51 protein-coding genes and 1 tRNA gene (2 of these 52 only partly in view) are annotated in these 57,671 nt (G+C 44.4%); 20 read left to right on the top strand and 32 right to left on the bottom strand.

All coding sequences use genetic code 11. The features are described 5' to 3' along the window. Together SCB77_RS10295 and pfkA are read left to right on the top strand one after the other, a co-directional pair. Positions 1-861 carry the 3' portion of a protein-disulfide reductase DsbD family protein gene (locus SCB77_RS10295; RefSeq protein WP_320186351.1) on the top strand. It extends 864 nt beyond the left edge of the window, so the window shows 861 of its 1,725 coding nt (coding positions 865-1,725); the start codon falls outside the window, past its left edge; its stop codon occupies positions 859-861. Between the two features lie 19 nt (positions 862-880). Then, entirely contained in the window at positions 881-1,855 is a 975-nt protein-coding gene (gene pfkA / locus SCB77_RS10300; RefSeq protein ID WP_320186352.1) for a 6-phosphofructokinase, read from the top strand. 72 nt (positions 1,856-1,927) lie between these two features. Here the strand turns inward: pfkA and SCB77_RS10305 are convergent, their stop codons facing one another. From SCB77_RS10305 to SCB77_RS10320, 4 genes are all read right to left on the bottom strand, one after another. Beyond that, entirely contained in the window at positions 1,928-3,067 is a 1,140-nt protein-coding gene (locus SCB77_RS10305; protein WP_320186353.1) for a TlpA disulfide reductase family protein, read from the bottom strand. 59 nt (positions 3,068-3,126) lie between these two features. Further along, positions 3,127-3,951 carry a TPM domain-containing protein gene (locus tag SCB77_RS10310; protein ID WP_320186354.1) on the bottom strand — a complete coding sequence of 275 codons (825 nt, stop codon included), beginning with the start codon at positions 3,949-3,951 and terminating at the stop codon, positions 3,127-3,129. Positions 3,952-3,958: 7 nt separating this feature from the next. Further along, entirely contained in the window at positions 3,959-4,393 is a 435-nt protein-coding gene (locus SCB77_RS10315; protein ID WP_320186355.1) for a TPM domain-containing protein, read from the bottom strand. An 84-nt stretch (positions 4,394-4,477) separates the two neighbouring features. Then, complete coding sequence (locus SCB77_RS10320) at positions 4,478-5,056, bottom strand: LemA family protein (RefSeq protein WP_320186356.1); 579 nt, start codon at positions 5,054-5,056, stop codon at positions 4,478-4,480. 154 nt (positions 5,057-5,210) lie between these two features. On the opposite strand from SCB77_RS10320, the gene SCB77_RS10325 reads away from it, so the two are divergent. Next, positions 5,211-6,752, top strand: a complete 1,542-nt coding sequence (locus tag SCB77_RS10325; RefSeq protein ID WP_320186357.1) for an NAD(P)/FAD-dependent oxidoreductase — start codon at positions 5,211-5,213, stop codon at positions 6,750-6,752. A 111-nt stretch (positions 6,753-6,863) separates the two neighbouring features. Continuing rightward, positions 6,864-6,936, top strand: a tRNA-Gly gene (locus SCB77_RS10330). A 95-nt stretch (positions 6,937-7,031) separates the two neighbouring features. Here SCB77_RS10330 and SCB77_RS10335 read toward each other — a convergent pair. The 5 genes from SCB77_RS10335 to sufB all read right to left on the bottom strand — a co-directional run bounded on the left by SCB77_RS10335 (position 7,032) and on the right by sufB (position 12,805). Further along, on the bottom strand, positions 7,032-8,015 hold the full coding sequence (locus SCB77_RS10335) for an ISAon1 family transposase (protein ID WP_407028958.1): 984 nt from the start codon (positions 8,013-8,015) through the stop codon (positions 7,032-7,034). Continuing rightward, positions 8,008-8,361 (bottom strand): ISAon1 family transposase N-terminal region protein, encoded by a 354-nt coding sequence (locus tag SCB77_RS10340; protein WP_320185153.1) that lies wholly within the window; start codon positions 8,359-8,361, stop codon positions 8,008-8,010. The genes SCB77_RS10335 and SCB77_RS10340 overlap by 8 nt, the downstream gene beginning before the upstream one ends. Before the next feature lie 815 nt (positions 8,362-9,176). Next, positions 9,177-10,484, bottom strand: a complete 1,308-nt coding sequence (sufD, locus tag SCB77_RS10345) for a Fe-S cluster assembly protein SufD (RefSeq protein WP_320186358.1) — start codon at positions 10,482-10,484, stop codon at positions 9,177-9,179. A 48-nt stretch (positions 10,485-10,532) separates the two neighbouring features. Then, a complete protein-coding gene (sufC, locus tag SCB77_RS10350) occupies positions 10,533-11,291 on the bottom strand; it encodes a Fe-S cluster assembly ATPase SufC (RefSeq protein ID WP_320186359.1) in 759 nt (252 codons plus the stop codon). 62 nt (positions 11,292-11,353) lie between these two features. Further along, entirely contained in the window at positions 11,354-12,805 is a 1,452-nt protein-coding gene (gene sufB, locus SCB77_RS10355; RefSeq protein ID WP_320186360.1) for a Fe-S cluster assembly protein SufB, read from the bottom strand. Positions 12,806-13,135: 330 nt separating this feature from the next. Here sufB and SCB77_RS10360 point away from each other — a divergent pair, with 330 nt between their 5' ends. Next, a complete protein-coding gene (locus SCB77_RS10360; protein ID WP_320186361.1) occupies positions 13,136-13,606 on the top strand; it encodes an Lrp/AsnC family transcriptional regulator in 471 nt (156 codons plus the stop codon). A gap of 10 nt (positions 13,607-13,616) precedes the next feature. After that, on the top strand, positions 13,617-14,696 hold the full coding sequence (locus tag SCB77_RS10365; RefSeq protein ID WP_320186362.1) for a DUF6695 family protein: 1,080 nt from the start codon (positions 13,617-13,619) through the stop codon (positions 14,694-14,696). Here SCB77_RS10365 and ung read toward each other — a convergent pair. After that, complete coding sequence (ung, locus tag SCB77_RS10370) at positions 14,693-15,367, bottom strand: uracil-DNA glycosylase (RefSeq protein ID WP_320186363.1); 675 nt, start codon at positions 15,365-15,367, stop codon at positions 14,693-14,695. The genes SCB77_RS10365 and ung overlap by 4 nt on opposite strands. 102 nt (positions 15,368-15,469) lie before the next feature. Here ung and SCB77_RS10375 point away from each other — a divergent pair, with 102 nt between their 5' ends. Continuing rightward, on the top strand, positions 15,470-16,009 hold the full coding sequence (locus SCB77_RS10375) for a tetratricopeptide repeat protein (protein ID WP_320186364.1): 540 nt from the start codon (positions 15,470-15,472) through the stop codon (positions 16,007-16,009). Between the two features lie 70 nt (positions 16,010-16,079). Here SCB77_RS10375 and SCB77_RS10380 read toward each other — a convergent pair whose 3' ends face one another. Then, a complete protein-coding gene (locus SCB77_RS10380) occupies positions 16,080-16,532 on the bottom strand; it encodes a hypothetical protein (protein ID WP_320186365.1) in 453 nt (150 codons plus the stop codon). Positions 16,533-16,537: 5 nt separating this feature from the next. After that, on the bottom strand, positions 16,538-17,011 hold the full coding sequence (locus SCB77_RS10385; RefSeq protein WP_320186366.1) for a DUF4293 domain-containing protein: 474 nt from the start codon (positions 17,009-17,011) through the stop codon (positions 16,538-16,540). 176 nt (positions 17,012-17,187) lie between these two features. On the opposite strand from SCB77_RS10385, the gene truA reads away from it, so the two are divergent. Then, entirely contained in the window at positions 17,188-17,943 is a 756-nt protein-coding gene (gene truA / locus SCB77_RS10390) for a tRNA pseudouridine(38-40) synthase TruA (RefSeq protein ID WP_320186367.1), read from the top strand. After that, a complete protein-coding gene (locus SCB77_RS10395; protein ID WP_320186368.1) occupies positions 17,940-19,703 on the top strand; it encodes an ABC transporter ATP-binding protein in 1,764 nt (587 codons plus the stop codon). Before truA ends, SCB77_RS10395 begins: the two co-directional genes overlap by 4 nt. Positions 19,704-19,825: 122 nt before the next feature. Here SCB77_RS10395 and SCB77_RS10400 read toward each other — a convergent pair whose 3' ends face one another. Then, positions 19,826-20,149, bottom strand: a complete 324-nt coding sequence (locus SCB77_RS10400) for a hypothetical protein (RefSeq protein ID WP_320186369.1) — start codon at positions 20,147-20,149, stop codon at positions 19,826-19,828. A gap of 105 nt (positions 20,150-20,254) precedes the next feature. After that, positions 20,255-22,372, bottom strand: a complete 2,118-nt coding sequence (locus SCB77_RS10405) for a M3 family metallopeptidase (RefSeq protein WP_320186370.1) — start codon at positions 22,370-22,372, stop codon at positions 20,255-20,257. Positions 22,373-22,556: 184 nt separating this feature from the next. Here SCB77_RS10405 and SCB77_RS10410 point away from each other — a divergent pair, with 184 nt between their 5' ends. Continuing rightward, the gene (locus tag SCB77_RS10410; RefSeq protein WP_320186371.1) at positions 22,557-23,321 is read left to right on the top strand and encodes an aspartate/glutamate racemase family protein; all 765 of its coding nucleotides are present in this window, start codon (positions 22,557-22,559) and stop codon (positions 23,319-23,321) included. 17 nt (positions 23,322-23,338) lie between these two features. Here the strand turns inward: SCB77_RS10410 and SCB77_RS10415 are convergent, their stop codons facing one another. From SCB77_RS10415 to SCB77_RS10435, 5 genes are all read right to left on the bottom strand, one after another. Then, positions 23,339-23,680, bottom strand: a complete 342-nt coding sequence (locus SCB77_RS10415) for a Rieske (2Fe-2S) protein (RefSeq protein WP_320186372.1) — start codon at positions 23,678-23,680, stop codon at positions 23,339-23,341. 103 nt (positions 23,681-23,783) lie between these two features. Beyond that, positions 23,784-25,589 (bottom strand): translational GTPase TypA, encoded by a 1,806-nt coding sequence (gene typA / locus SCB77_RS10420; RefSeq protein WP_320186373.1) that lies wholly within the window; start codon positions 25,587-25,589, stop codon positions 23,784-23,786. Positions 25,590-25,666: 77 nt separating this feature from the next. Then, a complete protein-coding gene (kbl, locus tag SCB77_RS10425) occupies positions 25,667-26,857 on the bottom strand; it encodes a glycine C-acetyltransferase (RefSeq protein ID WP_320186374.1) in 1,191 nt (396 codons plus the stop codon). A gap of 200 nt (positions 26,858-27,057) precedes the next feature. Continuing rightward, the gene (locus SCB77_RS10430; RefSeq protein ID WP_320186375.1) at positions 27,058-28,305 is read right to left on the bottom strand and encodes an ABC transporter permease; all 1,248 of its coding nucleotides are present in this window, start codon (positions 28,303-28,305) and stop codon (positions 27,058-27,060) included. A gap of 104 nt (positions 28,306-28,409) precedes the next feature. After that, entirely contained in the window at positions 28,410-28,823 is a 414-nt protein-coding gene (locus SCB77_RS10435) for a DUF2147 domain-containing protein (RefSeq protein ID WP_320186376.1), read from the bottom strand. Between the two features lie 267 nt (positions 28,824-29,090). Between SCB77_RS10435 and SCB77_RS10440 the strand changes: the two genes are divergently transcribed. Next, the gene (locus SCB77_RS10440; protein WP_320186377.1) at positions 29,091-29,441 is read left to right on the top strand and encodes a phage holin family protein; all 351 of its coding nucleotides are present in this window, start codon (positions 29,091-29,093) and stop codon (positions 29,439-29,441) included. A 45-nt stretch (positions 29,442-29,486) separates the two neighbouring features. Here the strand turns inward: SCB77_RS10440 and SCB77_RS10445 are convergent, their stop codons facing one another. The 4 genes from SCB77_RS10445 to SCB77_RS10460 all read right to left on the bottom strand — a co-directional run bounded on the left by SCB77_RS10445 (position 29,487) and on the right by SCB77_RS10460 (position 36,020). Beyond that, positions 29,487-31,229 (bottom strand): hypothetical protein, encoded by a 1,743-nt coding sequence (locus SCB77_RS10445; protein WP_320186378.1) that lies wholly within the window; start codon positions 31,227-31,229, stop codon positions 29,487-29,489. A 104-nt stretch (positions 31,230-31,333) separates the two neighbouring features. Next, the gene (locus SCB77_RS10450; RefSeq protein ID WP_320186379.1) at positions 31,334-32,098 is read right to left on the bottom strand and encodes a hypothetical protein; all 765 of its coding nucleotides are present in this window, start codon (positions 32,096-32,098) and stop codon (positions 31,334-31,336) included. 76 nt (positions 32,099-32,174) lie between these two features. Next, on the bottom strand, positions 32,175-33,557 hold the full coding sequence (locus SCB77_RS10455) for a hypothetical protein (RefSeq protein WP_320186380.1): 1,383 nt from the start codon (positions 33,555-33,557) through the stop codon (positions 32,175-32,177). An 18-nt stretch (positions 33,558-33,575) separates the two neighbouring features. Beyond that, positions 33,576-36,020, bottom strand: a complete 2,445-nt coding sequence (locus SCB77_RS10460; RefSeq protein WP_320186381.1) for a TonB-dependent receptor — start codon at positions 36,018-36,020, stop codon at positions 33,576-33,578. 88 nt (positions 36,021-36,108) lie between these two features. Between SCB77_RS10460 and SCB77_RS10465 the strand changes: the two genes are divergently transcribed. Then, positions 36,109-37,050, top strand: a complete 942-nt coding sequence (locus tag SCB77_RS10465; RefSeq protein ID WP_320186382.1) for a helix-turn-helix transcriptional regulator — start codon at positions 36,109-36,111, stop codon at positions 37,048-37,050. 65 nt (positions 37,051-37,115) lie between these two features. On the opposite strand, the gene nagB is transcribed toward SCB77_RS10465, so the two are convergent. Continuing rightward, positions 37,116-39,041, bottom strand: a complete 1,926-nt coding sequence (nagB, locus tag SCB77_RS10470; protein ID WP_320186383.1) for a glucosamine-6-phosphate deaminase — start codon at positions 39,039-39,041, stop codon at positions 37,116-37,118. Positions 39,042-39,167: 126 nt separating this feature from the next. Continuing rightward, positions 39,168-40,331 (bottom strand): methionine aminotransferase, encoded by a 1,164-nt coding sequence (locus tag SCB77_RS10475; protein WP_320186384.1) that lies wholly within the window; start codon positions 40,329-40,331, stop codon positions 39,168-39,170. Between the two features lie 78 nt (positions 40,332-40,409). Between SCB77_RS10475 and SCB77_RS10480 the strand changes: the two genes are divergently transcribed. Next, a complete protein-coding gene (locus SCB77_RS10480; protein WP_320186385.1) occupies positions 40,410-41,078 on the top strand; it encodes a peroxiredoxin family protein in 669 nt (222 codons plus the stop codon). An 84-nt stretch (positions 41,079-41,162) separates the two neighbouring features. On the opposite strand, the gene radA is transcribed toward SCB77_RS10480, so the two are convergent. Next, a complete protein-coding gene (gene radA, locus SCB77_RS10485; RefSeq protein WP_320186386.1) occupies positions 41,163-42,548 on the bottom strand; it encodes a DNA repair protein RadA in 1,386 nt (461 codons plus the stop codon). 91 nt (positions 42,549-42,639) lie between these two features. Here radA and SCB77_RS10490 point away from each other — a divergent pair, with 91 nt between their 5' ends. Both SCB77_RS10490 and SCB77_RS10495 read left to right on the top strand, forming a co-directional pair. Further along, on the top strand, positions 42,640-43,146 hold the full coding sequence (locus SCB77_RS10490) for an RNA polymerase sigma factor (protein ID WP_320186387.1): 507 nt from the start codon (positions 42,640-42,642) through the stop codon (positions 43,144-43,146). Then, a complete protein-coding gene (locus SCB77_RS10495; protein WP_320186388.1) occupies positions 43,146-43,754 on the top strand; it encodes a hypothetical protein in 609 nt (202 codons plus the stop codon). The genes SCB77_RS10490 and SCB77_RS10495 overlap by 1 nt, the downstream gene beginning before the upstream one ends. A gap of 2 nt (positions 43,755-43,756) precedes the next feature. On the opposite strand, the gene SCB77_RS10500 is transcribed toward SCB77_RS10495, so the two are convergent. Next, entirely contained in the window at positions 43,757-44,947 is a 1,191-nt protein-coding gene (locus tag SCB77_RS10500) for a dipeptidase (protein WP_320186389.1), read from the bottom strand. Next, positions 44,922-46,652 carry a serine hydrolase domain-containing protein gene (locus SCB77_RS10505; protein ID WP_320186390.1) on the bottom strand — a complete coding sequence of 577 codons (1,731 nt, stop codon included), beginning with the start codon at positions 46,650-46,652 and terminating at the stop codon, positions 44,922-44,924. The genes SCB77_RS10500 and SCB77_RS10505 overlap by 26 nt, the downstream gene beginning before the upstream one ends. Positions 46,653-46,823: 171 nt before the next feature. On the opposite strand from SCB77_RS10505, the gene xseA reads away from it, so the two are divergent. The 5 genes from xseA to SCB77_RS10530 all read left to right on the top strand — a co-directional run bounded on the left by xseA (position 46,824) and on the right by SCB77_RS10530 (position 53,465). Further along, positions 46,824-48,077 (top strand): exodeoxyribonuclease VII large subunit, encoded by a 1,254-nt coding sequence (xseA, locus tag SCB77_RS10510; RefSeq protein WP_320186391.1) that lies wholly within the window; start codon positions 46,824-46,826, stop codon positions 48,075-48,077. Positions 48,078-48,088: 11 nt separating this feature from the next. Next, positions 48,089-48,325, top strand: coding sequence for an exodeoxyribonuclease VII small subunit (gene xseB / locus SCB77_RS10515; protein ID WP_320186392.1), 237 nt, complete (start codon positions 48,089-48,091; stop codon positions 48,323-48,325). Between the two features lie 161 nt (positions 48,326-48,486). Continuing rightward, positions 48,487-51,285, top strand: coding sequence for an excinuclease ABC subunit UvrA (uvrA, locus tag SCB77_RS10520; protein WP_320186393.1), 2,799 nt, complete (start codon positions 48,487-48,489; stop codon positions 51,283-51,285). Positions 51,286-51,312: 27 nt separating this feature from the next. Beyond that, positions 51,313-52,953: an alkaline phosphatase PafA gene (gene pafA, locus SCB77_RS10525; RefSeq protein ID WP_320186394.1), complete on the top strand. Its 1,641-nt coding sequence runs from the start codon at positions 51,313-51,315 to the stop codon at positions 52,951-52,953. A gap of 62 nt (positions 52,954-53,015) precedes the next feature. Next, complete coding sequence (locus SCB77_RS10530) at positions 53,016-53,465, top strand: RrF2 family transcriptional regulator (protein ID WP_320186395.1); 450 nt, start codon at positions 53,016-53,018, stop codon at positions 53,463-53,465. Positions 53,466-53,500: 35 nt separating this feature from the next. Here the strand turns inward: SCB77_RS10530 and SCB77_RS10535 are convergent, their stop codons facing one another. The 4 genes from SCB77_RS10535 to SCB77_RS10550 form a co-directional block, all read right to left on the bottom strand. Then, positions 53,501-54,799 (bottom strand): UDP-N-acetylmuramoyl-tripeptide--D-alanyl-D-alanine ligase, encoded by a 1,299-nt coding sequence (locus SCB77_RS10535; RefSeq protein ID WP_320186396.1) that lies wholly within the window; start codon positions 54,797-54,799, stop codon positions 53,501-53,503. A 168-nt stretch (positions 54,800-54,967) separates the two neighbouring features. Then, positions 54,968-55,786 carry an SMP-30/gluconolactonase/LRE family protein gene (locus tag SCB77_RS10540; RefSeq protein WP_320186397.1) on the bottom strand — a complete coding sequence of 273 codons (819 nt, stop codon included), beginning with the start codon at positions 55,784-55,786 and terminating at the stop codon, positions 54,968-54,970. 142 nt (positions 55,787-55,928) lie between these two features. Further along, the gene (locus tag SCB77_RS10545) at positions 55,929-56,516 is read right to left on the bottom strand and encodes an LOG family protein (protein ID WP_320186398.1); all 588 of its coding nucleotides are present in this window, start codon (positions 56,514-56,516) and stop codon (positions 55,929-55,931) included. A gap of 80 nt (positions 56,517-56,596) precedes the next feature. Next, a protein-coding gene (locus tag SCB77_RS10550) for a TonB-dependent receptor (protein ID WP_320186399.1) crosses the window boundary here: on the bottom strand, positions 56,597-57,671 show its final stretch. Its footprint extends 1,331 nt past the window's final position; 1,075 of the gene's 2,406 nt are visible here — the last part of the coding sequence; its start codon lies off the right edge, out of view; its stop codon occupies positions 56,597-56,599.

Below are 57,671 nucleotides of genomic sequence, written 5' to 3' on the forward strand. Positions count from 1 at the left end.
TGGCTTAACAGTGTGAAGGTCGTGTTGGGCTTCCTCGAGTTGGCCTTGGCACTCAAATTTCTGTCCAATGTCGACCTCGCCTACCATTGGAACTGGCTGGATCGGGAAGTATTTTTGGCACTTTGGATCGTTATCTTCGGCATGATGGGGCTGTACTTGATCGGCAAGATCAGCTTTGCGCATGATAGCCCGGTCACGCATCTTTCCGTACCACGTACGATTTTTGCTATTGTGGTCTTTTCCTTTGTGGTGTATATGGTTCCCGGTATGTGGGGAGCACCGTTGAAATCGATCTCCGCGTTTCTTCCGCCATCAGCCACGCAGGATTTTGACCTTTCGGTTGCCAATTTCGCCGCCGCAACGCCAGCCCATGCCGACGGGAAGACCAAGAAGTACTATGAGATTTTCCATGAGCGCGGAACACCCAAGGGATTCGAGCCTTATTATGACTACGAAGAGGGCCTCGCAGCGGCTAAAGAACTGGGCAAACCGGCGCTGATCGATTTTACCGGTTGGAACTGCGTTAATTGTCGTAAGATGGAAAATAGTGTATGGATCGATCCACAAATTGCTTCGATATTAAAGACTGAATTTGTGATGATCGAGCTCTTTGTTGACGACCGGACGGAATTAACGCCCGAAGAACAATTTGTGTCAACATACTCCGGCAAGAAAATCAATACGATAGGCAAGAAGAATAGTGATTTTCAGGCGGCAACATTCAATAGCAATTCCCAACCGCTCTATGTTATCGTAGACAACGACGGAAAGGTATTGCTTCCACCCACAGGTGCCAACTATGATGTTGCAGCCTATAAGGCCTATCTACAGCAAGGAATCGACCTATTTAAAAAGAAATAAGATACAATCAATCTATAACATGAAAACGATAAAAAACATTGCAGTTTTAACCTCTGGCGGTGACGCTCCAGGAATGAATGCTGCCATTCGAGCGGTAGTAAGAGCGGGTATCTATAATGGACTTCATGTATTTGGTGTACGCAGAGGATATGATGGCCTCGTGCAAGGCGATATGTTTGCCATGGATGCAAAGTCTGTTGCCAACATTATTCAACGTGGGGGGACGGTTCTGAAAACCGCAAGAAGCGACGAATTCAGAACCTACGAGGGGCGAAAACAAGCCTTTGAAAATATCAAAAAGCTAGACATTGATGCGCTTGTCGTTATCGGTGGTGACGGTACATTCACTGGTGCCTCGAAATTCATTGAGGAGTTTGACATTCCTATCATCGGTATCCCCGGCACCATTGACAATGACCTTGCAGGAACAGATTTTACCATCGGCTATGATACGGCGATCAACACCGTTGTTGATGCCGTTGACAAAATACGTGACACCGCGGAATCACACGACAGGCTTTTCGTTGTGGAGGTGATGGGTCGCGATTCGGGATTGATCGCGTTACGTTCCGGTATCAGTACCGGAGCCGAAGCCGTCTTGATTCCAGAGTTGCAGGTGGACTATGACGCTATTATGAAACGATTGGATAAAACACGGAAGAACAAATCGTCACGCATCATTATTGTCGCTGAAGGCGATAAAGAAGGAGGACTTGTGGTAGCCGAGCGTATACAAGAAAACTTCCCACACTATGATGTCCGCCTATCCATTTTGGGCCATATCCAACGCGGTGGCAAGCCGACATGTATGGACCGTGTGCTGGCAAGCCGCTTGGGTGTTGCTTCCGTGGAAGCATTAATCGAGGGGCGCCGCGGAGAAATGGCCGGATTGATCTGCGGTCAAGTTCAATTTACACCTTTCAGCAAAGCCATCAAGCACATCGATAAGATCAACGAGAATTTAACGAGAATCGTGGAGATCCTATCCCTGTAACCAATAGGCGCAAAAGCATAAAAAAACCGGCGGTCGTTTATAGATGGCCGGTTTTTTTATGCCTGAAATTGCTTATTTCAGTACCTCTTGTAGTTTTTCCTCTAGTGCAGGCCCGCGCAAATTCGAACCAATGATCTTTCCTTCCGGATCAATTAGATAATTTTGCGGAATTCCTTTAATCGCGTAAAGTTCAACCACCGGCGACTGCCAAAATTGTAAATCAGAGACCTGAGGCCATTGACCAAGTTCGTCATCCGCTATAGCCTTCATCCAATCATCTTTCTTACCGGGACGATCGAGCGACACACCTAAAACCGTAAAATTCTTATCTTTGAATTTATTAAATGCAGCCACAACATTCGGGTTTTCGTGGCGGCATGGACCACACCAGCTTGCCCAAAAATCGATCAACACATATTTACCACGTAAAGACGATAAGGCTAGATTGGTACCTGTTGTATCAGGCAAGGTGAAATCTGGCGCCAAGGCACCTACAGATAATTTTTCCATAGAGGCTATTTTTTCTCCCAAACGTTTACCCAAAGAAGTCGTTTTCAAGCTAGCAGCTAAACCTTCGAAAGCAGGCTTTACAAAGGACGTTACATTATCTGGCGAAGCCAATTCGTCGAGAATGGTTAATGCCACGTAGCTGTTTGGGTTTGATTTGACAAACTCTTGATTCAAGGCTTCCTGCTTCTCATAAATAACAGACGCTTTATCTTGCAGCGTTTGGATAAAAGCTTCATCTTGCTTTTTATCATCCGGTGCAGCCTCGTACTCGGCATTCAATGCCTCAAATCCTTGTTCAATCTCTTTTATAGAAGTACGATATCGAGCAAAGTCGTCATTTATCGCATTTCCTTTTGCTATAGCCGATTCAAATTCCGCACCCTCCAGCTTAATTACGCCTTTAGAAAGGTAAACCGTATTCATCGGCGGACGCTCGCCGCTTTCACGCAGCTGCGACATCGTTTTACCATCGGCAGACAGGAATAAGCGTGCCTGTGTAGGCTCCGCCACCGTTCCTTGGTATTTGAAAGCACCATCTGTAATAGAAGCTGAATCGATCACACCTTGACCATTATCCTGGTATTGGATAAACACTTTTGCTCCCGCTGCAGTCTTCCCTATCTTTCCATTCAACGTGAACTCTTCCTGTGCAAAGAGCAAAGCCGGAGCCATACCCAAAGACATCAATATTCCTTTTTTCATTGTATATTTTTATTTATGTAATTGACCTGTTTAAAATCTATTATATTGTTTCCGTTTTGTTACCATCGGCCACTTGCGCCGCCTCCGCCGAAGCCTCCACCACCAAAGCCACCAAAACCTCCTCCGCTGCCACCGCCAAAGCCGCCGCCACCAAAGCCACCACCATTTCCACCACCTCCTTTACCGAGGCTGTTCAATAGCGTCCACCAAAAAAGATCCGAAGAACCTCTACCAGTAAGAACACGCCCTCCGCGGTTTCCGCCACCGCCATTTCTGGAGATCAAGGAAATGACTACAATGACAATAATAATGATCACAACAACCGGAACACCACCGTTTTCACGTTCTTTTCGCTCTCTTCTCGGATCCGCTTTGTATTCCCCTTTTGTATAAGAAATTAAGGCATCGGTGGCTTTATCCAGTCCGCCATAATAGTCTTCCTGACGAAATGCAGGCGCAATTTCATTTTGAATAATGCGATGAGCAATAACATCCGGCACGGCTCCTTCCACGCCGTAACCTGTCTGAATGGTAACTTCGCGGTCGTCCAAGGCTGCCAACAGTAAAATACCATTGTTGTTACTACCTTGGCCTACACCCCATTTTTGAGCGAGTCTCACCCCGTAATCATGAATTGAAAATTCGCCAGTAGAGCGCATCAAAACAACCGCAATTTGGGTAGACGTGGTATCTTCAAATGCCAGCAGCTTTCTTTCCAAGGCCTCCACATCTGCCGCACGCAAGGTACCAGTATAATCGTTGACCAATTGCCTGGGCTTGGCGGGAAGCTCCTGTGCCTGCCCAACAAGAGAGCAGATAAACAGAAATAGTACTATTAGAACCGTATACTTTAGGTCTGCGTATAGACCAGTTATTGTTCGCATGAAATTCTTAATTTTTACCAAAATGAATATCGTCAGGCAGCTCATTGACATCATCCAAGCCACGCGGAAAAAAACGCTGCAGCTGTTCGCCGGCATGTTCTATTCCCACGACCAATCCTTCGACCAACTCACCATTTTTGAAAAAAGCAGCCATCTGCTCTTTGGTGTCATCCCAAAAATGGGATTCCACCTGTTGGTTGATACCTTGGTCACCGATGATCGCGAACTCATGGTCTTCCGTAGCCAAATAGATCAATACGCCATTCTTAAGGCGCGTTTTATGCATGCCCAGCTTCCTGAAATAGTGAATAGCCGCCTCGGTAACTGATGTGGCTGCAACCTTACGATCCACGACCAAACGGATCTCGCCAGAGGTCTTTCCTTCAGCCACACTAATGGCCTGAACGATCCTATCTTGGTCAGCTGTTGAAAATATCTCCATTGTTATACTAAACTTGACCGGCTGTGCAAATCATGTTGTTACAAATCGGCAGCAGCGGCATAAACACAAACATCCAATTCGATCTTAGAAAGATACCGTCGGCGCCTTATCCGATCCTTCTGCAGCTTTGAATGTACCTTTAGCCTTGAAGCCAAACATACTTGCCATAATGTTGTTCGGGAAGCTGCGAACGGTCGTGTTGTAATCCTGCACGGCCTCATTATACGCTTTACGCTCTACCGAAATACGGTTCTCGGTGCCCTCCAATTGTACCTGTAGTTCTTGGAAATTGGCGTTTGCTTTTAAATCCGGATATGCCTCTACGCTGACCAGTAGACGGCCAATAGATTGTGAAAGGGCATCCTGCGTTTGTTGAAAATTTGCTATTGCCTCATCCGATAGATTGGATGGGTCTACTGTAACCGAAGTCGCTTTAGCGCGAGCCTCCACTACGGCTGTTAATGTTCCCTCTTCGTGCTGTGCAGCTCCTTTGACGGTTGCCACGAGATTGGGAATAAGATCTGCCCGACGCTGGTATGCATTTTCCACTTGCGCCCATTTGCCTTTGACGTTTTCATCTTTGGAAACCATGGTATTGTATCCACAGGAACTAAAAGAAAGCGCGGTAAACAATCCAACCAAAACAATTAGTAATCTTTTCATGTGCGATGTTTTAATCTATTTTCTATAAAAATAATAAAAATGTTTAACAGTATAAAGCACTAATCAAAGGCTATACCAAGCTTTGAAAATGATACACTTTGGCAGACATTGCGTAACTTTGCAGCGTTTTGGGATAAAAACCCAGCTTTATTGTATGCAAAAAGAAATTGAAATTGCCCTAGCGCCCGAATTCATTTACGATACCGAATACTTACTCAACGTAGGAAGTAAGCAGTTGAAGTTAGATAAAAATCGGATTAAAGGCCACCACATCCGTAAACGCTCGATCGACGCACGCGGGCGTCAGGTACTATATCGGCTACGTGTTGTTTTTTTTATAGACGAGCCCTATACCCCCGAGATCTTCTCGACAACAATAAAAAAGGTTGATAACGCACCCATCGTTATTATTATTGGTGCCGGACCTGCGGGGCTGTTTGCTGCCTATAGATGTTTGGAACGAGGGCTGAAGCCCATCGTCATTGAGCGTGGCAAAGCCGTTCAGGAAAGACGGCGAGACTTGGCGCGCATCAACCGGGATGGGGTCGTCAATCCGGAGTCCAACTATTGTTTTGGCGAAGGCGGCGCCGGCACTTATTCTGACGGCAAGCTATATACCCGATCGAACAAGCGCGGCGACGTACAAAAAGTGTTGCAGATCTTTGTGCAGCATGGTGCTACGGACGATATTCTGGTGGATGCGCGTCCACACATTGGTACCAATAAACTCCCGCATATTATCGAGGACATGCGTAACTGCATCCTTTCGCACGGTGGCGAGATACGGTTTGACACTCGCGTAGATGACATCCTAGAATCTTTTGGGCAGGCACGTGGTGTGCGCACCTCAAACGGCGAGACGATCCATGCTGATCATGTCATCGTCGCTACAGGTCACTCGGCCCGTGATATGTTTGCTCTTTTCCGTCGCAAAGGCTGGCTTGTTGAAGCTAAAGCCTTCGCCTTGGGTGTACGTATCGAACACCCACAGACGGTTATTGACCAAGCGCAGTACCATTGCAGCACACGTCATGAAAATCTGCCAGCAGCCTACTATAGCTTGGTAGAACAGGTACAGGATCGCGGTGTTTTTTCATTTTGCATGTGTCCGGGAGGCATCATCGCGCCCTGCGCGACAGCTGCTGACGAGATTGTGGTCAACGGTTGGTCGCCCTCAAAGCGCAACAATCCCCACGCCAATTCGGGCACTGTCATACAGATTAACCTCGAGGATGTTCCTGCCTCGGCTTCCGATCCATTTGCACTATTGGACTTCCAGCAAAAGATCGAACAACAAGCTTTTCGTTTAGGCGGCGGGCAGCTTGTCGCTCCGGCACAACGCATGGTTGATTTTGTGGAGAGACGCGTATCGAGCAGCCTACCTGAAAACTCCTATAAACCGGGAACACGAAGCGTAGATCTTAACGAAGTCCTACCCGACTTTGTGCACCAGGCTTTACGAGGAGCACTTCCTTTGTTTGGAAAGAAGATGAAAGGTTATTACAGCAACGAAGCGATCCTGGTCGGCGTAGAATCTAGAACATCTTCACCGGTACGTATCCCGCGAGATAAAGATAACCTGCAACACCCCCACGTCAAAGGGATCTACCCTTGTGGCGAAGGTGCCGGCTATGCTGGAGGCATTGTATCTGCTGCTATTGATGGGATTAACTGTGTGGATGCGATCAGACTGTAGCGCGCTCCATTTGCTACGGAAGCATAAGCTTTTCTCGTGGTAAGGCGCATCAAAAATTTAAAAAAGCTATTGACAGATAAATATCAAATCACTACCTTTGTACCACAATCAGCGAAAGTAGCTCAGTTGGTAGAGCACAACCTTGCCAAGGTTGGGGTCGCGAGTTCGAATCTCGTCTTTCGCTCTAAAAAGCTTTCCATAAAATGGGAGGCTTTTTTTATGCTTTTTATCCTCCTCAGCCTCGCTAGGGATCATACCGAATTCTTGGGGGGATAAAATTTAAGCATATAATTTCATTACTCTGTACAGGAAGAATTTTGCATCCCTGACTCCGCGGAATATACTCCTAAAGGCTTTAAGTTTTGCATTGAAGGATTCGGCTGAAGCATTTGTACTATTATTGTCGAAGTAGTGAAGGATATCTGTGTGGTGTGCTGCAATTGACCGAGCGACACTCTCAAAAGATGCAATACCGGAGTTTTCTACCTGATTGTGCCACAGGCCAAGCTTGGTAAAAGCTACCGTCTTATCCTTGCATTTGTTGAAGATATCTCCCAGTGCCATCGCCAAATCATACGCTTTCTTTAACAGGGGAAAACGTACAAATAAGATTTCCGCACGATGCTTTTGGCTTTCTGTCCATTTGGAAGGATGTTTGAACAGCAGGTATCTTGATCTTGCCAGTAGCTGTTTGATGGTATCGCCATTGGACAGCAGCTCAGGGTCGTAGGGAATACCTTTCTTACGGGCACTGGCGATCTTCCTACTCTCTTCATCCAGCACCTCCCAACGATACCTTATACGGAGTTCCTGAACGGCATCATAAACCAGTTTCTGCACATGAAACCGATCGATGACCCTTCTGGCATTCCCAAAACACCGGCGGATTGCCTTTGCCATATTGGGAGCCATATCCATCGTTACTTCACGAACTTTATTTCTCAACCTGAGCGGGATACGTTCCAGTACAGTGATGATATCTTCTGCCTTTGTTCCCTTAATGCTGGCCAAGATGGTGCCTTTTCTTCCCTTGGAGGCTTTGCTGCCCACAACGGTATAGAGTTCGCCATTGCTAAAACTGGTCTCATCGATACTCAGCCGCTCGGAGATATTTGCCGGAAATACCGTCCAGTACTCGGCGTGGTGTTTCTGATCCCAATCATGAAAGTCGCTCAGATGGTTCCTGTACTGATCCTGCAGCTGCTTACCATCCAGCTGAAAGAGAAGTCCCAAAAGATGCGCACTGATGGGATGGTTATCCAAATATCCCCTTTAAAAAAAGCCCGAATTCCGTAGTCATCCGAGCACCTTCATGAACGAGGTTCCAATCCCTGGTAATGATCTCCCGTGTATCCAGCACGGTCCAACGTCTACGTCTGATATGTAGGGTGACTTTTTGGCCCCGGATGGGAAAGTCCTTGATCTGGGAAACCGGCATAAAGCCTTTGGATTCCAGCTTACTGTTTTCATAGCCTGAGGGAGCAATGTTCCTTTCATCAAGATAGATGTGAAGTTCTCCATCAACCTTGGAAACATCAATAATATCAAAATAATCTAAAAGCCCTTCGGGCATCAATAAAGACAGTAATTTACGTTCAGCGTCTTGCAAGATAATCTATTTTAAGAGCGCTAAGCTAAGAATTTATTCTATGCCCCCCCAAAGATTCTGCTTGATCCCTCGCTAGAGCATGTTTTAACAGCTCCGAGATGGACGAGATTTGCTAGAAATGCTACGTAGCATTTGACTGTCTTCATTTAAAATTATTCTTTTGACGAGCGTCAAAACGTTATTGTCTACTGTTTGCTTTTTCTCGCTGTATGCTTCTTTCACTTCGAGAAACAGCAATATGCTTTTGAGCAATGATCGGTTTTCATTGAAGTATGACTACTTTAGATACTCAGCTGCATTATTTATTCATTTTAGCATCAATTGATTATTGTCGAGATAAATAAACGCCTTGACGGAGTATTGCCATTCAGCGATAAGTATCAACTTGCCGGCTGCAGCGAATACTATTGCCGAGACAAAATTCATCTCATTAAAAACATATTTCATATAGATTAATTGAGGTGTCGCACAACGAATGCTACGTAGCATTCGTTCGCAAAAAATCTAGAAATCTATGTATTAGGAGTAGTTCCCTTTCTTGAAAAGGGATTACAAAACATTGTTATCTAATAAATTAAAGCCAAAACAAGCCTTAGCTTCGTTGAAAGATAAAGTCTCCTATCGATTAGCTACTGCTGTAGAGCTGAAATTGTACTCCAACGCAACATCCTACGGAAGTGGGGAAGCTTCAGGAAACAAATACAGACCGATGGCTGAAGAAAAGCAAGTGTACCTTGACTTCAGCATAGTTTCCTGTGCAAACAAAAAGCGTTCGGATGTCCGAACGCTTTCTATATGCTATTTTAAAGTTTACTTTACTTGCTTTCTAAGCCTGCAGCAACCAAATTTTCGACATAGCTGCGTACAGCTTCGTTGGAAAAACGAGAGGTCACGTCAAAAGCAAAAGCATGCACCAACAAGATTCGAGCAGATTCTTCGCCGATACCGCGCGCGCGCAAGTAAAAGAGTGCTTCATCATCGAACTGTCCCATAGTACAGCCGTGCGAACATTTCACATCATCTGCAAAGATCTCCAACTGTGGTTTCGTATACACTGTTGACTTATCACCAATCAGCATATTATTGTTTTGCTGGAAGGCATTGGTTTTTTGCGCATCTTCACGAACAAAAATCTTACCATTGAAAACCGCTGTAGACTCGTCTTGTGGGATATTTTTATACCATTCGTATGATTCACAATGTGGCTTCATGTGGTCTACAATCGTATGGTTGTCAACAAATTGCTTACCCGACGTAAGATTGATCCCGTATAGGTGAGATTCCACCTGCTCCGCATCCAAACGAACGTTAATGTTATGACGCACAAAAGATGCTCCTGGCAAGTTACAGTTGTAATTATTATATAAACTATGTTGCTCTTGGTAGATCTCGGTATGGTGAATGTAGTTACTAACCGCTTCGGAAACCTGCAGGTAATAGTGCTGCATTTTCGCATTTTCTTCCACAACGATCTCCGTCACCTTATTATTCAGGTTTTTGGCCGTACCGTCAAGCGTGATAAAAGATTCAACGATTTCCACTTCGGCATGTTGCTCCAACACGATCAGGTTTCGTGTTTGGGCGAAGAAAGATTCGTCGCTACTAGCCACATGCACAATATGAATAGGCTTGCTAACCACCTTATTTTTAGCCACGGCGATGTATACGCCAGCGGTCTGTAAGGCCGTGTTCAGCTGCACCATCACATTATCCGATTTATCTGCATGCTGGGCATAGTGCTTCTGAAAATTGGGCTCGGCGTGCGCTTCCTCAATTGGCTTAACCACCAATCCGATCTCATCTTCCAAGCTCGAAAAAGCAAGCACATACTGTCCATTCACTAAGACGATACGATGTGCATCCAAGTCAGGGATATCAGCCTTACTCGTATCGATATCATCAACCGCCACATCCGTATTCAATACATAACTTGTATTTGTTAAGCTATGCAAGTTGGTGTATTTCCATTCCTCATTCTTTACTGTAGGAAAACCTTCTTGCTGAAAACGTTCAAAAGCAGCTTGACGTATTGCCGTCAGGCTGGCGGGCTCAGGAATCGTTTCTAACTCTTTGAATGAGGTAACGATTTGTTGATATAATGAATCTGCAACTATTGTACTCATGTTATTTTTTATCAATCCGCTGTTTAAATTATCCATAGATAAATCAAATTAGACGGTTTGCGTATCGTATTCTTTTAACCAGTCGTAACCTTTTTCTTCCAATTCCAAGGCCAACTCTTTTGGACCTGTTTTTACAATGCGACCATTGTAAAGTACGTGAACAAAATCTGGCACGATGTAGTCCAACAAACGTTGGTAGTGCGTAATCACCACGAAAGCATTGTCTTTGGAACGCAACTGATTGACACCATTAGCCACGATGCGTAAAGCATCGATATCCAATCCGGAATCAGTTTCGTCCAAGATAGACAATTTCGGGTTGAGCATGGCCAATTGAAAAATCTCGTTCCGTTTCTTTTCACCGCCAGAGAAACCTTCATTCAACGAGCGGTTAGCTAAATTAGCGGAAAACTCGACCAATTTTTGCTTCTCTTTCACTGTCTGTAAAAATTCCTTAGCTTCCATCGGAGGCAATCCTTTATAAGCACGGATATCGTTTACCGCAGTCTTTAAAAAGTTAATGTTAGATACGCCGGGAATTTCGACGGGATACTGAAACGCAAGGAACAAACCTTCGCGAGCACGATCTTCAGGGGCAAGATCCAACAAATCAACGCCATCCAACAAGGCAGCACCGTCTGTAACCTCATAGGAGTCACGGCCGGCCAATACGTTACCTAGGGTACTTTTTCCAGCACCGTTAGGCCCCATAATGGCGTGAACTTCGCCGGCTTTAACCTCTAAATTTAGTCCTTTTAATATTTGTTTGTCTTCAACAGACGCGTGTAAATTCTTAATTGATAACATGTTATTCTGTATTGCTTACTGACCCTAACCACTTTCGAGGAAGCAGGGTCAACGATTAATTTTTATCCTACTGAGCCTTCCAAGGAGATCGCCAACAATTTCTGTGCTTCGACAGCAAACTCCATCGGCAATTGGTTCAAAACCTCTTTCGCATAACCGTTCACGATTAGCCCTACAGCCTTCTCCGAATCAATTCCGCGTTGGTTTAGGTAGAACACCTGATCTTCACCAATCTTAGATGTTGTAGCTTCGTGCTCTAACTTGGCACTGCGATTTTTATTTTCGATGTAAGGAAAGGTGTGTGCACCACAACGATCACCGATCAACAGGGAATCACACTGCGTAAAGTTACGCGCTTTGTCGGCGTTTGGCCCAATCTTGACCAAACCACGATAGCTATTGTGACTAAGTCCTGCAGAAATCCCTTTTGACACGATTTTCGATCGGGTGTTTTTCCCCAAGTGAATCATCTTCGTTCCCGTATCAGCTACCTGCTTGTTGCGGGTCATGGCCACCGAGTAAAACTCGCCAACGGAATTGTCACCTTTCAAGATAACGCCTGGGTATTTCCATGTGATGGCCGAACCCGTCTCTACCTGCGTCCAGGAGATTTTCGCATTGTCTCCTTTGCAAATACCTCGTTTGGTCACGAAGTTATAGATACCACCCTTACCATCTTTATCTCCTGGATACCAGTTTTGCACTGTTGAGTATTTGATCTCAGCGTCGCGTTCTGCAATCAGCTCCACGACAGCGGCATGCAACTGGTTTTCGTCACGCATTGGCGCTGTACAGCCTTCCAAGTAAGAAACATAGGAACCTTCGTCCGCCACGATCAATGTACGCTCAAATTGCCCCGTATTTTGGGCATTGATCCGAAAATATGTCGACAATTCCATCGGGCAACGAACACCCTTCGGAATATAAACGAAGGAACCGTCGGAAAACACCGCGGAATTGAGCGCCGCATAAATATTATCCGTCTGTGGCACCACTGTTCCCAAATATTTTTTGATTAAATCTGGATATTCCTGTACCGCTTCGCCAAAAGAGCAGAAGATAACACCTTGTTCTTTCAGTTTTTCACGGAAGGTAGTCTTTACAGATACCGAGTCAAACACCGCGTCCACGGCAACAACACCGGCCAAAATTTTCTGTTCATCCAAAGGAATGCCCAGCTTCTCGAACGTAGCCAATAACTCAGGATCAACCTCGTCCATGCTTTCCAACTGCTTTTTGGCTTTTGGCGCGGCATAGTACGATAGATCTTGGAAGTCTACTTCTGGATTTTTGAAGTTTTGCCAAGTCGGCATCTTCATGCTCAGGAAATGACGGAAGGCTTTCAAGCGCCATTCCAACAACCATTCGGGTTCATTCTTCTTTGCAGAAATCAAACGAATAGTATCCTCATTAAGCCCTTTAGGGGCAATTTCCATTTCTATATCGGTCGTAAAACCGTATTTATATTCTTCGAGTTCTAACTCTTTTAGTAATTCGTCGTCTTTGGTACTCATTTCTCTTCCCCTTTAAATTATCGGCGATTCCTACCTTATTTTGGACTACAAAGATACGATTTAATAAACAATTACATCTATGCTAGCCACGCATAAAGCCGACTTATCAATAAAAAAATGACAAATCTCATTTTTACGCATTTTAAAGCACTGTGGCCTAAGTGTTTTTTACATTAGCATGATGCCCAATAAGAACGATCAATAAACATATTCACTTAACATAAATTTTATCTATAATATTTCCACAGGTAAAATCCTTTAAATCCGAAATAAAATTTCGTATGTTTACTGATTATAAAATATAATATTCACTGAAAGCGAATACGAAAAATGCCCTACCAACCAGATAAAACAGATCTAAAGATCCTGAAATTACTACAGGAAAACGGTAGAATCACCAATTTGCAATTGGCTTCTAATATCGGTTTGTCTCCCGCGCCGACCCTTGAGCGCGTGCGCAAGCTGGAGAATTCAGGCTTTATCAAGAGCTACCATGCTTTTGTTGATGAGGAGAAATTGGGTTTGGGCATTAAATCGTTTATACAGATTTCTTTAGATTTTCATACCCACAATGCCATTCCCGAATTTGTGGAAGCGGTTAAGGCTATCCCGGAGGTCACGGAATGTCACCATGTGACCGGCAACTGCGATTTCATACTGAAGGTATATGTGAAAGACATCAAGGCCTATGAAGGCGTTATCATGGAAAAGATATCCAAGATTCCGTTTGTGAAAACCTTTCAAACGATGATGATCATGTCTACGAGCAAGAAAGAACCTATTGTCCCTTTGGCGTATTAATCCCTTATCCATGCAATCAAACCATATAGATTACGAGGATCTAGCGCTCATTTTGACCTGGCCGGATGCCACGATAAGGGGCGACGAGAAGTGGATGATGTTTTTCAAAAAAATCGGCGTCGTAAAAAATCTAAACTTCAAAGTTGGACATACAGGCATTGTTATTATCAAGCGCAGCACGGGAGAGATGCTTTTCTATGATTTTGGACGGTATATTGCGCCACGAGGGTACGGGCGGGCTCGTTCCAAGTTTTCTGACCCACGGCTGGAGATCAAGTTCAAAGCAAAATTCGAGGACAGCAAGATCAGCAATCTCGAAGACATTATCAGTCAGTTAGAACTGCTCAAGCCAGCAATGTATGGCGAAGGTATTCTCTATTTTTCCATTGCACGAGGCATAAACTTCGAGTTGGCTAAGGCATATGGTGATGATTGTGTACATCAAGGTACCTATCCTTATGGGGCGGTTGCAAAAAATAACAACAACTGCTCGCGCTTTATCACGCGGATGCTTATGCGTTCGTCGAAGACTTACCGTTGGAACCATAGCATTAATTTTCCGGAAACGATCAAAGCAAGCCCCATCAGCAATGTGGTTAATGCCGTAGCCGACCGCATGGTGTATTCATTTACTGCAGAAGAAGGCTTAAAACACTTTAAGATGAACCGTTGGCAGTCGTTTGGTTTTCTTTTGCAAAAGTTGGGCGACAATGTAAATCGCACAAAAGCCGCATTGTTACCCAACGATTTGATCATCGGCTATATGGCCTTTGCATCCAAACCCATCTCGGTGCCTGTAGATGCCCAATACCTAGGAGGTGTAGGCGACGGTGCTTGGTTCTCGGTTCAGCCGGCTCCGGAAGAAAAGGTGCTTATCAAACGTTTCACGTCAAAAGGCGAGCTAGAATATGTGGTCTTGGGCGAGCCCATGGAACCCATCAACTTAACGGAAGCATTCGAGATCACCTACGATAGCCACCTTTTATTCACCCATATTCGTCAATTGGGACGGAAGATCAGAATAAACCATATACAAAAGCTGGCGCTAGAAACCTACCAATACAAGGATCTTCAAGAGCGCTATGCTTAACGAATTTGCCAGTCTATAGGCTCTTGATTGGATGACAGCAGGTAGTCATTCGCCTTTGAGAAATGTTTGCTGCCGAAAAAGCCTCGGTAAACCGATAAAGGCGAAGGGTGTACAGCTTTCAACATGAGATGCCGTGTATGGTCTATCAGAACTGATTTCTTTTGCGCATAGCTTCCCCATAGCAGAAATACCACATTGTCGCGTTTCTGGGAAATCGCCTGTATCAATTGATCGGTAAACTCCTCCCACCCTCTTTTCTGATGGGATGCCGCCTGATGGGCACGCACAGTCAACGTTGCATTCAACAGAAGCACGCCCTGCTTGGCCCAAGAGGAAAGATCTCCACTTGTTGGGCTGATAAACCCTGGGATATCCGTTGTCAGCTCGGCAAAAATATTCTTTAACGAGGGAGGCAATGCCATGCCGTTTGGCACAGAGAAGGATAAGCCATGTGCTTGTCCATCATTGTGGTATGGATCTTGCCCTAGGATAACAACCTTAACGTTGTCGAAAGAAGTCAGCTTCAAGGCGTTGAACACCAAGTCTTCGGGTGGAAACACGAGCGATATTTTTCGCTCCTGCTGGACGAAAGCCGACAGATTTCGCATAAATTCCTGTTTCAGCAAGGGCTTTAAGATGGGTTCCCAACTGGGGTGATAACGATCTGACATAACACAAATGTACAATTTTACAATTTTATAGGACGAACAAGTTGTATAAGCTCCAAAATAACCGGATATTTGTGGCAATATTCATCACTAACGGAAATTTTTATGTCAAATATAGTTCGCATCATTCTTGCCAGCTTGTTACTTATCGGAACGGTGGTACTCTTTTGGTTTGGACACTGGGGCTTTGGTATTCTAGGTATTCTCCTCAGTATTCTTGCATGGGTAACGGTGTTCTTTAATGAGAACATGCTATTGGCGCAATGGTTCTTGCGCAAAGAGAACATGCCGAAAGCGGAGCAGTGGCTTCGTAAGATTACAAATTACGAAAAGCAGTTGATTTCTGCCCAGCATGGCTATTACCACATGCTATTGGGTATCTTGGAATCACAGCGCGCACCACTACAATCCGAGAAGTTCTTCAAGAAAGCCCTTGCTTTGGGTTTACATATGGATCATAATGTTGCCTTGGCAAAATTGAGCCTTGCGGGCGTCGCCATGGCGAAACGAAACAAGCGAGAAGCCGAAAAATTACTGTCGGAAGCTAAAAAAGCAGACAAAAACAAATTATTGGCCGATCAGATCAAGATGATGAAAGATCAAATGTCGATGATGGATAAGCAGCAATTCCGCTACTCTCGATAAGGTAGTTGTTTTATAATTACGGAGTCAATAACCATCAATTTATCTCGCATAAATAACACAAGAGGTTGATCTACAGATCAACCTCTTGTGTTATAAACTTACCTTCTTCTGTGCTGTCTTCAAAGACTAGCAGCAGCTTTTTGGGCTTTTCCTGCTTCCAATCCGCGTACTTGATGGTTACGGGCACCGGCACATTCTCTTCAAATAGGTAGTGCAAATAATTTTGCCTATCCTTAATATTGATTAATATCCTTCCCATTTTTAAAGAGGTAAAAAGATGCTTTTTGCCGCTCGCGTCAAGCACCTGCGTCGCGTAAGTATTCAGCTTGAATTCCCTTTGATCCATGTGGTAGGAAATCAAAAATAAATCTATCGACAAGGTATCATTATCAGGATCAAGATGCACTGCTTTGACATCGACTTGTATATCGTCCAACACATTACCCCTAACCTCTTCTTGCGCGTGTAGTAAGCCGCACGACAGCCATGCAAACATGGCTAAAAACAACCGAATGCTCTTCATGGTTATTATCTTAATCGATCTGCGGACTTAATTAATTTATCATCCTTGCGGATGCCACTGATGGCCATCGCAAGAAAAATAATAGATACAGGCAAAAGAAAGAAGCCTACGCCAATATTTCCTGCTTTCAGGCTTTGCGATATGGCATCAAGAACGGCATTTGCCGACATAAACATCCACAATCCCAACAAGACGATCAAAAGGATCTCTATCCCAACAAAAAGCAACTGTCTTTTCCTATTTTTAAACAGGAAAATAATAACAACAGGGAAAAGGGAAACTATACCCGCTAGAATAGCTTGAGGAATTGCGGTGCTTTCCCGACTCATTTCGTTGTTCACGGAAGAGTATATCCCGGTTACGAATATCTGTTTGCCAAGGCCAACCAAATCGATAAAACTGACATATGGAAAAATAAATAGGCCGAGCAACGTTATTGCTGCTGCCAATAGCCAAAGGCTCTGTACGCGTTGAATCATAGTTCTGTTTTAAACTGAAGAACAAATATACTATAAACAATAAAATAACCAATTTGATTGCATGTATGTAATAATTAAGATTCAAGTGGCGGACTGTGGTAATGGAATTGTTAGATTCTGTATTAGGCCAAGGAGCTTAAGGTACTTTTAGCTACCTTTGCTCCGTGGAAAACATCATGCAACGTTATTTTTTGGAAATCGCTTACGACGGCACCTCTTACCATGGCTGGCAAGTGCAGCATAATGCGGTGTCGGTGCAGCAGCGCGTCAATGAGGCGTTAGCCAAAATTTTGCGTTCCCCCGTGGAAACGGTCGGCGCAGGACGTACCGATACAGGTGTACATGCCAAACAATTGTATGTACATGTTGATGTCGAAGCCGGGCAGATTCCAAATGCAGATCGCTTTTTGCACGCCTTGAACGCGCTACTGCCTTTTGACATTGCAGCGCGTAGGCTACTCCCTGTACAGCAAGATGCACACGCTCGTTTTGACGCGGTGGAACGCTCCTATGAGTACCACATACATTTCGACAAGGATCCATTCTCCATCAACAAGTCGTGGCAGTTGCGAGACTATCCAGATGTGCAACGCATGAACGAGGCTGCTGCATTCCTACTGGGTAAACAAGATTTCGGATGCTTTTCCAAGAGCAATACGCAAGTGTTCACCAATATTTGTACGGTAACGCGTGCAGAATGGGTCGACGTTCAAGGGCGATTGATCTTTCACGTTACGGCAGATCGCTTTCTGCGCAATATGGTGCGTGCCATTGTGGGCACTCTGCTGGATATTGGACTGAAGAATAAAAAAGCTTCTTCCATTCTTGACGTTATCCAAAGCCAAGACCGCGCAAAAGCGGGCACATCCGTACCTGCGCATGGTCTTTATTTAACAAAAGTTATTTATCCTTACATTAGTACTGAATCTTGAGCGAGCAAAAAATATCGGGTAAAACCTACGACAGCAAATTGCTGAAACGCATGTCCCAGTACATGCGCCCCTACCAGGGTATATTTTGGGCATCGGTCATCTTGACCATCTTGTTGGCTGCCGTAGCGCCGGCACTGCCTATGCTTATCGAATATACATTGGACAACTATATTTTGAAATCCGATGCTTCGGGCTTGGGCATGATGCTGATCGCCATGCTGGTTTTATTGGTTGGCCAAACTGTTATACGTTACTACCATACCTTGGCCACGAACGTGCTGGGACAAAATGTGATTCGCGATATCCGTATTCAGGTGTTTAACCACATTACCCAACTGCGACTAAAATATTTCGACAATACGCCTTTAGGCAAATTGATCACCCGTACGATCTCCGATTTGGAGACCATATCCAATATTTTTTCCCAAGGACTGATACAGATCATCGGCGATCTCCTGCAATTGGTGGTTATCCTAGGCGTCATGTTCTACACAGACTGGACACTGACGCTCATCGTGCTGGTTCCTATGCCGCTAATGGTCTGGGCCACCTACATTTTTAAAGAGTCGATGAAATCGGCTTTTGTCGATGTACGCACTTGGGTATCCAATCTAAACACCTTCCTGCAGGAACACATCAGCGGTATGGCGATCATACAGTATTTTTCTCGCGAGCGGCAGGAAATGCGGAAATTCGACAACATCAATCAAAAACACCGAGACGCACATATCCGTGCGAACTGGTATTTTTCGATCTTTTTCCCTGTTTTGGAAATTATACTTGCCATAGCAACGGGGCTTTTGGTATGGTATGGATCAAAACAGATCTTGTCCAACGACATCTCGCCTGGCGTCGTCGTGGCTTTCCTTATGTACATCAATATGATTTTCCGACCTATTCGCGAATTGATCGATAAATTCAACACCTTACAAATGGGTATGGTATCGGCAGAGCGCATTTTCGATGTGTTGGACACACATGAATTTACCCCCAATGAAGGAACCTACAGTCCGAAACACATTGAGGGGCGTATTGCATTCCAAGATGTTTGGTTTGCCTACAACGATGAAAAATGGGTACTTAAGGATGTGAACTTTGTCGTTCAGCCGGGCGAAACACTGGCACTAGTGGGCGCTACCGGAGCAGGTAAATCATCCACTATTAATATCTTAAGCCGTTTTTATGAAATCCAGAAAGGTAGCATCCTGTTGGATGACAAGGATATACGCAGCTATGAGCTGAGTTACCTCAGAAACCACATTGCTACGGTATTGCAAGATGTTTTTTTATTTGCTGACAGCATCTTCAACAATATCACCTTGCACAATCCATCGATAAGTCGTGAAGAGGTTATTGATGCCGCAAAAAAAGTAGGTGCCTACGACTTTATCATGCGCCTCCCTGGAGGCTTCGACTATCAAGTACAGGAACGTGGCGCCACGCTGTCCTCTGGGCAAGCGCAGCTTATTTCCTTTATCCGCGCACTTGTGCACGATCCCACGATCCTGATCCTCGATGAGGCTACTTCTTCTATCGATACCGAAACCGAGCTATTGATTCAAACGGCTATCGATAATATGATGCAAGGGCGTACCGCCATCGTGATTGCACACCGCTTGTCGACGATACAAAAGGCCGATAAGATTATTGTCTTCGATAAGGGCGAAATAAAAGAAATGGGTACACATAGTGAGCTCTTGGCGATAGACGGATACTACAAAAAATTATACGATCTTCAGTTTAACTCCCTTAGCATATAAAAAAGGCATGACACAGATCTGTATTGTTACCAATAAGCAATCTGTGTCATGCGCTTCAATTTGTGCCTAGCTAACCTATCGATTATCGGGGAACTATTACAGGTCACTAGGACTTGATATCTTTAATTCGGATGAATCATCTCGTGAATCTGTCGCATGTAGAATCCTTCGTTCATGGATTTTGTAAAATCGATCCATTCATCGTGCGTGAACGTAAAGACGATCTCCCGTACAGGAGTATTTAAAACCACTCTTGCCACGCCATCCGGAAAACGGAAATATTCTTCGACACCCATTTTTTCTTTAATGACCTCCCAAAAACTCCGGTATTGCTCGGCATCAAACGTCAACAGGAAAGTTTGGTGCCAGATGTAGCAATTTCTACAGTGTTGGCAGTAGCTCACCGTCGTTGTTCCGTTCGAACTTAAAATGATGGATTGACACATTGTTATTTTTATTTAGAACAAATATAAATAACAATGCTTAAAATGCAAACTTTAGCATCAAAAAAGGCTACACTTTTTGGTGTAGCCTCTGTTATTTAACATTTTTTAATTCAATCCACGTTTCTTCATCAAGTAATCGGGATTTGGATCCTTACCGCGGAAGGTGCGATACATCTCTGCCGGATTACCCGTCCCCCCTCTTTCCAATATATTACGACGGAATGCATTTGCTGTACCCTGGTCATACAATGACTTTTCTTTGAAGGCTGCAAAAGCATCCGAATCCAACACTTCCGACCAGATATACGCGTAGTAACCGGCGGAGTATCCACCCGAAAAGATATGCTGAAAATAGGTGCTACGGTAGCGTGGAATAATGGCATCAATCAAACCGATCTTTTTCATAGCCGCCGTTTCAAAGGCATTAGCATCGGCTGGAATAGGTGTCGTTGCAGCATGGTAATCCAAATCCAGTAAAGATGCTGCTACATATTCCACCGTAGCGAAACCTTGATCGAAAGTTCCTGCTTTCTCCATCTTCGCAATTAAGGAATCTGGGATAGCTTCTTTTGTTTTGTAATGGCGTGCGTAAGACTTCAACACCTCCGGATCAGCCGCCCAATTTTCCATAATCTGAGACGGTAACTCGACGAAGTCGCGAGGAACAGATGTTCCTGCCAAGCTCTTGTATTTTACGTTGGAAAGTAATCCATGCAAGGCATGTCCAAACTCATGAAACAACGTTGTAGCTTCATCAAACGTCAACAATGCAGGTTCGTCACCGACCGGCTTGGTGAAGTTGCAGACGATAGAAATCACCGGTGCGACACGTTTTCCATCTTTAGTTCCTTGCGAGCGGAAAGATGTCATCCAAGCACCGCCACGTTTAGATTCCCGAGGGAAGAAATCTGCATACAGCAGTCCTAAGTGCGAACCATCTTTATCTTTAACCTCATAAACTTCAACCTCAGGGTGATAGGTCGGCACGTTGTTCAAAGCAATGAATGTCAAGCCATAGAGCTTATTAGCCGTGGAAAAAGCGCCTTCGCGCACCGCTCCAAGACTAAAGTAAGGCTTGATCTGCGCTTCGTCCAGCGCGAATCTAGATTTGCGGATCTTCTCTTGGTAATAACGCCAATCGTAGGGTGCAACAGTAAATGTATCCTTGGCAGCAATAATTTCCTTTTGAATATCCGCGGCTTCGGTTTTGGCTTTTGCCAATGCCGGTGTCCAGATCTTGTTCAACAATGCGTAAACATTGGCTGGATTCTCGGCCATGGATTCCTCAAGCACATAGGCCGCATGTGACGAATATCCGAGCAACTTCGCTTTTTCCAAACGCAAGTTAGCGATGGAAACTAGCGCTTTCTTATTATCGTTGTTATTGCCATTGTTGCCTCGCTTTTGGTAAGCCTCCCAGATCTTCTTACGCAAATCACGGTTATCGGCATATTGCAAAAAAGGCATGACGGAAGGATTTTGCAAGGTGAACAACCACTTCCCTTCTTTTCCTTTCGCTTTAGCGGCATCGGCAGCAGCCGTTTTTAAATCTGCAGGTAAGCCTGCAAGATCAGCCTCTTTCTCAACCACGAGCTCGAAAGCATTCGTTTCAGCCAATAAATTTTGGCTATATTCAGTTGTCAAGACAGAAAGCTGTGCATTTATTTTTTTGAGCTTCTCCTTATCCTTAGCAGAAAGATTAGCCCCGGAGCGGATAAAGCCTTTATAAGTTTCGTCCAATAGCTTGGCGCCCTCAGCATCCAGATTCCATGTATCTTTTTTCTCAAAAACCGTTTTTACTTTCGCAAAAAGCTTCTCATTGAGCGATATCTCGTCGGCATGGGCCGCAAATACCGGCGCTAAGTCCTTATCAATAGCCTGTATGGAATCATTGGTATGCGCACTGTTGAGATTGCGAAAAACCGTAGACACATTATTCAATAAGCTACCTGCATTTTCCAATGCAACGATAGTATTTTCAAAGGTAGGTTCTTCCGTATTGTTCACGATAGAATCGATCTCCAAGTTGTGCTGCTCCAATGCTACTTTGAAAGCAGGACGGAAATGTTCGTTTTTGATTTTGTCAAAAGGAGGAACTTGAAATGGTGTATCGTAAGCTAATAATAATGGATTATCTGTTTGCTGGGTGTTATCTTGATCTTGGCAGCTCACTACAATCGTTGCCAACACCAAACAATAAGGTAAGAATCGCTTTCTACTCATTACTTTTATTTAAAATTTCTTGCAAAGATAAGGATTAATAGCCTGTAATAACAAAACTTGCCGAGAATCTATAGAACCGTTACAGGGAAAGCATCTGAAATAGGAGCTTGGCGCTATTTTTGAATATCCTATATAGAGACCACAGGCAAAAGGCATGTGGTTGGAAACATTAAATTAACGAGATATGATCGGAATAGTAGGAGGTGTCGGCGCACTTGCTGGACTCGACATCGCAACGAAAATAATAGAAGAAACAAAAGTAAGCAACGAGCGAGAACATCTGCCTTTGCTACTGCATGCGCATGCACAACGCATCAGCGATCCGGCAGCATATTTAATAGGCAGGGAAAACGAAAACCCAGCTAAGGCCATTGCACAAACCATATGTGAATTGGAAACTGCTGGAGCCACTATCGTGGCTGTACCATCCCATGCCGCGCATGCATCACGTATTTTTGATTTGATACGTGAAGAGCTTGAACATCATGGTAGTCAAGTAAAACTTCTACATATGATTGAGGAAACGGCTCTATATATACAGCGTAAGCATGGGCATCAGGCAGTGGCGGTGTTAAGCAGCCTAGGCACGAAAAACAATGGTCTTTACCAGCATGCGTTAACACAGCATGGGTTGCAAGCGCTGGAACCCGACCAAGCTTTGCAGGATAAGATTCAAGAAGCGATCTACGATCCGACTTATGGTATTCAGGCGGTGTCAGCACCGGTCAGCAACCGGGCGCGTAGCGAAATCATTAAAGTAATTGCTGAGCTCAAAAAGAAAGGCGCTCAATCGATCGTGTTTGGCGATGCGGATTTTGCACTTGCTATCCCTGAAAAAGAGAGTGATGGTTTACCCATCGTCGATCCAAACAGGGTGCTGGCACGTGCGTTGATTGCTGCCTATGACGAATCGAAGCTACGCTCGGAGGAAGTGCTGGCCAACGCCTAGGCTCAACAATGCGGCGTTTATCCAGAAAAAAGTGTCTTCCACCAAGGTTTCCGGATAGCCACATATAGTTGCCCATCTTCTTCCTTGAGCGGATAAGTGGGAATAAAATTTCCTTGTCCTACATCGCCCTTTCCTGTTTGCAAGTCGAACTTATGGCGATGAAAAGGACAAACGATGTTATTCCCCTCACACCATCCTTGTGAAAGATCTGCCCCTGCATGCGGACAACGGTTGCCGACAGCCTGCCACTTGCCCTGAGAACGGACAAGGCAAATCGTTTTGCCGGCAACTTTAATCTTTTTTATTTCCGCATCGGCAGTTGGTAGTATGGGAATCACATGCCATTCAAGCTTTTCCATACCTAAATATAAGGAGATTTTGCATATCGAGCCATCCTATAAAAAAGAAACGGGCTTTCGAAAAATCGAAAGCCCGCTTTACTTATCTTGATGCCTTTATTCCTTATTGGAATTTCTTTGCATTGATTTTTCTATCACCTTCAGATAGGTAGATCTTACGCAAACGCATAGATTGTGGCGTTACTTCGATATACTCATCTGCTTGGATGTACTCCATACATTCTTCCAACGAAAACTTGATTGCTGGTGCAATACGGGTGTTATCATCAGAACCTGAAGCACGCATATTGGTCAACTGCTTACCTTTAGTGATGTTGATTGTTAAGTCGTTATCGCGGATGTGTTCACCCAAGATTTGTCCTTCGTAAATATCCACACCTGGATCAACGAAGAAACGACCACGGTCTTGCAATTTATCAATCGAATAAGCAGTGGTAGAACCTGTATCCAAAGAGATCAATACACCCGCCAAACGACCAGGGATTGTACCTTTCCAAGGCTCGTAACCTTTCAAGCGGTGTGCCATAACAGCCTCACCTGCAGTAGCTGTCAACACGTTGTTACGCAAGCCAATGATACCACGTGAAGGGATGGAAAACTCTAAGTGTTGCATTTCACCTTTTGATTCCATGATCAACAACTCACCTTTACGCTGAGTCACCAATTCGATCACTTTACCCGATACATCACCCGGTACATCCACTACCAATTCCTCGATAGGCTCACATTTGACACCATCGATTTCTTTAACGATTACCTGTGGCTGACCTACTTGTAGCTCGTAACCTTCGCGACGCATTGTCTCGATCAATACGGACAAGTGAAGAATACCACGGCCGTATACTAACCAAGCGTCTGGCGAATCCGTAGGAACGACGCGTAGCGCTAAGTTTTTCTCTAGTTCTTTTTGCAAACGATCGTAGATATGGCGAGAAGTTACAAATTTACCTTCTTTACCAAAGAACGGTGAATTGTTGATCGTGAACAACATATTCATCGTAGGCTCATCGATGTGCATTACTTCCAGTTGCTCTGGGTTTTCAAAATCGGCGATAGTATCACCAATTTCGAAGCCGTCAATACCAACAACTGCACAAATATCACCCGCATGAACCTCTGATACCTTGATACGACCTAAACCTTCGAAAACCTGTAGTTCTTTTACGCGTGATTTTACGATCTTACCGTCACGCTTAACCAAAGAAACCGGTTGGTTTTCTTTGATTACACCACGTGCCACACGACCGATAGCGATACGACCAACGAAAGTAGAATAATCTAGTGACGTTACTTGCATTTGTAACGTACCTTCAGATATCTTAGGAGCAGGGATATGCTCAAGAATTGCATCCAATAAGTCCGTGAAATCAGTCGTTGGTTTTTTCCAATCTGTCGACATCCATCCTTGTTTTGATGAACCGTATAATACTGGGAAATCTAACTGCTCTTCGGTAGCGCCAAGGTTGAAGAAAAGATCGAATACATTTTCGTACACTTCTTCTGGACGGCAGTTTTCCTTATCTACTTTGTTTACAACAACGATTGGCTTGATGCCCAATCCCAATGCTTTACCCGTTACGAAACGAGTCTGCGGCATTGGACCTTCAAAAGCATCCACCAATAGCACCACACCATCAGCCATTTTCAATACACGCTCTACCTCTCCACCAAAATCGGCGTGACCAGGGGTATCAATAATATTGATCTTGACATCCTTGTATTTTACCGATACGTTTTTGGAAACGATGGTGATACCACGCTCACGCTCCAAGTCGTTATTATCTAAAATAAGCTCACCCGCATTCTCGTTTTCACGGAACTGATTGGTGAAATATAAAATTTTATCAACGAGGGTAGTTTTACCGTGGTCAACGTGTGCGATAATCGCAATATTTCTGATGTTTTGCATTGAGCGATACTGTATTATAAAAAATTCGAGGTGCAAAGATAATTATTTTGCACCTCAATTTTTTATTTTTTATATTATTATTTTATTACGTTTAATTCCTTACCCACTTTCGTAAAGGCGGCAATGGCCTTATCGAGATGTTCCTTTTCGTGTCCCGCGGATATTTGCACCCGTATTCGGGCTTTTCCCTGTGGCACAACGGGATAGTAAAATCCGATCACATAAATTCCTTCATCGAGCATTTTAGCGGCGAATTCCTGAGCCAATTTCGCATCATAGAGCATTACAGGAACGATAGGATGAAACCCTGGCTTGATATCGAATCCGGCTTCGGTCATTTTCTCGCGGAAATAAGTTGTGTTGGTTTCCAGTTTATCACGGAGTGCAGTGGTTTCGCTCAACATATCCAATACAGCTACCGATGCTCCTGCAATGGCCGGTGCTAAGGTGTTGGAAAACAAGTAGGGGCGTGAGCGCTGACGCAGCATATCAATAATTTCTTTGCGTCCCGACGTAAAACCGCCGGAAGCACCGCCTAAGGCTTTGCCCAAGGTTCCGGTGATGATGTCTACACGTTCGATTACGTCAAACAACTCGTGTGTGCCACGGCCAGTTTTGCCAATGAAGCCCGAGCAATGCGATTCATCGATCATAACCAACGCTTCGTACTTATCAGCAAGATCACAGATCTTATCCAAGGGTGCTACAGAACCATCCATGGAAAAAGCACCATCCGTGACGATAATTCGGTGACGCGCTCCGGCTGCTGCTTTTAGCTGCTCTTCGAGATCAACCATATCGCAATTTTTATAACGGAAGCGTTGTGCTTTACAAAGGCGCGCCCCGTCGATAATGGAGGCGTGGTTGAGTTCATCCGAGATAATAGCATCTTCAGCACCTAACAGCGGTTCAAAAACACCTCCATTGGCATCAAAAGCGGCAGCATACAGAATGGTATCTTCGGTCCCCAAAAAGCTGGAAATTTTGGCTTCCAATTCTTTGTGTACATCCTGGGTACCACAAATAAAGCGTACGGATGACATGCCATAACCGTGGCTATCTATTGCTTTCTTTGCAGCTTCTACTACTGTGGGGTGTGAGGACAATCCTAAATAGTTGTTGGCGCAAAAATTAATAACCTCTTGCCCAGAGTCTACCTTAATATCAGCTCCCTGAGGCGTCACGATAATGCGCTCTTGCTTGTACAAACCTGCTTCTTTAATGGCTGCAAGTTCTTTTTCTAATGCCGGTTTTAACGTTTTAAACATGATAATTCGAAAGTAAAAATTCAAAAGTAAAAAGTAAAAACAAAACAGCTTTTACCGAATCCATGCGATCTATGAAAACTCCTATTAAAGCCCCCTCTTCGCACAGCGACCTACCTACTATCAACGAAGCACTTAGATCTTACTCCATGCGAAGATAAGGCAATATTTTAAATGTACACTAAGAAATCGATTGCACAAATTTACTCATAGCGCAACGCCTCTACGGGGTCGAGCTTGGACGCCTTGGAAGCTGGATAATAGCCGGAAAGTATGCCAACGACTATACAGACGGAAATACCAAGTCCCATCCACTGCCAAGGGATGATAAAATCTGCCCCAAGGGCGAGTGCTAACAAATTGCCGATCGACATACCCAATATAATGCCTGCAAGCCCGCCTAACAAACATATCACGATGGCTTCCATCAAAAACTGCTTACGAATCACGTTGGGGGTAGCACCGATAGCTTTGCGCACACCGATCTCTCGTGTACGTTCTGTTACGGATACGAGCATGATGTTCATCAAGCCAATGGATGCTCCCAAGAGCGTGATAAATGCAATAATAATCGCCCCCATGGTTACATAGCTCAGGTTCTGCATGAGGATCTGTGCAACAGCGTCGGATTTTATGATTTCAAAGTCGTTCGCTTGCTTTGCATTTAACCCCCTAATTTTACGAAAGGTAGCAACAGCCTCACCTTCCGCGGCATCCATTTTAAACGGATCGCCGGACATTACGGTAATTATAAAAGAGGGATTCCCTCGTGCCATCATAGCACGCCCGCGCGACAAAGGGACAAAGCAAGCCTTGTCTGCCCCAAAACCAGCGCTGGAGCCTTTACTCTCCAAGACGCCAATCACGGTAAAGCGATCGCCTCCTAAGGTAATATATTCACCCAATGGATTTTTGTTGTTTTTGAAGAGCTTATCTTTAACTTCCTTGCCAATGATAACCACGCCGTTAGCATTTTCTACATCTTGGCTGGTCAAATTACGACCATCTTCTAGTTTGTAACCTGAAGTTTGCAAGTAATTTTCATCGGCGCCGAGCACCCCTATATTCGGATTTGTCTTCTCTGTTTTATATTTGGCCGTTGCACCCCAAGTAACGTTGGCACTTACGGAAACCAACGCGCTAAAATCAAAATTCCTTTTGAAATCCAGGGCATCTTGATAAGTAATGGACGGAAATACTTTTGCTTGACTCCCACCATCGCCAATACGAACATTGACACCTCGGTTACGGATATTAAAAGAATTGGATCCCATCGAGGAGAAGGAGTTGGTCAATGAACTCTGAATGGCATCAATGGAAGTAAGAACGCCGATTAAAGCCATAATTCCGATGGCGATAATCAGGGCTGTGAGGAATGTGCGCAACTTGTTGCTTACAATAGACTGTAAGGCCAACTTTACGTTCTCCCGATAAGACATGTTAACCGACATGGTAAGTTCTTTCTACCAAAATACGGGAAAAAGTTAACATCAAGAAAGCAAAAGGCAAAATTTAGGGCCACCGGTGGTAAACCTGTGGCCCAATTAAATGGATACTAATCGATACGCTTCCATGTTTCGGTTCTTCCCAACAGAGAAACCCCCATGTAGCCACGGATATCTAACTTATCTTTTCCTTTTACGGTCATCTTGCAACTGTAGGTTTTACCGGACTTGGGATCATAAATCTGCCCTCCTTCATAGGTGTCGCCATCCTTACTGAAGTTTGTCAAGATCTCCAATCCTTGGATCTTGCGACTTCGTAGGCTCGCATCTGGATTTTTTTCATCTTTTTTATTGGCATCCTTGATCCAATAAAGCTTGCCGAAATACTTGTTGCCTTTCTTATAGATTTCTATCTTTCCTTCGCCGCTCGGATTCTGCCATTTTCCAAGGATGGGATCATTCGCCTGCGCGAAGACAAAGAACGTCAACAATACAGCAAAACATGTTAATGCAATCTTTTTCATACGTTTAAAGTGTCATGTGTGTGAATAAATGGAACGCGCTTAACAGCCGTGCGTGCGTAGGGACGTTCATTACTATTGTTTATAATCTTGATTAAAGATACAGATTTTTTATATGCAAGCATAGTAAGTTACGCACTAAATAATGTTAAAAGTTTAGCAGTCCATTCAAGCAACATGTCATAAAAGACTATTTAGGATTTCAGTGCAGGGTATTTTGGCATTTTTTTTGACCTGATAGGCTAGTATTAAATGTAAAAATCTAAAGCTATGCGGTTTATTATCAGCCTTTTGCTAACGGGCGCCATCATCGCCGTGGCGGCGTATATTGTTCCTGGAGCACATGTAGATGGCTTTGGGTGGGCCATTGTCACGGGACTTGTAATCGGGTTGGTAAATGCAATTGTTGGAGGCATCCTACGCCTTTTCACTTTTCCACTGAATTGGTTAACCTTTGGGTTGGTCTCCTTCATTATAACCGTATTGATGATTATGCTAAGCGACAGCCTTATGGGGAGCAAATTTGATGTGGACGGATTTTGGACAGCCGCATTATTTGCTATTGTCGTCGCGGTAATTGAAATGTTTTTGGGTACAGCATCCAGCGATAGACGTTCATAACAGCTGTCGCTGTCACCAAGCAGCACGGTAGGCTCAGCCTCCGTTTTAGGATAGCGGCTTGGCAAGTAGCGTACGGAAGATTTCGTAGCGTTCTTCTCCTATTTTCTTTCGAAGACGCTGCTTGGCCTTCTTAATAGCATCGTTGGTGATGCCCAATACATTACTAATCTCCGTTGTACTTAGATCTAGTTTCCAAAGAAGGACGATACGCAGATTACTTTCCGATAATTCAGGAAAATTATTTTTCAGCTCCCGATAAAAGTCGGGATACTCCTGAACAAATGACCGTTTGAACTGCATCCAATTTTCTTCGGTCAGAAGATGTGAAGTCAGCAATTTGGACAATGGGACGTCATTTTGTGCAGCTGAAGCAGATATCGTATTTACTGCGGCATCCTGTAACTCCTTTATCAAATGGTCTTTCTGTTCCGCAGAACGGTGGTACACAGCAATGGCTTCCTCGGCATCTGAGAGTTTATCATCCAACACCTTTGCCTCTTCTTCAAAATGCAAGAGTAGCGCTCGCTGCTGCAAGCGTTCTTGTTGTCTATTACGGTACAGAATCAGACCTACGATGGCCGCAGAAAGCAGCAGCAAGCCTCCAACAGTAAGCAAATAACTAAGTTTTTGCTTCTCTAGCGCATATTTCTTGTCGGCATCTAACAGGCGTTCTGTGATCTTCTTTTGGTCTGCCAGCCAACGTGTTTGTTTGGTCACATTCTCTCCATCGAAAAGGTTTAAACTATCTTGCATTGCATATAGCCTGCGTCGTTGCACCACTTCCGTCTCTTCATCTTTCTCCATCACAGCGATGTCCAACAGCAGCTGGTGCATAGTATTTCGGTGCACAATCAAGTTTTCATGTGTCTCGGCAAAGGAGCGAACTTGGGCGATATAACTCTTCGCCTCCTTAAGATGCCCTTCGTCCAGCAGTAGTCGCGCCAAGAGGTTGACCGCATATAGTCTGTTGAGTTCAGCGCCCTTCCCTTTCGACAGTTGGAGGTCGCGTTCGAAATGTGCTATCGCGAGCTGCCTATTGTCGCGCCCCCATTCCAACAAAGCCATGTTTCCGTAGATCTTCGCTTGGCGGATGATATCATTTTCTGCCTGAGCCAGCTGCATGGCTTCACCAAAATACTTCTCTGCCCGCGTGGTATCTTTCAGCCGTAGCGCGTAGAGTCCACGATTGTCGAGCAAGGCGGCACGCTCTGATCGGCTTCCTGAATCTATCGCGGACAAAGAACGGCATAGAAAAATATCAGCTTGCTCGTAATCGCCGATAGTTCCTAAAAAATAGCCAATTTGTTTATATACTTCTGCAGAAAAAGGAGGAGCGATTTTACGGTTACGATCGACAAGAAATACGGCCTCCAGCATGCTTGGCATGGCCATGGATATGCGCCTGATCCGGTAGTAATAATAACCACGCTGCGCCAAAACGAAAGCCAGTAAATCTTGGTCGCCAAGCGACCTTGCTTTCTTTAGCGCCTCCGCGTATAGCTGCTCGCTTTTTTCGTTTTCTCCATCAAATTTATCTACGTAAAACTGCGCCAAGGTGATGGCATAGGCAACTTGGTCTACATCATCCTTTACCGTAACAGCTTCGGGATTTAGTTGCTGGGAATCTTTAAAGTGATGGTAGTACCGATTATAATCTTCAATAAAGGAGGCTCGGAAATCTTGGCTTTCCAAAACAGTAGCAACTGCCGATGCGCTAAAGCACAACAGCAAGCTAAGGCAAATAAGAATGTGCCCCAAGCATAATGTCCTGATTTTGGATTTCCTCATAAATTTGGTTACATCCCCCGCATCAAATTGTAAGGAGCAAATTTAGGGATAAAAAAAGAACGTGCAATTGTAGGACGAAAATAATTAATTGATCACTCGCTTAGCTATTCTTCCAAAAAAGCTCGCGATTGTTGATCAATTCGTTGTATCTCTGCATCCGAAAGGCTCAACCACTTGTTATCTAGATAAGACCAATTAAAGTAATAAACGTCAAATACCAACCGTCGAGCATAAAGGTTGGTCTCTATTGCAAGTCGGTCAAAGTACTTCGGTCTATTCAATTTTGCTTCGTAGCTTGATAAAAGCGCTCTCATCAAATTTTTACGTTCTTCAAGCGGACTCACCGTATCATTCTTCCGATTTACGATCATTTGCGAAACAAGCAATTCTATACTTGATATTTCTTGTATAAATTGCTTTTTTGCTTCTTCAGAATAATTTTCCTCCAGTGCTTCTAATCGGTCCATCCGTAACTTATAAATATCGGTGATTGCTGTAACCACATTTTCATGTTCCCTAATTTCGGAAAAAGCATTAAAACTGGACAGTCCCATGAGACCAAATTGAACAGAGGGCGCATTATACAAATCGTTCAATAAGGGATAAGCAAGAATGACCTCGATCAAATCTCTGGTTTTCAGCCCCAGCAAGATAGATTCTGGTATTTGACACACTTCCTGTTTTTGACGATCCGTAAGCGTATTCCATTCCGGTGAAGTCGGTTTCACCGGATATTCATAGGCCAATTTCACATCGGACATTATCCTATCTTGGTCGATCTCTTGATTAACGGCAGTGTCCGTTTCACAAGAAGCAAACAGGATACAGCATCCCAACAAGAGATTACAAATTGTTTGTTTAAGCATCATACGAAATCAATATATACAAAAAACTACAGATAAAGCCTTCGGCTTCACCTGTAGTTTTAAGAGATTGTATTTTTAATTAGTATGCTCCAATGAAGAAGCTGCCAGATTGATTAATTAACTTGGCTCCTTTTTTAACCTCATTTGTTTTCCAGTTAACAAGATAGATGTTACCATCTTTTCCACTAGCTGTTAACGGTACATATGCAAAATCTCCATGTAGACCTATATTTTGGTATTGACCGAAGGTAGATGATAATCCTGCGTCTGCCTCAATATCTATTGCCAATTTCGTTGCTGTTCTCGCGGTTAAATTAACTAAAGCAACGTATCCGCCTTCCGAATCAGCTGTAGTATAAAGTACGATGCCGACACCGTCCTTGATGTATCTCCAAGCTTTAATAGCTGCGCCATTGACTCCCAAAGCCGTATTGAGATCAAAATTGTACGAATTATCATACTCACTTGTCTCTTTGCTAATTTTAAGAATCTGTGACCCTGATGTTGCAGTAGCTTGATAAATGTGTCCATCAGTACCAACATATTGCGTCATCGTACGATAAGCATGATTATTGACCTTACTTACTGTTGACGTTATAACTTTCGGATTTCTCAAAGTAGGATAATCTAAAACAAGCGTTTTTGTTCCATCCACATTTCTGTCAGTTGGCCATGAAGGAACTCCGCTGGCGTTGATTGTTGGAGTAGCTGTTGGATCCACTTTGCTAACGTTACATCCGATAAAAACTTTGGTCTTAGCTTCATTCAACACAGGAACATCTATCCGGCTCACTCCATATCCAGCTGCGCGTTCCGCATCAGACCAAGGAAAGGTGAATTGCGCTGTATTGGTAATAGCCGTTGCTTCAAGATCTAAAAGAGCAATACGGACTTCGCTGTCGCGGTTTTTATAAACAAAATTAGGTGCTGTTCCTTCGTAAGCCAACGTTGCAGCTCCCGCGTAAACACCTACACCGATACCTTCAGCAGCTTTAGTCCAACGAGGAGACGTACCCAAGATAACAGCTGTATTCAATTCAAAACCTACTTCTTCATATTTACCCTCACCAGAGACTTTATATTTATTAAAGACACCGCCTTCTGCACCAGTATATTGGATATTGTACAGAAAATTTCCGTCCGCCGAGGCTTGTACACGAGCTGTACGGTTCGATTTTAAGGCAAAGCCTTTATCTTGATCGAAAATACGTACTTCATAGTTGGGGTCAGCAGCATTTTCTACAGATATAGCGTACGCTCTCGTTCCTCCGTCGCCTGGTGTTCCAGCAGCATTTGGAAATGCTGCTGTCAACGAAATCCAGCGTGCAGCAGGCTCTTCTCCTGGCTGTTCGGTTCCGGGTTCAACCGGATCAACTGGCGAATCATTTTTCGAACAGCTAGCAAACGAAATACTTCCGATTACAGCGCTGAACATTGCCGCTCTAAATAGATTTTTTTTCATAATATCACTTATTAATTTTTATAGAAACTTATTGATTGTGTAATTCAACTTAACATAAATCCCTCTCCCTGGCTTTTGGACCATAAAGTTGTCGTAAGCCTCGGCATTGAAAATATTTTTACCATCTAGGCTAACAACTAGCTTCCCTGATGGAAAACGGTAACTTGCACCAATATCGTGAACGAACTGTGTGGGGGTACTTGACCATTCGGGCTGCCCCCAAACAGTATAGTATTGACCTACATATCCAGTATTGTAATAGACGTTTAAAATGGAGTTCTTTTGAAAAATATTATTCAGTCGATATTGCAGATTAGCATTGACTGTAAAAAACGGTTCGTTCGGCACCTGAGCATTGTATAGGTCATGAGGTTGCCCGTTTTCATCGAATTCTTGTTTGAAGACATTATTAAACTTCGAAAAATTGACAATAGCATTTAATTTGTTATCGTATATGTAGACAATTTCTGCTTCAAATCCTCTGGCTTGAGTCTTACCAAGGTTAACATAACGAGTGGTCTGAATATCTGCATCTTCTGGATTCTCTACCTCCCTTTCGTCTACGATTTGTTGCGTTATTTTATCAAACCCATTTCTCCAAAAAGCGCTACCATAGAAGGAAATCCGATGACGACCATGGTCTATTACGCCATATCTAAAACCTAGGTTGTAGTTAATGTTTTTTTCTGGTTGCAGCTGTAGATTCGGTAGTATGTTGATTTCCGGGTCACCGTAAAGCTGCGTTTCATTGGGCATAATGTAGGCATTCTCTAAAGAACCTATGACAAATAGATCCCGTACAACCATGTAGGATAAAGTTGCGCCATACCCAAAGTTATCCGCAAAAGTAGTCGTGTCCCTACGCACTATTGTACTCTGTCCGTTCTGATTCACAATCTCAGGCTTGGTTTGTTGTGTTCTATTGGCCGTATATTTAGCAAGAATATTTGTCCTTAACCTGTTATTGAAGGTCTGAGCTTCATAGTTAAAGGATAGAATATTTTTACTTACGATACTTTTTGTTATTAGATCACGATCAATCGGGTTTAGTAAATCGTTATCATCCCTATCTGTTTTCTCGAATTTATGATTCAAAGAGATCCGATGTCCGGGCAAAATCATGTATCCTAAATTTGAACGAGTATTGGTGATTTTGCGATCAATTTGTGAGATTACCTTTTCTCCTTGCTGACCACCCAAGGTAGTTCTCAAGGGAACGCGCTCTCCGAACTGAATAACCTCTCGTACTGTCCCATCCCAGTTGTAAGCTAGGCCCACTGTATCCTGCAAATATGTGCCTCTATCACTACGAACGGCATTTACATTCAACGCCAATCCCTTCACAAATAGATCTTTTTTAGAGTAGTTCAAACTGAAAACATGCGCATCAGTTTCTGTGAATCGTCCAACATAAGGTGTCGCCATCGTTGTTCCGTGGGGAATTTCGTTATAATTATCAGAGATATTATAGCCGAGAAAGAATAAATCTGCCCATTTTACATCTGTGAACCCCAATTCAAACCGCCCACCTAGAGATTTGTAAGTATTATTAAATCTCTTGGCCCTGTAGGGGCGTATGATTTGCTGTAAATGATTTACGTATGTGGTTGAGCGCCCCCATGTTGTAAAGCTGTTGTCCGTATAGGTGTGAAATCCCGAAAACCGAGCAGAAAAACCGGTCCTTTTGTCTCTAAAAGTAGCACCAATATCAGATTGGAAAGTATTAAAAGATCCATAGGAAGTTGCTATGGTTACGTTATTGGTGGATGCATCCTTTTTAAGCACGACATTTATTGCACCTCCGACATAGTCTCCAGTTAAATGAGACGGAAGAACGCCTTTATACACTTCAATGCGTTCAATCATTGCTGGCGGTATATTATTTAAATTAAATGACGATCCGTAGGTGGACACCTCTATCCCATCCAAAAATATACCAACTGTACTTCCCGACATACCGTTCAAATTGTAATCAACCCTTGAGCCGATTCCACCATTTTGGCGAACGCGTACCCCCACTGCCCTGTCTAATAATTCGTTTGTGGTTAGGTTTCTTAACGACGCTTCCTTCGTCTCGATGACTGCCACAGCGAATCCTCCTACTTCTAGATCACGTTTCTCCGTATTACGATGTATGGAAACTTCTTCTATATCAATAGCACCTTTCGCCGAAACCACGATATTGAACTCCTGTTGGTCCTTATGAACATCAATAAAAAACCTTTGATGTTTTACTTCTATTGAAGTCACTTCAAGCTCTCTTTTACCGAAAGGGATTTTGGAAAGTTCGTACCAACCCATTGAGTTAGTCGTTGTGACATTCTTTGTGCCTATTAGCTTTATAGATGCCTGACCAACAGGAACCCCATCTTCCGTTTTAATCTGTCCGCGAAGCGTAGCCAGCTGAGCAAAAGCGTGGGAGAAAAGTGATGTCAAGAGGAGCGCTAAAAAAAGCTTTTTCATTATTCAAGATTAATATATTATATTTGGGCAGTCTTTAGAACAAGTCTAAATTAACCGTTGCAAAAATAGAATTAATCTAAATAGCAAAATGATAACATTGGAAAATAAACATGTAGATTCCGAAAAATATACTTCGGCGCTACCGCTGCAATCCTTCAACAAGTTACAACTGATGATGCAATATGTCATTTGGGAAGAGATGAAGGAAATTGACGTGTTGTTTCCGTCTAATGGCTATCTTAATATTCTTTGCAGCCCGGAAACGAGCAATTTCAACTATTCCATAGATGAAGAATTATTGCAATTCAAATCCCCTCAAAACATTATACAGCATGTTAAAGTGGGACAGCACTTACATATTAGCGGGCAACGTAGGAAAGACCAAGCTATCATTGTCTTTATTCCTGAATCATCTTTATCTAATATGTTCCCTTCAGGAACCGCACACACTACGCAGGTTGCGGACAGCAGTCGGCTGAGCTTATTAAAATCAAGGGTTCTTCATATTCATGCGACCGCACATATTGCAAAAAACCTCCGCATACAGAGTTTATTACTGGATGCTTTGGCTTTACAGCTAGAGATGCTGAATGCACGCAACGAGTCTACGATCCATACCGTTCTGTTAGAAAAGATTGTACAGGCGCAGCAACTTATTGAGAAAGACCTAACGAAGAGCTATACCATTAGCGAATTGGCGAAAGCGGTGGGAACAAATGAGCAGTATTTAAAAAAATATTTTAAGCAACATTTGGGCAAAACGATTATGCATTATGCCCTCGAAGCGAAAATGCTTCATGCCAAGAAGTTAATTATGAGCGGCGACTTCCGAATAGCCGATGTGGCACGCATGACTGGGTATAAGCACGCTACCCATTTTAGTATGAGCTTCAAAAAGTTCTTTGGTATCCTTCCTACTTCTTTGCGTTATTGTTTACTGTTTTTTCAGGGAGCTAGTGTCGAGCTTGCCGAATTTGAGTTGTTGACATGTATAGAGTCGAGCAACGTCCTGAGTTGGTGTATTGTTTAACAACATAATACGTTGTAACAACGAAAAAGCCCACCGAAGTGAGCTTTTCCATTATATTTTATCAATTATTCATCGAACTTCCAGCGTACGAATGCCTCGATAGCTTCGTAATCCGCCAAGCCCAATTTATGATAAAGTTCAGCAGTTTCACTGGTACGATCTTCTGCACGCACCCAAAACTCACGTGGATCGTCTCCTGGGAATACCGGCACATCCTTCTGCGATTGGTGCTTGAAGATAGCTAAGCGTTTACGTTTCACCTCCTGCGGAGAAAGCGGCACTGCCATCTCGATCTCGTGGATAGGATACTCGTGCCAAGCGCCACGGTACAACCATAACCAACAATCCTTCGTCCACTCATCTGTCTTCGACAAACGTTTAAGAGCCTCGAATAAAATATCGAAACATACCTTGTGTGTACCATGTGGATCTGCAAAATCGCCTGCAGCGAAAACCTGGTGCGGCTTCACCTGACGTAGTAATTCCATGGTTTGGATGATATCATCTTCATTGGATACCTCTTTGGAGAATTTCCCACGGTCGTAGAAAGGCAGATCTTGAAAATGTATATTCTCATCGGGCAAGCCTACAAAACGAGCACCCGCGATTGCTTCACCTTTACGGATCAAGGCCTTAATGGAGCGTATGATCTCTGGATCTACCTGATTAGGCTGTTTTGTTTTGAAAAACTCGCGAGCTTCCTTATAAATCTTTGTTGTAACGCCATTATCGTCATCCACCGCAACGGCAAAATCCTGAACAAACTCCAAGTAACGTAGTACATCATCATCCCATACCGCCGTATTACCGGAAGTTTGATAGGCGACATGCACATTGTGTCCTTGGTCTGCCAATCGGATAAATGTACCGCCCATAGAGATTACATCGTCATCTGGATGTGGCGAGAACAGGATGACATTCTTACGTGCTGGCTCTGCGCGTTCTGGGCGACTAGAGTCGTCCACACCGGGCTTGCCTCCTGGCCAACCTGTAATCGTACGTTGCAGCTCGTTAAAAATCTTGATATTGATATTATACGCAGGCCCTTGCTCCGTGACCAACTGCGCCATACCATTGTTGTTATAATCTTCGTCGGTAAGCTTCAATATGGCTTTGTTTAGCTTTAAGGAAAGCCAAACCACTGCCTTTTTGATCATCGAATCGGTCCAAACAACCTCATGCGCCAACCATGGTAAATAATAACGGGTGAGTTGCGATGCAGCATCTTCATCCAATACGAATTCAACTTTGTCGGACAACTGTAGGAAAGTTGCAGGAATATCAGCGGATATCTCTCCTTCTACAGCTTTCTTAACAATTTCTGCTTTCTTCTCATTCCAAGCCATCAGGATAATCTCCTTTGCTTTGAAGATCGTGCCGACGCCCATGGTTATAGCCTTTGTAGGCACATTTTCCTTACCTCCGAAATCGCGCGATGCATCTCGGCGGGTCAGGTCGTCCAAGATAACCAATCGCGTACCAGAATTCGGCGCTGAACCGGGCTCGTTGAAGCCGATGTGCCCGGTACGTCCGATACCCAGAATCTGAATATCCAGTCCGCCTAGGGACGATATTTTATGCTCGTAGGCTTCACAAAAAGCTTGAATAGCTTCCTGCGGCAACGTACCATCCGGAATATTGATATGATCTTTTGGAATATCGATGTGGTCAAACAAGTTTTTATTCATGAATGTCACATAGCTTTGATCCGCATCTGGCTTCATAGGATAGTATTCGTCCAAGTTGAAGGTCACGACATTGCTGAAGCTTAATCCTTCTTCTTTATGGAGCCGAACCAATTCTTTGTAAACGCGAACTGGGGTCGCTCCAGTTGCTAAGCCCAGAACTGCCGTTTCACCCTTTTCTTGTTTTTGTTTGATGATGGTAGCTATGCGATTTGCGACATCCACAGAGGCTTCGTTCTGACCGGGGTACACTTTCACCGGTACGCGTTCGAAACGTGTTTCCTCTAATAAGTTTAATCTTGCCATTAATAAGGAGAATTTATATTGTTAACAACCTGAATAACAAATTTAAAAAATAAAACCATTCAAAATCTAAAAAATCAGGCGAAATCCTGCAAAAAAATGCAGAAACAGCAAGGCAATCGTTTGTTATCACACCTTTTGGAGCAAATCAATGGCTTTCGCGAGGCTGTCGGTGTCTTTAGCGAAGCACAATCGCAATAACTTCTGCTCGCAGGGCTCGCTGTAAAAAGCCGCTATGGGCACGGTTGCAACTCCGTGGTTGATCGTCAGGTGATGCGCGAACTCCATCTCCGAAAGGTCACTAATCCCCTGATAACTCAGCAGCAGAAAATAGGTGCCTTCACTCGGTTGAACAGCAAAACGAGATCCACGCAATCCTTCGGTTAAAAAGTCGCGTTTTTCCTGAAAAAAAGCCGGAAGGTCGCGGTAACGACGCTCTTCCTTTAGATAGGTTGCAATAGCCATCTGCATGGGCGTATTCACACTAAACACATTAAACTGATGCACTTTTCGAAACTCTCGACTAAGCTCGGGCGGCGCAATGGCATAGCCCAACTTCCAGCCTGTGGTGTGTAGCAGCTTGCCAAAGGAGGCAATGACGAAGCTACGTTCGCGCAATGCGGGATAAGACAGCGCGGATTGGTGTTGCCGACCATCGAACACAATATGCTCATAAACCTCGTCGCTAAGCAGGAAAATCGAGCTGTCGCGCAAGATCTCCTCCAACTCTTTAAGATCATCCGGGCTCAGCACTTTTGCGGCAGGATTGCTGGGATTGTTTAGCATGATGAGCTTAGTTTTATCACTAATAGCTGCCCGTACCTGTTGCCAATCGATGCTGAAGTCGGGGGCCAATAAACGGATCGGCACCACCTTTCCACCGAACAGTTCCACGCTAGGCCGATAAGAATCGTAGGCCGGTTCAAAAATAATCACCTCGTCACCTGGTCTTACCAAAGTAGCAATAGTTGTAAATAGCGCCTGCGTACCTCCTGCCGTTATCGTAATCTCGGTTTCCGGATCGACAGCAAGCCCGTAAACATCACTCACCTTATGAGCGATCTGTTCGCGCAAAGGCATACAGCCTGGCATAGGAGCGTATTGGTTAAAACCTTTTTCCATGTATCGATTGACCAGCGCAATCAATTCTGTTGAAGCGGGGTAATTCGGAAATCCTTGGGACAGGTTAAGTGCTTGGTGCTGTTCCGCAAGGGCTGACATTTGCGAAAACACACTTACGGCTGTCGTCGGAAGCTTGGAGTCTAAGAAAGGGCTTTGAAAGGATTTTGTCATTTTAGCAAAGAGTTATCCTACTAAATTAATAGATTATTTATATTTGTTCGATTATACATGAACAAAATAACGGCACTTATGAAAAAATTAATATTGTTTGCTTTTTTTGCATTCCCTTTTTTAGCGTTAGCGCAGACTAAAGAGGAACTGATCAAGCAGGTTAAGGCTAATCCAAAAAATGTAGAGAGCTTAAAAACGATACAACGTGTGGGCGGCTACTACCCGGAATATAAAGAACTAAGGGCTTTGTATGACGGCTTGGACAAATCGGTGCGAAAATCTAAAGACGGACAGGCGTTCAATTATTATTTAAAGCGGTTAGAAAATAGCTCGGTGGGCAAAAAGGCCCCCGGTATTACACAACTGACGCCTGAAGGAGAGCCTTTTTCCTTGACCGACCTGCGCGGTAAATATGTGTTGATCGACTTTTGGGCTGCTTGGTGCCCCGACTGCCGCAAGGAGAACCCTAATTTGGTGAAGACCTATGCGGAATTTAAGGATAAGAATTTCGAGATTTTGGGCGTGTCTTTTGACCGCAAGCTGGAAGATTGGGTAAAAGCCATCAAGGACGACAAGCTAACATGGAAGCATATATCCGACCTACAGTCTTGGCAAAATGCTGCGGGTACGCTTTATGGTGTACGCTCCATACCCCAAAACATCCTCGTTGACCCGGAAGGCATTATTGTCGCGCGCAATTTGCATGGTGAAGATCTGAACGTCAAGCTACGGGAATTGTTGAAATAGCTCTTACAAGACGATACGAGCTATATATAATTAATTACGTATAGCTCGTGCCGTCAAAATATAAAAAGTTAGAGCCTATCATCCTTAACCAAACAACGCACGAAATAAATCTTCGAGTTTGGCTAGCGGACGGATGGCGATGTCGTACTTCTTAGCATCTAGACCTTTCGTGTTGTATTTGGAAATAAAAATCCCTTCGAAGCCCAACTTCTCCGCTTCGGCGATACGTTGCTCTATTCTATTAACGGCACGGATCTCACCGGACAGGCCGACTTCGCCGGCGAAGGTCAGTTGGGAAGAAAGCGGAATATCCTGTTGCGAGGAAATCAGTGCAGCCACGACAGCAAGGTCAATGGCTGGATCTTCCACCCGCAGGCCGCCGGCTATATTTAGGAATACATCCTGCGCACTCAGGCGAAAGCCAAATCTCTTTTCTAGCACCGCTAAGAGCATGCTCAACCTTTTCGTATCAAAGCCTGTACTGGTACGTTGCGGCGTTCCGAAGGCAGAATTACTCACCAAAGCCTGTACTTCGATCATGATAGGGCGCATACCTTCCAGCATAGCGGCTATCGCCACGCCACTGACGGGTTCTTCACGCTGTGACAGCATAATCTCAGAAGGGTTCGAGACCTCCCGTAGTCCCGAGCCTTGCATCTCATAAATACCTAACTCTGAAGAGGATCCAAAGCGATTCTTTACGGCACGCAAAATACGGTAGACATGATGGCGATCGCCCTCAAACTGCAGCACCGTATCAACCATATGCTCGAGCACTTTTGGCCCGGCAATGGAGCCATCTTTTGTGATATGACCGACGATAAAAACCGGCGTACTTGTTTCCTTCGCAAAACGCAACAGCTCGGCTGTACATTCGCGTACTTGAGAAACCGAGCCAGGAGCCGATTCAATTTGCGAAGAGTGCAACGTTTGAATAGAGTCGATCACCACAATATCCGGCTGCACCACCTCCACCTGCTTAAATATATTTTGGGTAGACGTTTCCGTTAAGATATAGCAATTGGCTTTAGAATTTTGTACCAAGCGTTCTGCGCGCATCTTGATCTGCTGCTCACTTTCCTCGCCAGAAATATACAGTGTCTTCACCTGTGGAATGCCCAAGGCCAGTTGTAGCATCAGCGTGGACTTCCCAATGCCCGGCTCCCCGCCAATCAACACCAACGATCCAGGGACAATACCGCCGCCTAACACACGGTTAAATTCGCGATCGGGTGTTGCGAGGCGTTGCTCATCTTGATACACAATTTCATTGATCACCGCCGCCTTGTTAACGCGCTTACCGGAGGAGGGAGCTGCGCTGCTGCGCCATTCGGGAACCTTGGAATTCCCTTTCTCCACAAGCTCTTCCACGAAACTGTTCCACTGCTTACAGGAGGGACATTGCCCTAGCCATTTAGCAGACTCGTACCCACAATGTTGGCAGAAATATGTTGATTTTGATTTAGCCATTCTACGAAAATAACAAAATCGACGGTAAATATTTTTCAAAATATTCTTCTGCGTTGTAACATCTTCTGCTTACTTTCGACTTATAGCCCATATGAACAAAAATCTGGAAATAGACTTTGTGAACCTGTTGGAGGAGAATCAAAACATCCTTCATAAGATCTGTCGGCTCTATGCCGAAGATTTGGAAGCGCACAAAGATCTGTTTCAGGAAATGGTCATTCAGCTTTGGCATTCTTACCCGAAATTCAAGGGAGAATCGAAATTCTCCACGTGGGCCTACCGTGTGGCGCTCAACACAGCCATTTCGCTGTACCGAACGAAAAAGAGGCGTATTTCCACGGTCGAGCTCGACAATTCTTTACAAAACATTCACTACGAAGAATACGATGATGTACAAGAGGAACAGCTACGTTTTCTATACAACGCTGTCAGACAGCTCAATGACATCGAAAAAGCGTTGGTGTATATGTATTTAGAAGACAAGGATTACCAAGAGATTGCAGAAACCCTAGGTATCAGCGAGGTGAATGCGCGGGTAAAGATGAACCGCATCAAAACAAAATTAAAAAACATGTTAAATCAGCAAGGAGGCTTATAATGGACGGATTGGATTTACTGAAACAGCATTGGAACAAAGACGACAACTTTCCAAAAATAGATAAGGAACAAATCAAACGCATGTTGTACAAAAGCTCCAAATCTATCGTCAAATGGATATTCATAATCAGCGTTATCGAGCTGGCGCTTGGCATCATTTTGAGCTTTAGTATTACCATGGAACAGGAACATCATTCTCTTGTATACGAAGTTATCTATGCTGCCTATGAGATTTTGTTCTATGTGGTGATTTTATACTTTATGTACAATTTCTTTTCCAGCTATCGAAATATCAAGAATACGACCAATACCAAGCTACTTTTAGAGACCATTCTGAATACCCGAAAGCATGTCAATAACTATATAAAATTCAACATATACTGTATTATACTCGCCTTTTCGGTAGTATCTATTGAAAAGATTGTCCAGGAAGTACAGCGTAAACAGCTAGGTGAAGCCATCGCTTTCTCCTTTTTTATGGTTTTGTTTGTTTCGCTTTTCTGCTGGTTATTTCTTTTGATCGTACGCTTCTACTACAGAATTCTATACCAAAGGCTGGTACGAAAATTGGACAACAACTATGAAGAGCTTATCAAGATAGACGAGTAGATCTAATTTTCATTTTCTTTTAATATCCGTAGAAAATTGAGTCCCATAATTTTGGCAATATCTTGCTTAGTGTATCCTCTTTTGAGTAAAGCTTCAGTCAGTACCGGAAATTTGGATACATCCTCCAATCCCTGTGGTGGAGATTCTATGCCGTCAAAGTCAGAACCTATGGCGACATGGTCTATCCCAACTTTTTTCACGAGGTAATCAATATGATCGAGAAGCAACGATAGGGGCGCGTCTGCTTTGCGTCGTAACGCTAAAGGAAGCTGCTCGTACTGACGAGTGGCCGAGAGGCTGTAGTTTCCTTTGCTACCGAAATGCTGTTTGTAAAGCTGCTTGGATCGTGCGGCAAAATTAGGATCTAAAAACCCGGAATAAAAGTTGACCCCAATCACAGCGCCATTTTTACGCAATGCTTCCAGCTGTGCGTCTTTCAAGTTTCGGTAATGCGGCATCAAGCTGTAGGCATTGCTATGGGATACCAGCACGGGCTTAGTGGTTATGGCCAACACATCATAGAATGTCTTTTCACCGACATGCGACAGATCGACCATCATCCCCAAGGCATTCATTCGCTTGATCAATGTTTTGCCAAAGGCAGAAAGACCTTTCCCTGCATCGCCCTTTGTTTTGGATTCGATTGCCGCTGCACTTGCCCAAGGTAAATTGTAGTTCCAAGTCAGCGTGAGGTAACGCGCCCCCCGTTTATACAATGCCTCCAAGTTATCCAGCGACTCTTCAATCATGTTACCACCTTCTACACCAATCAAAGCTACAATCTTGCCTTCTTTCCATATGCGGTCCACATCGGCACTACTCTTTGCCAATGCGATATCTGTTGCGTTGGCTTTCAGCATCTTTTCCAGCGCATCAATCTGTGCATTGGCATGCTTGAAGGCCTGTCCCTTCCCAAATTTCTTATCGTCAGACCATACGGCAAACACTTGCACATCTACCCCTCCCTTTTTTAAGCGCGGAATATCCGTATGCCCTACCGAAAGCTGCTTACTTAAGTCCCTTCCTTTAAGCAAAGACTCATAAATCACATCATTATGTCCATCTACGACGATCAAACTTTGGTGAAAGTCCGACTTGTTTTGCGCCAAGCACATATTTCCGCCTAAGAGGGCTGCCAAGCAAAGGAGCAGACCATTTCTGCATACCTTATTTTGTTTGTTGGATGTTTTCATAAATGGCGTCTTGTATACGGCTACGAATATTTAAGTCCAATAATTTATTGCTTACCTGTGGATGAACACGATTGGAAAGGAAGATATAGATTAACTGATTTTGGGGGTCTATCCAGATACAGGTTCCCGTATAGCCCGTATGTCCATACACCGATGGATTGGCCAACTTGGAAGGATATCCTTTCTTTGCATCGGGATCGTACCGGTCAAAGCCGAGCCCGCGCCGGCTGCTCTTCGATTGTCGAGAAGTAAAGAGGTCGATGGTCTCTGGGCGAAAGTAGCGTACTCCGCCATATGTACCTCTGTTGAGCAGTAGCTGACCATAAATTGCCAGATCATTTGCGGATGAAAACAGCCCAGCGTGCCCAGCCACACCTCCTGCCATCGCCGCGCCTTGATCGTGCACATATCCCTGCAACAATACTTTTCGAAAGGAAGTATCGTTTTCTGTAGGCACCATGCGTTCCTTCGCGAAGCGCTCCCGCGGATTATACCCCGCCGTCTTCATGCCTGTAGGACGATAAAGCAGCTCCTGCACATATTGATTCATGGGCTCTGCGGTCTCATGCTCCGCAATTTCCTTCATGACATACATACTAATATCGCTATACACATAGTTCCCCGGAGGTTTGACGGCCGACTTCAACATCTCGGGCCACATGATGTCGCGGTAATAATTGTTCAGTAGGTAGGCGCTATCGGCAACCGTAACCTCGTGTTTGTCATCTTTGAACCGTTGCAGATCGCCGGGCTTCAAGTTTTTATAAAAGGGAATAAAAGGTGTAAATCCGGCTTCGTGCAACAACACGCTGCGTAGGGTGATATCTCTTTTATTGGATTGCTTCGCCTGTCCCAAATAATGCCCCATGGTACTGTCCAAATGTATAATACCGCGTTCTTGCAGGTGCATGACAACGGGCGTAGTGCCCATGATCTTGCTGACCGATGCTAAATCGAAGATGTCATCGATCTTCATGGGATGCTTTTGGGCGTAGGTATGGCTACCATATGCTTTTTCGAAAATTACCTGTCCATTTTTGACCGCCATCACCACCATGCCCGGTGTTGCTCGTTGCTGTATTGCCTCCGCTGCAATTGCATCGATCTTGGCCGTCATCTTAGCAATATCCACGCCCGATCCTATTGCATCGGTATATTGAATTCTCGTCTGCTCCGTTTTCAGCTTCCCCTCTGTAATGGCCATACCGCCGAAAATCGACATTGCGGCATACTGCTGTGCCTGTTTATCAAATTCAGGGTAGCGTAATTCGGAAAGCCCAGCTACCCTTAAGTTACTTGTCCATGACTGCTGCGCGGTCGCTGTAACAAAACGCACGAGAATAACCTGCTTTTTATTGACAATAGACTGCCGAACTTTCAGGAGGAGGTCACTGCGCAGATCCTCATCCGTTCCCGCAACAATAATTGTATTGAAATACTTGGTTTGCTCGTCATAATGACTAAAATCAAATGCCTTCACATCGGCGTACCGACCGACCATATCGGTAAACGCGCCATACGTTGATGGTGAGGGCGTAACCACTGCGATTTTACTATCGTCCAAGCGTTTTAAGGGCACTATTTTCCCTGCGTTTTGTAGCAAGATTGTGCGATTGGGAATAGTCTGCTTAAACTGCGCAAAAAGTGGCACTACGTTGATAAAAACGATTAAAAAACTGAATAACGGAAAAATTCTTCTTTTCATGGGATGGGCAAATTGCTATTTCACGCCTAGTATTGCTACGTAAATTTATAAATAAAACGCAGAAATAGGCAGCTGTTGAGGAATAATTTCACCGACTATGTTCATCCGCATACCACAGCGAGTACATGGGTTCATGTTGTATATGCCCCTAAATTTAGCTAAGTTTGATCTATGCCGGAAGTTTTAGCAAGCAAAACCATATTCTCGTTATTAGAGGTGTCGCGTAGCGTACAAAAAACGATTGCCGATCGGTATAAGAGCCTATATTGGATCAAGGCCGAGATGAACAAGCTTAACCATTACACCCATTCCGGCCATTGCTATCCTGAGCTTGTCGAAAAAAAAGACGGTAAGATTGTTGCAGAAATGCGATCCACACTATGGAAAGCCGATTTCCAGCGTATCAACCAGCTTTTTATTAAACAGCTGGGCGAACCCCTTCGCGAAGGCATCACGATGCTTTTTCAAGCGGCAATCAGCTACGATCCGCTTTATGGCTTCAGCTTAAAAATTGTGGATATTGATCCCACTTTTGTCTTGGGCGAGTTAGAAAAAGAGAAGCGAGATAGTATCAACAAATTGCAGGAAGAAGGGCTCTTTGACGCGAACCGCCGCCTTCGCTTTCCGATGATCGCCAAGCGCTTAGCTATTATCTCCGTGGAGACAAGTAAAGGGCTATCTGATTTTTTCAAGATCATCAAACAAAATCCTTGGGGATACCGTTTCGAGTATGCATTGTTTCCAGCCCTATTACAAGGGGATAAATCCATTCCTTCCATCATAAAACAATTGGCCGTGATTGCCGAACACATCGACGAGTTTGATGCTGTGGCGATTATCCGCGGCGGAGGAGGCGAAGTCGGACTTTCCTCTTACAACAATTACCTATTAGCGAAAGCCATTGCCCTCTTTCCACTACCTGTGCTGACGGGTATAGGCCACTCCACAAATGAGACCGTTAGTGAAATGGTGGCGTATAAAAATGCCATTACACCAAGCGAGCTTGCCGATTTCTTGATACAGAAGTTCCACCAGTTTGCTATTCCGGTGGATGAGTCGTTACGTCGTATTATCGAAGCCACCAAGAGCCGCTTTATACAAGAGCAACGCCATTTGGACGAGCTTTCCCGTTCGATTTCCTGGAGCAGTAAAGCTCGCTTGGCAAGTCAATCAAACGAACTGAAGAGTACGTCCTCCCATCTGCAGTTATTTAGCCGGCAATTGCTGCGCGAACGCGCGTCCGAACTACACAGTATCGATCGATTGCTGCGTTTGGCAGATCCCAAACAGCTGCTAAAACGCGGCTTCAGCATCACCCGCATCAATGGGCAAGCCATTACCGATGCCGCAAGCTTGGCGCCCGGAGATGAGATAGAAACCTCCTTCTTTGAGGGAACAAGCTATAGTAAAGTTTTAAAAAAGTAACATCACACAACATGACAGCAGACTACACCTATGAAGAAGCCTTCCAAGAGCTGCAACTGATCGTTTCGGATATCGAATCGGGTCAAATCAATATCGATGATCTCACGACGAAAATTCAACGTGCTGCCGCTCTGATTGCCGTTTGCAAAGCCAAACTCAGCGCCTCTGAAGTAGAGGTTGAAAAGCTGTTGGCCAAGCTGCATGCCGAACATGAAAGTGGGATAAATCCCAGTAATGAAGAAGAATAAGAAGCATTAAGCATCGCTATCAATATGCGAATGAGTACTAAGGAAGTCGTTCCAGCATCTTAATTTATAATTATCAGCTGATCGCCACAAAAGTGGCAAAACCGATTCTCAACCTCTTGAAAGCGAACGAAAATCTTAGAAATTCGTTACCTTTGCACCGTATGTCAAATAAATCGGAACAAAACGCAAAATCCTATATCCAAATAAAGGGGGCGCGGGTCAACAACCTGAAAAATATCGATGTCAACATTCCAAAAAATAAGCTGATCGTTATTACGGGCATGTCGGGTTCGGGCAAGTCATCTCTTGCTTTCGACACGCTTTATGCGGAAGGTCAACGCCGATATGTCGAGAGTTTGTCCTCTTACGCTCGGCAATTTATGGGACGTATGAACAAACCTGAGGTAGATTACATCAAAGGTATTGCTCCGGCTATTGCCATCGAGCAACGGGTGATCACTTCTAATCCGCGTTCTACAGTAGGAACCTCCACGGAGATTTATGACTACCTGAAGCTGCTTTATGCACGTATCGGCAAAACGATTTCACCGGTCTCGGGGCAAGAGGTGACAAAAGATACCGTGTCCTCTATTATCGATGAACTGATGGGCTACCCCGAGGATACCACCATCACCATCTTTGCGACTTTGTATCCTGTTAACAAGCGGAAATTAAAAGAAGAACTTTCGTTGTTGTTACAGAAAGGCTTCGTCCGAATCCTCTTTGAGGATAAAATACAAAAGATCGAAAGCATCATCGACGATAAAGAAGTCAAAAACCGCGATTTTAAGCCCGATGAGCTACAGATCGTTGTTGATCGCGTACGATTAGATAAACAAGACGATACCTATAGCCGCATTGCGGACTCGCTACAAACCGCTTTTTTTGAGGGCAAGGGAGAATGTTACATCGATATCGATGGCGTAAAAAAGCACTACTCCGATCGGTTTGAGCTGGATGGCATCACCTTCGAGGAACCAACACCTAATTTTTTCAGCTTCAATAATCCCTATGGCGCCTGTAAGCGTTGCGAAGGCTACGGCAAAGTGATTGGCATTGATGCAGACCTAGTCGTTCCAGACAAAAGTAAATCCGTGTATGATGGGGCTATTGCACCATGGCGTGGCGAGAAAATGGGCGAATGGCTGGATCGCTTGGTGCGTAACGCATTGAAATTCGATTTCCCAATCCATCGCTCCTACGGTGACCTCACGAAGGCGCAACAGGAATTGTTGTGGACCGGTAATAAATATTTTTCTGGGCTGAACCAATTTTTTGAAGAACTTGAGGCGCAGACCTATAAGATACAGTATCGCGTGATGCTTTCGCGCTACCGTGGTAAAACAGACTGTCCGGAATGTAAAGGGTCGCGTCTACGAAAAGATGCTACCTACGTCAAAGTGGCTGGAAGATCCATCACGGATATCGTTCTGCTTCCCTTGGATGAAGCATTGCAGTTTTTCACCACCCTGTCGCTTACGAAAAACGAACAAACTATCGCAAAACGCCTACTGGCAGAAATCGTAAACAGACTACAATTCTTGTGCGATGTAGGATTAAGCTACCTAACACTCAACCGACTCAGCAACAGCCTTTCTGGCGGCGAGTCGCAGCGTATAAATTTGGCGACGTCATTGGGCAGTTCTCTGGTCGGATCCATTTACGTGCTGGATGAGCCCAGCATCGGTCTCCATCCGCGCGACACCCAACGTCTAAGCGGTGTTTTAAAATCACTACGTGATGTCGGCAATACCGTAATCGTGGTCGAGCACGAGCAAGAAATGATGGAAGCAGCGGACTATTTAGTAGATATTGGTCCAGAAGCAGGCATCAACGGCGGTAACTTGGTATTTGCAGGCACCTATGACGAGATCTTGACCGACAAGCAGAGCCTAACAGGCCGCTACCTGAACGGCGAACTCCGCATCGCCACACCGGCAAAACGCCGGAAATGGAGCGATTCCATTGTGGTTAAAGGTGCTCGGGAAAACAACCTACAAGGCGTTAACGTTGCTTTTCCTTTGAATGTGTTTACGGTCGTAACCGGCGTCTCTGGCTCGGGAAAAACATCGTTAGTCAAACGTATACTTTATCCGGCCTTGCAAAAGGCCATTGGCAACTATTCCGGCGAGCAAACAGGGATATTTGATGCCCTCGAGGGCGATATAGAACGTGTCGAGCAGATTGAAATGATCGACCAAAATCCTATAGGACGCTCATCGCGTTCCAACCCGGTAACCTATGTGAAAGGCTGGGATGAGGTACGCGCCGTTTATTCGGCTCTTCCAGCGGCAAAGGCGGCAGGCCTCAAGCCGGCGGCTTTTTCGTTCAACGTGGAAGGCGGTCGCTGTGACGTTTGTCAGGGAGATGGTGAGGTGAAAATCGAGATGCAATTTATGGCCGACATCGTATTGCCCTGCGAAGCCTGCGGCGGTAAGCGGTTCAAGCAGCATGTGCTGGATGTAACCTATAAAGAAAAATCAGTTTCTGATGTGCTGGATTTAAGTGTAGATGAGGCTATTGTTTTTTTTGATGACCAACCAAAGATCTTGGCGAAGATAAAACCTTTACAAGATGTTGGCCTCGGCTACGTGAAACTTGGCCAACCGTCAAGCACACTTTCTGGAGGAGAAGCACAGCGCATTAAATTGGCCTCATTTCTGATAAAAGGAAATAACAGCAAAAAGACCTTATTTATTTTCGATGAGCCGACAACCGGGCTTCACTTTCATGATATTCAGAAGCTGATCCGAGCATTCGACGCGCTGATTGCGCTGGGCAACAGCATCTTGGTGATTGAGCACAACATGGAAATGATAAAAACAGCCGACTGGGTTATTGATATTGGTCCTGAAGGCGGAAACAAAGGCGGTAAAGTCGTATTTGAGGGAACGCCAGAAGGTTTGGCAGCATGTAACGAATCTTATACAGGGAAGTTTCTGAAAAATCACCTACTTTAGTCGCTCGTTCTTAAAACTCAACATAGTATGTGGAAATCATTCTTTACAGGCTTATTAAGCGTGGCCCTTGCCGTCCCAGGCATGGCACAGCCTGCACGTCCAAAGTTAGTGGTAGGCCTTATGGTCGACCAAATGCGATGGGACTATCTTTACCGTTTTGCTGATCGTTATGGCAATGATGGATTTAAGCGGCTATTAAACGATGGCTTTTCTTGCGAGAACACCATCATCAACTATATCCCTACCTACACGGCCATTGGCCACAGTTCGGTGTACACCGGTTCCGTGCCGTCTATTCATGGCATCGCGGGAAACGACTGGATTATCCAAGCTACTGGCGAATCTATGTATTGCACGCAAGACAACAACGTGCAGGGTGTGGGCACAACGGAAAAGGAGGGACAACAATCGCCGCGCAACCTTTTGGCCTCCACGGTAACCGACCAGCTTAAGTTGGCCACGAATTTCCAATCCAAGGTAGTGGGCGTAGCAATTAAAGATCGTGGTGGCATCCTTCCGGCAGGACATTTCGCAGATGCGGCTTACTGGTTTGAAAGCAAATCCGGCGACTGGATAACGAGCAGCTTTTATATGAAGAGCCTACCTTCATGGGTAAGCAAGTTCAACAAGCAGAAGCTGGCTGAAAAATATTTAAAACAAGATTGGAATACACTATATCCGATCGAAACCTACGCGACTAATAGCATCGCCGACAACAATCCTTACGAGGGAAAATGGGCCGGTGAGGAATCTCCGACGTTTCCACGTAAAACATCGCTCTTGATGAAGGATGCGGGCTATGAGCTGATTAAAACTACGCCACAGGGTAATACATTTACGTTGGATTTTGCGAAAGCCGCCATAGAGAACGAGCAGTTAGGGAATAACCCTAGCAAAAGTACCGATTTTCTTTGCGTCAGTCTTTCGGCAACGGATTATGTGGGGCACCGTTATTCTCTCTCGGCTGTCGAGATTGAAGATACCTACCTCCGCTTGGATCGGGACATAGCCGATTTCCTCGCTTATCTTGATAAGACCGTAGGAAAAGATAATTATACCCTTTTCCTTACAGCAGATCATGCTGCATCCTACAACCCGATGTATTATACCGACCAGAAAGGTAATGGAGGCTATCTGTTCGATCGACAGATCCGCAGAAACCTTAATGAAGCCTTATCTGCAGAATTTGGATCGGACAAACTGGTGCGTAGCTTAACAAATTATCAGGTGCACCTCAACTACCCGTTGATCGATTCGCTATCATTAGATTTGGAAAAAGTAAAAAAATCCATTATCAAAACACTGAAGAAAGAAGAAGGCATTGCATATGTCGTGGATATGGAAGGTGATCAAAACATGTTTATTCCAGCGCCGCTCCGCGAGAAAATCATTAATGGATACAACCGTAAAAACAGCGGGGCTATACAGATCATTGCTGAGCCACAGTGGTATTCCGGTTCCCCACGAGGCACGGGTACCACACATGGCGTATGGACGGCTTACGATTCACACATTCCTTTGGTATTTATGGGATGGGGAATCAAGCATGGCGTGAGCAACAAAGAAGTACATATTGTAGATATCGCACCAACAATCTCTTCGTTGCTACATATTATGGAGCCTAACGGGAATATTGGCAAACCTATCGTAGAGGTCTTGGGGCAATAGTTTCAGGAGCGAACTAATTTCCGTAACTTTGTATACAGAATTACTCGATTAAAGGAGAACATATGCTTTCTAAGAAAACAAAGTATGCCATCAAGGCGCTAATGGTTCTAGGACGAAACTATGGAAAAGAGCCGATGCAAATCGTAAAAATTGCAGAGGAAGAGCGCATTCCAAAGAAGTTTTTGGAACAAATTCTATTGGAAATGCGTAATGCTGGCATTCTCTACTCTAAGAAGGGCGCCGGTGGGGGGTATAGCCTGAACAAGGCTCCCGAAGACATCTTCCTTTCACAGGTGATGCGATTGATCGATGGACCTATCGCGTTGCTTCCCTGTGTCAGCCTTAACTTCTATCGTTCTTGCGAAGAGTGCGTAGAAGAGCATGCTTGCGGTATCCGCGACACTTTTGTCGAGGTCAGAAATGCGATGCTACAAATATTAAACGATACCAGCGTAGCGCAGCTGATCAATAAGGAAAAACAGCTGTCTTTTGATATAGACATTGAGTCATAAACGAGAAAGAGGAGCAAATTGCTCCTCTTTCTCGTTTATAGGCATTCCATTAACTTTTCGAATGCCATCCCACGTGAGGCCTTCAAAAGAATGGTGCTGTCTTTTATCGGTTGATCGAGGAGTGCTTTTCGAGCTTCCTCCGTTGTCTTATAAAATTCAGCGGCTTCGTGCTGATGTTCAGCAAAAGCCTTTCCCACAAAAATAGTACGTTGCACAGGAATGCTATTTGCCATTACGACCAATTTCTGGTGCTCGGCGAAGCTTTCTTCTCCCATCTCGAACATATCACCCAAAATAATTGCCTTCTGCGGAGCTTCAATAAAAGCAATATTATCCAAAGCGGCGGCCATGCTGCTGGCATTGGCATTGTAGTAGTCGGCAATTACCGTATTGTGCGCTGTCTTTGTTATTTGTGATCGATTATTTGTTGGGGCGTAACCACTAATTCCACGATTTATCTCGTCGTCTGTCACACCAAGAAAGGCTCCTACGGCTGCTGCTGCTAAGATATTTTCCGCATTATAGGATCCAGTTAGTTGGGTATCCACGGTATAACGTGGTCCTTCGTTTCGTTGCCATGTTATTTTTAAGAAAGGATTGGCCAATTCCAATCTGCCGACAATAGCATTTGATTGAGAAAACCCGTAGCGCACCACCTTATCGATATTTCGCTGCCGCTCCATCTCTGTCAGATGCTCGTTATCCCCCTGTATAAAGAGCACGCCAGCATGGGATTTTAGGTAATCGTAGAGCTCTCCTTTTGTTTTTTTAACTCCCTCGAAGGAGCCAAATCCTTCAAGATGTGCCTTACCCACATTAGTAATCAAGCCATGTGTAGGAGCGGCTATTTCGGAGAGGAAAGCAATTTCCCCTTGGTGGTTTGCGCCCATCTCAATGACCGCTACTTCGACACTATCGTCGATAGAGAGCAGCGACAGCGGAACACCGATATGATTATTTAAATTCCCTTTGGTGGCAAAGGTCTTATAGTGTTGGGATAAAACAGCGAACAACAGTTCCTTGGTTGTCGTTTTACCATTCGTGCCGGTGATTCCGATCACCGGAATATGTAATTGCTTGCGATGGTGACGCGCAAGATCTTGTAAGGTCTGCAGCACATCCTCCACCAAGATAAAGCGATCGTCCGTAGCATACTTTTCCTCATCGACCACCGCCAAGCTAGCCCCAGCGCCAAGGGCATCGGCGGCAAATGTATTCGCGTTGAATTTTTCACCTTTTAACGCAAAGAATATGCTCCCTTCAAGAATATTGCGTGTGTCGGTAGCAATCAATCGGTTTTTAATATAATGTTGATACAACTGCTCTATGGTCATGGTCGTTCGTTTTCAACAAAGGTAAGCATCGTCCGTCTAAAAATGAGGTTGCTTTTGCTTCAATTTACATCATCCTCATTTTAAGCAGCTACACATAAAAACACATGGGCGGCAACTGTTCACCCTGTTGCCGCCCATGGTTCTATATCGCATCTGTCGTATGTACCTTTAATTTAGCTTATACGCTTTGACGCTGTTATTGTTAAAGGTTGGGATAAAAATGGTATTAGATTGCGGGTGATATCCTAAATCTGCCGTATTCATCTTTCCGCGTACATCCAGAAGCTTATCAAAGGAACCGTCTGCTTTGACATGGTAAATCAGTCCTCCCCAACAAGTGACTAAAAACTCATCGTTACCGATGGGCTCCAGACCATCTCCGCCAAGCTCAAAGCCTTTCGCAATTATGGAACTCTTCTTATTGGCATCAATTTTCCAAAGTTCCGGTCCAACCAATGCATACAGATGTCCGTTGGAATATTTTAGTCCATTGACCGAAGGTGTATTTTCCAAGTAAACAGCTGGTCTATTGTTTCGCATTTGGTATATCTTTCCCGATCGCGTATCAGAAACGTAAACCACCCCATTATCATCAATGGTGACATCATTTAACATGACGGCTCCTGGGAATTCAATTTGGTTAACCACATTACCCGTGACTACATCAATCACCCAAACCGAGGTGACGTCGGCCACGTACAACAAATCTTTATATAGCGCTAAGCCCTTAGGGGCATCCATTTCTGTAATCCAGTCTTTTTGCTTGATTGATCCATCCAAATTAAGAATGGCGACGCCGCCTTTGCCATCCTTCGCCATGGCATCGCCGTCAATGAGCGAAACATAGAGCAAATCGTTTTTGGCCGAATAAAGCACAGACTCGGGCGTCGGAAGATCCTTGGTTTCCCAAAGTTCGGTAAGCTGCCTTTGGGCAAATGCTGTCGTGGATAGACAGGCTCCCAAGGCTAAAAAGAATAATTTTTTCATGTATATCTGTTTTTCTAAGTGATCTATTCGTATCAAGATTTGCAGTATCCACGTACCTTAATCTGCCTACAAGATATAGCTTTTTTGCAGATTATTCCATAAGTGTACCCCTTCATAGTAAACGAATATATAGCCACATTGTTTAGATATCGTCTTTTTTGATCCATTTAGGAACAGCCGTAGGTTCGTAGCGTTCCATTTTATCCAAGAGCTCCTCGATGGTATCTGCCACCAGTAGCATTGATCGATTTTCAGGCTTTAACAAACCTTCCGCCACCATATGATCGACGAAGCTGATCAGATGTTGGTAGAAATTATTGGTATTAAGCAGGCCTACAGGCTTTTTGTGTAGACCGAGCTGTGCCCAAGTAATCATCTCAAAGAGCTCTTCGAGTGTTCCAAATCCTCCGGGCAAGGCAATGACGCCCTCCGCATAGTCGTTCATAATACGCTTCCTATCGTGCATGGTATCCACGGTAATCAGCGTTGTGATGCCGGTATGCTCACGCTCTTTGGAATTCAGAAAATGCGGAATTACGCCGACCACATTTCCACCTGCCTCCAGCGCCGCATTCGCCACTGTCCCCATCAATCCTACTTTACCACCGCCATATACCAATTGAATATGACGCTCGGCCATAACGCGTCCAGCATGTGCCGCCTGCTCCCGATACACATCGCTGTGACCAAAACTCGATGCGCAATACACGACGATACTTTTTAGTTTCATACACAAGTATAAACAAAAAGCCGCAGGTTTTACTATCCTACGGCCTTATTGTCTTCTTTCAGCTTCTGTTATTGCACAGGCTACAGCGCTCTATTTTTTTCTTCGGAATCTGTTGAAGTGCGTTTGGTCTGCTGTTTAAGGTTTCCAAACTTATAGGTATAGGTCAATCGGATCACCCGGTTATCATTATACTGGCTGAATTGGCTGTCGAATTCCGCAAAACTGGTAGAAACGTTATTTTTCTGCGTGCGGAAAATGTCAGTTGCTGCCAATTTCAAGGAGCTTCGTTGATCCTTAAAGTTATAGTTTACACCTACATCAGTTCCCCATCGTGTATGGATCTTGTACACATTGTATAAGAAGGGGCTGTTGTAATTAACCGATAGTTCGGCCCCAAATCCTTTCCCTAACTTGAAATTGTTGGTGCTTCTGCCTTGGAAAAAGAAAGAGCCTTGATTCACCACAGAATCAGCTATCGCTCCTTTAAAATGCATGTAGATTCCTGTCAAGTTATTGTTCATCGTCCAAAATTTGCCAATCTGTGCTGGTGCATTAATATTCAAGTAAGAGGTCATACTACGCTCAAGATTCACCTGTTGAATCCACGATTCACCAGTTTCTGCATTTTGCCCTAAGCTTTCCACCATGGCGTCGTTTGTAATATCAGTTCCCAGCGTAAAGTTGAACATCTTCATCAGTGTATAGTTCAGCGTAAAGCCATCCGTATACTGGGGTCTGAGATATGGATTCCCCAACATGAAGGTAAATTTATCTATATAATAGGGCATGGGGTTTAAGAACCGATAGTTTGGTCTTGAAATCTTCCTCGCGTAGCTCAGCGAGAGGATATTATTTTCATTAAAGGAATACGAACTACCTAAGGAAGGAAACAGATCGAGGTAGCTCCGTTTATTGATCGTATCCGTTGTTATTGAATGCGCATTGGATTGGGTATGCTCTGCACGAAGCCCCAATTTGATGCTTGCCTTCCCAAATTCGCGACTATAATCTAGATAACCGGCAGCAATCTGCTCGGTGTAGACAAAGTGGTTTTGCCTCCGTGGAAACCGCTGCCATGTTTCGTCAACAAATTCTTCGAACGCAAGGTTATTATCCGATTTTACTCGGCTGTATTTTAGCCCGGATTCGAATTTC

Source organism: Sphingobacterium bambusae (assembly GCF_033955345.1).
GTDB classification, from domain to species: domain Bacteria; phylum Bacteroidota; class Bacteroidia; order Sphingobacteriales; family Sphingobacteriaceae; genus Sphingobacterium; species Sphingobacterium bambusae.

What these genes read in the sequence shown, in the direction of transcription:
- pfkA (WP_320186352.1), top strand. Translation starts at nt 881, where the DNA reads ATGAAAACGATAAAAAACATTGCAGTTTTAACCTCTGGCGGTGACGCT.
- SCB77_RS10305 (WP_320186353.1), bottom strand. Translation starts at nt 3,067, where the DNA reads ATGAAAAAAGGAATATTGATGTCTTTGGGTATGGCTCCGGCTTTGCTC.
- SCB77_RS10310 (WP_320186354.1), bottom strand. Translation starts at nt 3,951, where the DNA reads ATGCGAACAATAACTGGTCTATACGCAGACCTAAAGTATACGGTTCTA.
- SCB77_RS10315 (WP_320186355.1), bottom strand. Translation starts at nt 4,393, where the DNA reads ATGGAGATATTTTCAACAGCTGACCAAGATAGGATCGTTCAGGCCATT.
- SCB77_RS10320 (WP_320186356.1), bottom strand. Translation starts at nt 5,056, where the DNA reads ATGAAAAGATTACTAATTGTTTTGGTTGGATTGTTTACCGCGCTTTCT.
- SCB77_RS10325 (WP_320186357.1), top strand. Translation starts at nt 5,211, where the DNA reads ATGCAAAAAGAAATTGAAATTGCCCTAGCGCCCGAATTCATTTACGAT.
- sufD (WP_320186358.1), bottom strand. Translation starts at nt 10,484, where the DNA reads ATGAGTACAATAGTTGCAGATTCATTATATCAACAAATCGTTACCTCA.
- sufC (WP_320186359.1), bottom strand. Translation starts at nt 11,291, where the DNA reads ATGTTATCAATTAAGAATTTACACGCGTCTGTTGAAGACAAACAAATA.
- sufB (WP_320186360.1), bottom strand. Translation starts at nt 12,805, where the DNA reads ATGAGTACCAAAGACGACGAATTACTAAAAGAGTTAGAACTCGAAGAA.
- SCB77_RS10360 (WP_320186361.1), top strand. Translation starts at nt 13,136, where the DNA reads ATGCCCTACCAACCAGATAAAACAGATCTAAAGATCCTGAAATTACTA.
- SCB77_RS10365 (WP_320186362.1), top strand. Translation starts at nt 13,617, where the DNA reads ATGCAATCAAACCATATAGATTACGAGGATCTAGCGCTCATTTTGACC.
- ung (WP_320186363.1), bottom strand. Translation starts at nt 15,367, where the DNA reads ATGTCAGATCGTTATCACCCCAGTTGGGAACCCATCTTAAAGCCCTTG.
- SCB77_RS10375 (WP_320186364.1), top strand. Translation starts at nt 15,470, where the DNA reads ATGTCAAATATAGTTCGCATCATTCTTGCCAGCTTGTTACTTATCGGA.
- SCB77_RS10380 (WP_320186365.1), bottom strand. Translation starts at nt 16,532, where the DNA reads ATGAAGAGCATTCGGTTGTTTTTAGCCATGTTTGCATGGCTGTCGTGC.
- SCB77_RS10385 (WP_320186366.1), bottom strand. Translation starts at nt 17,011, where the DNA reads ATGATTCAACGCGTACAGAGCCTTTGGCTATTGGCAGCAGCAATAACG.
- truA (WP_320186367.1), top strand. Translation starts at nt 17,188, where the DNA reads ATGCAACGTTATTTTTTGGAAATCGCTTACGACGGCACCTCTTACCAT.
- SCB77_RS10400 (WP_320186369.1), bottom strand. Translation starts at nt 20,149, where the DNA reads ATGTGTCAATCCATCATTTTAAGTTCGAACGGAACAACGACGGTGAGC.
- SCB77_RS10405 (WP_320186370.1), bottom strand. Translation starts at nt 22,372, where the DNA reads ATGAGTAGAAAGCGATTCTTACCTTATTGTTTGGTGTTGGCAACGATT.
- SCB77_RS10410 (WP_320186371.1), top strand. Translation starts at nt 22,557, where the DNA reads ATGATCGGAATAGTAGGAGGTGTCGGCGCACTTGCTGGACTCGACATC.
- SCB77_RS10415 (WP_320186372.1), bottom strand. Translation starts at nt 23,680, where the DNA reads ATGGAAAAGCTTGAATGGCATGTGATTCCCATACTACCAACTGCCGAT.
- typA (WP_320186373.1), bottom strand. Translation starts at nt 25,589, where the DNA reads ATGCAAAACATCAGAAATATTGCGATTATCGCACACGTTGACCACGGT.
- kbl (WP_320186374.1), bottom strand. Translation starts at nt 26,857, where the DNA reads ATGTTTAAAACGTTAAAACCGGCATTAGAAAAAGAACTTGCAGCCATT.
- SCB77_RS10430 (WP_320186375.1), bottom strand. Translation starts at nt 28,305, where the DNA reads ATGTCGGTTAACATGTCTTATCGGGAGAACGTAAAGTTGGCCTTACAG.
- SCB77_RS10435 (WP_320186376.1), bottom strand. Translation starts at nt 28,823, where the DNA reads ATGAAAAAGATTGCATTAACATGTTTTGCTGTATTGTTGACGTTCTTT.
- SCB77_RS10440 (WP_320186377.1), top strand. Translation starts at nt 29,091, where the DNA reads ATGCGGTTTATTATCAGCCTTTTGCTAACGGGCGCCATCATCGCCGTG.
- SCB77_RS10445 (WP_320186378.1), bottom strand. Translation starts at nt 31,229, where the DNA reads ATGAGGAAATCCAAAATCAGGACATTATGCTTGGGGCACATTCTTATT.
- SCB77_RS10450 (WP_320186379.1), bottom strand. Translation starts at nt 32,098, where the DNA reads ATGATGCTTAAACAAACAATTTGTAATCTCTTGTTGGGATGCTGTATC.
- SCB77_RS10455 (WP_320186380.1), bottom strand. Translation starts at nt 33,557, where the DNA reads ATGAAAAAAAATCTATTTAGAGCGGCAATGTTCAGCGCTGTAATCGGA.
- SCB77_RS10460 (WP_320186381.1), bottom strand. Translation starts at nt 36,020, where the DNA reads ATGAAAAAGCTTTTTTTAGCGCTCCTCTTGACATCACTTTTCTCCCAC.
- SCB77_RS10465 (WP_320186382.1), top strand. Translation starts at nt 36,109, where the DNA reads ATGATAACATTGGAAAATAAACATGTAGATTCCGAAAAATATACTTCG.
- nagB (WP_320186383.1), bottom strand. Translation starts at nt 39,041, where the DNA reads ATGGCAAGATTAAACTTATTAGAGGAAACACGTTTCGAACGCGTACCG.
- SCB77_RS10475 (WP_320186384.1), bottom strand. Translation starts at nt 40,331, where the DNA reads ATGACAAAATCCTTTCAAAGCCCTTTCTTAGACTCCAAGCTTCCGACG.
- SCB77_RS10480 (WP_320186385.1), top strand. Translation starts at nt 40,410, where the DNA reads ATGAAAAAATTAATATTGTTTGCTTTTTTTGCATTCCCTTTTTTAGCG.
- radA (WP_320186386.1), bottom strand. Translation starts at nt 42,548, where the DNA reads ATGGCTAAATCAAAATCAACATATTTCTGCCAACATTGTGGGTACGAG.
- SCB77_RS10490 (WP_320186387.1), top strand. Translation starts at nt 42,640, where the DNA reads ATGAACAAAAATCTGGAAATAGACTTTGTGAACCTGTTGGAGGAGAAT.
- SCB77_RS10495 (WP_320186388.1), top strand. Translation starts at nt 43,146, where the DNA reads ATGGACGGATTGGATTTACTGAAACAGCATTGGAACAAAGACGACAAC.
- SCB77_RS10500 (WP_320186389.1), bottom strand. Translation starts at nt 44,947, where the DNA reads ATGAAAACATCCAACAAACAAAATAAGGTATGCAGAAATGGTCTGCTC.
- SCB77_RS10505 (WP_320186390.1), bottom strand. Translation starts at nt 46,652, where the DNA reads ATGAAAAGAAGAATTTTTCCGTTATTCAGTTTTTTAATCGTTTTTATC.
- xseA (WP_320186391.1), top strand. Translation starts at nt 46,824, where the DNA reads ATGCCGGAAGTTTTAGCAAGCAAAACCATATTCTCGTTATTAGAGGTG.
- xseB (WP_320186392.1), top strand. Translation starts at nt 48,089, where the DNA reads ATGACAGCAGACTACACCTATGAAGAAGCCTTCCAAGAGCTGCAACTG.
- uvrA (WP_320186393.1), top strand. Translation starts at nt 48,487, where the DNA reads ATGTCAAATAAATCGGAACAAAACGCAAAATCCTATATCCAAATAAAG.
- pafA (WP_320186394.1), top strand. Translation starts at nt 51,313, where the DNA reads ATGTGGAAATCATTCTTTACAGGCTTATTAAGCGTGGCCCTTGCCGTC.
- SCB77_RS10530 (WP_320186395.1), top strand. Translation starts at nt 53,016, where the DNA reads ATGCTTTCTAAGAAAACAAAGTATGCCATCAAGGCGCTAATGGTTCTA.
- SCB77_RS10535 (WP_320186396.1), bottom strand. Translation starts at nt 54,799, where the DNA reads ATGACCATAGAGCAGTTGTATCAACATTATATTAAAAACCGATTGATT.
- SCB77_RS10540 (WP_320186397.1), bottom strand. Translation starts at nt 55,786, where the DNA reads ATGAAAAAATTATTCTTTTTAGCCTTGGGAGCCTGTCTATCCACGACA.
- SCB77_RS10545 (WP_320186398.1), bottom strand. Translation starts at nt 56,516, where the DNA reads ATGAAACTAAAAAGTATCGTCGTGTATTGCGCATCGAGTTTTGGTCAC.